Origin of the sequence: Hanstruepera flava, assembly GCF_023634025.1 — a bacterium.
GTDB classification, from domain to species: domain Bacteria; phylum Bacteroidota; class Bacteroidia; order Flavobacteriales; family Flavobacteriaceae; genus Hanstruepera; species Hanstruepera flava.
This window is the reverse complement of sequence record NZ_JALJCW010000001.1, coordinates 657,501-713,702: the sequence shown is the minus strand read 5'-3', so window position 1 is coordinate 713,702 and position 56,202 is coordinate 657,501. Positions and strand designations below refer to the sequence as shown.

The 56,202-nt window shown below is 34.1% G+C and carries 67 protein-coding genes (1 of these 67 cut by a window edge); 49 read left to right on the top strand and 18 right to left on the bottom strand.

All coding sequences use genetic code 11. From position 1 onward, the window contains the following. On the top strand, positions 1-1,245 hold the 3' portion of the coding sequence (locus MTX13_RS03395; protein ID WP_250432979.1) for a UDP-N-acetylmuramate--L-alanine ligase. Its footprint begins 114 nt before the window's first position; 1,245 of the gene's 1,359 nt are visible here — the last part of the coding sequence; its start codon lies off the left edge, out of view; its stop codon occupies positions 1,243-1,245. A 48-nt stretch (positions 1,246-1,293) separates the two neighbouring features. On the opposite strand, the gene MTX13_RS03390 is transcribed toward MTX13_RS03395, so the two are convergent. The 3 genes from MTX13_RS03390 to MTX13_RS03380 form a co-directional block, all read right to left on the bottom strand. Beyond that, positions 1,294-1,860, bottom strand: a complete 567-nt coding sequence (locus MTX13_RS03390; protein ID WP_250432978.1) for a hypothetical protein — start codon at positions 1,858-1,860, stop codon at positions 1,294-1,296. 106 nt (positions 1,861-1,966) lie between these two features. Beyond that, positions 1,967-2,560, bottom strand: coding sequence for an FMN-binding negative transcriptional regulator (locus tag MTX13_RS03385; RefSeq protein ID WP_250432977.1), 594 nt, complete (start codon positions 2,558-2,560; stop codon positions 1,967-1,969). After that, positions 2,560-3,009: a DUF1569 domain-containing protein gene (locus tag MTX13_RS03380; protein ID WP_250432976.1), complete on the bottom strand. Its 450-nt coding sequence runs from the start codon at positions 3,007-3,009 to the stop codon at positions 2,560-2,562. Before MTX13_RS03380 ends, MTX13_RS03385 begins: the two co-directional genes overlap by 1 nt. Positions 3,010-3,076: 67 nt before the next feature. On the opposite strand from MTX13_RS03380, the gene radC reads away from it, so the two are divergent. The 4 genes from radC to MTX13_RS03360 are packed head-to-tail and all read left to right on the top strand — an operon-like array spanning position 3,077 to position 6,565. Beyond that, a complete protein-coding gene (radC, locus tag MTX13_RS03375; protein WP_250432975.1) occupies positions 3,077-3,775 on the top strand; it encodes a RadC family protein in 699 nt (232 codons plus the stop codon). After that, complete coding sequence (locus MTX13_RS03370) at positions 3,775-5,076, top strand: polysaccharide deacetylase family protein (RefSeq protein WP_250432974.1); 1,302 nt, start codon at positions 3,775-3,777, stop codon at positions 5,074-5,076. Before radC ends, MTX13_RS03370 begins: the two co-directional genes overlap by 1 nt. Then, entirely contained in the window at positions 5,066-5,755 is a 690-nt protein-coding gene (locus MTX13_RS03365) for a YjjG family noncanonical pyrimidine nucleotidase (protein ID WP_250432973.1), read from the top strand. The genes MTX13_RS03370 and MTX13_RS03365 overlap by 11 nt, the downstream gene beginning before the upstream one ends. Positions 5,756-5,788: 33 nt before the next feature. Beyond that, on the top strand, positions 5,789-6,565 hold the full coding sequence (locus MTX13_RS03360) for a hypothetical protein (RefSeq protein WP_250432972.1): 777 nt from the start codon (positions 5,789-5,791) through the stop codon (positions 6,563-6,565). Here MTX13_RS03360 and MTX13_RS03355 read toward each other — a convergent pair. Continuing rightward, positions 6,562-7,839: a replication-associated recombination protein A gene (locus tag MTX13_RS03355; protein ID WP_250432971.1), complete on the bottom strand. Its 1,278-nt coding sequence runs from the start codon at positions 7,837-7,839 to the stop codon at positions 6,562-6,564. The two genes, MTX13_RS03360 and MTX13_RS03355, sit on opposite strands and share 4 nt — an antisense overlap. Positions 7,840-7,969: 130 nt before the next feature. On the opposite strand from MTX13_RS03355, the gene MTX13_RS03350 reads away from it, so the two are divergent. Beyond that, positions 7,970-8,704, top strand: coding sequence for a rhomboid family intramembrane serine protease (locus tag MTX13_RS03350; RefSeq protein ID WP_250432970.1), 735 nt, complete (start codon positions 7,970-7,972; stop codon positions 8,702-8,704). Here the strand turns inward: MTX13_RS03350 and rlmB are convergent. The 6 genes from rlmB to MTX13_RS03320 all read right to left on the bottom strand — a co-directional run bounded on the left by rlmB (position 8,701) and on the right by MTX13_RS03320 (position 17,710). Further along, the gene (gene rlmB, locus MTX13_RS03345) at positions 8,701-9,435 is read right to left on the bottom strand and encodes a 23S rRNA (guanosine(2251)-2'-O)-methyltransferase RlmB (RefSeq protein WP_250432969.1); all 735 of its coding nucleotides are present in this window, start codon (positions 9,433-9,435) and stop codon (positions 8,701-8,703) included. The two genes, MTX13_RS03350 and rlmB, sit on opposite strands and share 4 nt — an antisense overlap. 65 nt (positions 9,436-9,500) lie before the next feature. After that, on the bottom strand, positions 9,501-10,400 hold the full coding sequence (locus MTX13_RS03340) for a hypothetical protein (RefSeq protein WP_250432968.1): 900 nt from the start codon (positions 10,398-10,400) through the stop codon (positions 9,501-9,503). Positions 10,401-10,425: 25 nt separating this feature from the next. Next, positions 10,426-11,280 (bottom strand): hypothetical protein, encoded by an 855-nt coding sequence (locus MTX13_RS03335; protein WP_250432967.1) that lies wholly within the window; start codon positions 11,278-11,280, stop codon positions 10,426-10,428. A gap of 19 nt (positions 11,281-11,299) precedes the next feature. Next, positions 11,300-12,790 (bottom strand): SusD/RagB family nutrient-binding outer membrane lipoprotein, encoded by a 1,491-nt coding sequence (locus tag MTX13_RS03330; RefSeq protein WP_250432966.1) that lies wholly within the window; start codon positions 12,788-12,790, stop codon positions 11,300-11,302. Between the two features lie 12 nt (positions 12,791-12,802). Next, positions 12,803-15,892, bottom strand: coding sequence for a SusC/RagA family TonB-linked outer membrane protein (locus tag MTX13_RS03325; protein WP_250432965.1), 3,090 nt, complete (start codon positions 15,890-15,892; stop codon positions 12,803-12,805). Positions 15,893-16,012: 120 nt separating this feature from the next. Next, positions 16,013-17,710, bottom strand: a complete 1,698-nt coding sequence (locus MTX13_RS03320; protein ID WP_250432964.1) for a POTRA domain-containing protein — start codon at positions 17,708-17,710, stop codon at positions 16,013-16,015. Between the two features lie 178 nt (positions 17,711-17,888). Between MTX13_RS03320 and rpsL the strand changes: the two genes are divergently transcribed. From rpsL to MTX13_RS03140, 36 genes are all read left to right on the top strand, one after another. After that, on the top strand, positions 17,889-18,263 hold the full coding sequence (rpsL, locus tag MTX13_RS03315; RefSeq protein ID WP_006795815.1) for a 30S ribosomal protein S12: 375 nt from the start codon (positions 17,889-17,891) through the stop codon (positions 18,261-18,263). A 23-nt stretch (positions 18,264-18,286) separates the two neighbouring features. Beyond that, positions 18,287-18,763, top strand: a complete 477-nt coding sequence (gene rpsG, locus MTX13_RS03310) for a 30S ribosomal protein S7 (protein ID WP_223032957.1) — start codon at positions 18,287-18,289, stop codon at positions 18,761-18,763. A 6-nt stretch (positions 18,764-18,769) separates the two neighbouring features. Further along, positions 18,770-20,899 carry an elongation factor G gene (fusA, locus tag MTX13_RS03305; RefSeq protein WP_250432963.1) on the top strand — a complete coding sequence of 710 codons (2,130 nt, stop codon included), beginning with the start codon at positions 18,770-18,772 and terminating at the stop codon, positions 20,897-20,899. Between the two features lie 12 nt (positions 20,900-20,911). Continuing rightward, positions 20,912-21,217, top strand: a complete 306-nt coding sequence (gene rpsJ, locus MTX13_RS03300; protein WP_007650482.1) for a 30S ribosomal protein S10 — start codon at positions 20,912-20,914, stop codon at positions 21,215-21,217. A gap of 128 nt (positions 21,218-21,345) precedes the next feature. After that, positions 21,346-21,963, top strand: coding sequence for a 50S ribosomal protein L3 (gene rplC, locus MTX13_RS03295; RefSeq protein ID WP_223032959.1), 618 nt, complete (start codon positions 21,346-21,348; stop codon positions 21,961-21,963). Further along, positions 21,963-22,592 (top strand): 50S ribosomal protein L4, encoded by a 630-nt coding sequence (rplD, locus tag MTX13_RS03290; protein ID WP_223032960.1) that lies wholly within the window; start codon positions 21,963-21,965, stop codon positions 22,590-22,592. Before rplC ends, rplD begins: the two co-directional genes overlap by 1 nt. Before the next feature lie 7 nt (positions 22,593-22,599). Next, entirely contained in the window at positions 22,600-22,890 is a 291-nt protein-coding gene (gene rplW, locus MTX13_RS03285; RefSeq protein WP_223032961.1) for a 50S ribosomal protein L23, read from the top strand. 10 nt (positions 22,891-22,900) lie between these two features. Next, a complete protein-coding gene (gene rplB / locus MTX13_RS03280; protein ID WP_250432962.1) occupies positions 22,901-23,728 on the top strand; it encodes a 50S ribosomal protein L2 in 828 nt (275 codons plus the stop codon). A gap of 6 nt (positions 23,729-23,734) precedes the next feature. Then, positions 23,735-24,013 carry a 30S ribosomal protein S19 gene (rpsS, locus tag MTX13_RS03275; protein ID WP_072349809.1) on the top strand — a complete coding sequence of 93 codons (279 nt, stop codon included), beginning with the start codon at positions 23,735-23,737 and terminating at the stop codon, positions 24,011-24,013. Positions 24,014-24,019: 6 nt separating this feature from the next. Next, positions 24,020-24,427, top strand: coding sequence for a 50S ribosomal protein L22 (gene rplV, locus MTX13_RS03270; protein WP_223032963.1), 408 nt, complete (start codon positions 24,020-24,022; stop codon positions 24,425-24,427). Between the two features lie 8 nt (positions 24,428-24,435). After that, positions 24,436-25,152, top strand: coding sequence for a 30S ribosomal protein S3 (rpsC, locus tag MTX13_RS03265; RefSeq protein WP_104735692.1), 717 nt, complete (start codon positions 24,436-24,438; stop codon positions 25,150-25,152). Between the two features lie 20 nt (positions 25,153-25,172). Further along, on the top strand, positions 25,173-25,592 hold the full coding sequence (gene rplP / locus MTX13_RS03260; protein ID WP_223032964.1) for a 50S ribosomal protein L16: 420 nt from the start codon (positions 25,173-25,175) through the stop codon (positions 25,590-25,592). Positions 25,593-25,604: 12 nt separating this feature from the next. Then, the gene (gene rpmC / locus MTX13_RS03255; RefSeq protein ID WP_223032965.1) at positions 25,605-25,796 is read left to right on the top strand and encodes a 50S ribosomal protein L29; all 192 of its coding nucleotides are present in this window, start codon (positions 25,605-25,607) and stop codon (positions 25,794-25,796) included. A 12-nt stretch (positions 25,797-25,808) separates the two neighbouring features. Beyond that, positions 25,809-26,066: a 30S ribosomal protein S17 gene (rpsQ, locus tag MTX13_RS03250; protein ID WP_040492188.1), complete on the top strand. Its 258-nt coding sequence runs from the start codon at positions 25,809-25,811 to the stop codon at positions 26,064-26,066. A 2-nt stretch (positions 26,067-26,068) separates the two neighbouring features. Beyond that, positions 26,069-26,437: a 50S ribosomal protein L14 gene (rplN, locus tag MTX13_RS03245; RefSeq protein WP_103051232.1), complete on the top strand. Its 369-nt coding sequence runs from the start codon at positions 26,069-26,071 to the stop codon at positions 26,435-26,437. Between the two features lie 11 nt (positions 26,438-26,448). Next, a complete protein-coding gene (gene rplX / locus MTX13_RS03240) occupies positions 26,449-26,760 on the top strand; it encodes a 50S ribosomal protein L24 (RefSeq protein WP_223032966.1) in 312 nt (103 codons plus the stop codon). 2 nt (positions 26,761-26,762) lie between these two features. Further along, a complete protein-coding gene (rplE, locus tag MTX13_RS03235) occupies positions 26,763-27,314 on the top strand; it encodes a 50S ribosomal protein L5 (RefSeq protein ID WP_250432961.1) in 552 nt (183 codons plus the stop codon). 3 nt (positions 27,315-27,317) lie between these two features. Further along, positions 27,318-27,587, top strand: a complete 270-nt coding sequence (gene rpsN / locus MTX13_RS03230) for a 30S ribosomal protein S14 (RefSeq protein WP_223032968.1) — start codon at positions 27,318-27,320, stop codon at positions 27,585-27,587. Positions 27,588-27,657: 70 nt separating this feature from the next. Beyond that, the gene (gene rpsH, locus MTX13_RS03225; protein ID WP_104735697.1) at positions 27,658-28,056 is read left to right on the top strand and encodes a 30S ribosomal protein S8; all 399 of its coding nucleotides are present in this window, start codon (positions 27,658-27,660) and stop codon (positions 28,054-28,056) included. A gap of 19 nt (positions 28,057-28,075) precedes the next feature. Beyond that, positions 28,076-28,618, top strand: coding sequence for a 50S ribosomal protein L6 (rplF, locus tag MTX13_RS03220; RefSeq protein WP_223032969.1), 543 nt, complete (start codon positions 28,076-28,078; stop codon positions 28,616-28,618). 10 nt (positions 28,619-28,628) lie between these two features. Next, a complete protein-coding gene (gene rplR / locus MTX13_RS03215; protein ID WP_223032970.1) occupies positions 28,629-28,985 on the top strand; it encodes a 50S ribosomal protein L18 in 357 nt (118 codons plus the stop codon). A gap of 6 nt (positions 28,986-28,991) precedes the next feature. Then, the gene (gene rpsE, locus MTX13_RS03210; protein ID WP_103051238.1) at positions 28,992-29,516 is read left to right on the top strand and encodes a 30S ribosomal protein S5; all 525 of its coding nucleotides are present in this window, start codon (positions 28,992-28,994) and stop codon (positions 29,514-29,516) included. Positions 29,517-29,528: 12 nt separating this feature from the next. Then, positions 29,529-29,711, top strand: coding sequence for a 50S ribosomal protein L30 (gene rpmD / locus MTX13_RS03205; RefSeq protein WP_104735700.1), 183 nt, complete (start codon positions 29,529-29,531; stop codon positions 29,709-29,711). 12 nt (positions 29,712-29,723) lie between these two features. Further along, positions 29,724-30,176, top strand: coding sequence for a 50S ribosomal protein L15 (gene rplO, locus MTX13_RS03200; protein WP_250432960.1), 453 nt, complete (start codon positions 29,724-29,726; stop codon positions 30,174-30,176). Positions 30,177-30,191: 15 nt separating this feature from the next. After that, complete coding sequence (gene secY, locus MTX13_RS03195; RefSeq protein ID WP_250432959.1) at positions 30,192-31,535, top strand: preprotein translocase subunit SecY; 1,344 nt, start codon at positions 30,192-30,194, stop codon at positions 31,533-31,535. 10 nt (positions 31,536-31,545) lie between these two features. Then, positions 31,546-31,761, top strand: a complete 216-nt coding sequence (gene infA, locus MTX13_RS03190; RefSeq protein ID WP_007094967.1) for a translation initiation factor IF-1 — start codon at positions 31,546-31,548, stop codon at positions 31,759-31,761. A gap of 4 nt (positions 31,762-31,765) precedes the next feature. Further along, positions 31,766-31,882 (top strand): type B 50S ribosomal protein L36, encoded by a 117-nt coding sequence (ykgO, locus tag MTX13_RS03185; protein ID WP_013305171.1) that lies wholly within the window; start codon positions 31,766-31,768, stop codon positions 31,880-31,882. Positions 31,883-31,887: 5 nt separating this feature from the next. Next, complete coding sequence (rpsM, locus tag MTX13_RS03180; protein ID WP_223032973.1) at positions 31,888-32,262, top strand: 30S ribosomal protein S13; 375 nt, start codon at positions 31,888-31,890, stop codon at positions 32,260-32,262. 106 nt (positions 32,263-32,368) lie between these two features. Further along, a complete protein-coding gene (gene rpsK, locus MTX13_RS03175) occupies positions 32,369-32,752 on the top strand; it encodes a 30S ribosomal protein S11 (protein ID WP_223032974.1) in 384 nt (127 codons plus the stop codon). Positions 32,753-32,928: 176 nt separating this feature from the next. Beyond that, positions 32,929-33,534: a 30S ribosomal protein S4 gene (gene rpsD, locus MTX13_RS03170; RefSeq protein ID WP_223032975.1), complete on the top strand. Its 606-nt coding sequence runs from the start codon at positions 32,929-32,931 to the stop codon at positions 33,532-33,534. Positions 33,535-33,631: 97 nt separating this feature from the next. Continuing rightward, positions 33,632-34,624: a DNA-directed RNA polymerase subunit alpha gene (locus MTX13_RS03165; RefSeq protein ID WP_223032976.1), complete on the top strand. Its 993-nt coding sequence runs from the start codon at positions 33,632-33,634 to the stop codon at positions 34,622-34,624. Positions 34,625-34,686: 62 nt separating this feature from the next. After that, positions 34,687-35,160, top strand: coding sequence for a 50S ribosomal protein L17 (gene rplQ, locus MTX13_RS03160; protein WP_250432958.1), 474 nt, complete (start codon positions 34,687-34,689; stop codon positions 35,158-35,160). A gap of 86 nt (positions 35,161-35,246) precedes the next feature. Next, on the top strand, positions 35,247-36,350 hold the full coding sequence (gene carA / locus MTX13_RS03155; RefSeq protein ID WP_250432957.1) for a glutamine-hydrolyzing carbamoyl-phosphate synthase small subunit: 1,104 nt from the start codon (positions 35,247-35,249) through the stop codon (positions 36,348-36,350). 147 nt (positions 36,351-36,497) lie between these two features. Then, positions 36,498-37,787 (top strand): phosphopyruvate hydratase, encoded by a 1,290-nt coding sequence (gene eno / locus MTX13_RS03150; RefSeq protein WP_250432956.1) that lies wholly within the window; start codon positions 36,498-36,500, stop codon positions 37,785-37,787. Positions 37,788-37,971: 184 nt separating this feature from the next. Further along, on the top strand, positions 37,972-39,258 hold the full coding sequence (locus tag MTX13_RS03145) for a citrate synthase (RefSeq protein WP_250432955.1): 1,287 nt from the start codon (positions 37,972-37,974) through the stop codon (positions 39,256-39,258). 60 nt (positions 39,259-39,318) lie between these two features. Next, complete coding sequence (locus tag MTX13_RS03140) at positions 39,319-40,233, top strand: dimethylarginine dimethylaminohydrolase family protein (RefSeq protein ID WP_250432954.1); 915 nt, start codon at positions 39,319-39,321, stop codon at positions 40,231-40,233. Positions 40,234-40,302: 69 nt separating this feature from the next. Here the strand turns inward: MTX13_RS03140 and MTX13_RS03135 are convergent, their stop codons facing one another. Together MTX13_RS03135 and lysS are read right to left on the bottom strand one after the other, a co-directional pair. Then, positions 40,303-40,833, bottom strand: coding sequence for a YceI family protein (locus MTX13_RS03135; RefSeq protein ID WP_250432953.1), 531 nt, complete (start codon positions 40,831-40,833; stop codon positions 40,303-40,305). Between the two features lie 114 nt (positions 40,834-40,947). Further along, complete coding sequence (gene lysS / locus MTX13_RS03130; protein ID WP_250432952.1) at positions 40,948-42,642, bottom strand: lysine--tRNA ligase; 1,695 nt, start codon at positions 42,640-42,642, stop codon at positions 40,948-40,950. A gap of 140 nt (positions 42,643-42,782) precedes the next feature. Here lysS and MTX13_RS03125 point away from each other — a divergent pair, with 140 nt between their 5' ends. The 6 genes from MTX13_RS03125 to MTX13_RS03100 all read left to right on the top strand — a co-directional run bounded on the left by MTX13_RS03125 (position 42,783) and on the right by MTX13_RS03100 (position 47,892). Beyond that, positions 42,783-42,941, top strand: a complete 159-nt coding sequence (locus MTX13_RS03125) for a YqaE/Pmp3 family membrane protein (protein WP_104735715.1) — start codon at positions 42,783-42,785, stop codon at positions 42,939-42,941. A gap of 29 nt (positions 42,942-42,970) precedes the next feature. Then, positions 42,971-43,687 (top strand): lipoyl(octanoyl) transferase LipB, encoded by a 717-nt coding sequence (lipB, locus tag MTX13_RS03120; protein ID WP_250432951.1) that lies wholly within the window; start codon positions 42,971-42,973, stop codon positions 43,685-43,687. Positions 43,688-43,750: 63 nt separating this feature from the next. Further along, complete coding sequence (locus tag MTX13_RS03115; protein ID WP_250432950.1) at positions 43,751-45,316, top strand: T9SS type A sorting domain-containing protein; 1,566 nt, start codon at positions 43,751-43,753, stop codon at positions 45,314-45,316. Between the two features lie 13 nt (positions 45,317-45,329). Further along, positions 45,330-45,557: a hypothetical protein gene (locus tag MTX13_RS03110; protein ID WP_250432949.1), complete on the top strand. Its 228-nt coding sequence runs from the start codon at positions 45,330-45,332 to the stop codon at positions 45,555-45,557. 537 nt (positions 45,558-46,094) lie between these two features. After that, positions 46,095-47,651 (top strand): T9SS type A sorting domain-containing protein, encoded by a 1,557-nt coding sequence (locus MTX13_RS03105; RefSeq protein ID WP_250432948.1) that lies wholly within the window; start codon positions 46,095-46,097, stop codon positions 47,649-47,651. Positions 47,652-47,664: 13 nt separating this feature from the next. Then, complete coding sequence (locus tag MTX13_RS03100) at positions 47,665-47,892, top strand: hypothetical protein (RefSeq protein ID WP_250432947.1); 228 nt, start codon at positions 47,665-47,667, stop codon at positions 47,890-47,892. Here the strand turns inward: MTX13_RS03100 and MTX13_RS03095 are convergent. The 6 genes from MTX13_RS03095 to MTX13_RS03070 all read right to left on the bottom strand — a co-directional run bounded on the left by MTX13_RS03095 (position 47,889) and on the right by MTX13_RS03070 (position 53,878). Further along, positions 47,889-48,371: a DinB family protein gene (locus MTX13_RS03095; RefSeq protein WP_250432946.1), complete on the bottom strand. Its 483-nt coding sequence runs from the start codon at positions 48,369-48,371 to the stop codon at positions 47,889-47,891. The two genes, MTX13_RS03100 and MTX13_RS03095, sit on opposite strands and share 4 nt — an antisense overlap. A gap of 59 nt (positions 48,372-48,430) precedes the next feature. Further along, the gene (locus tag MTX13_RS03090; RefSeq protein ID WP_250432945.1) at positions 48,431-49,075 is read right to left on the bottom strand and encodes a hypothetical protein; all 645 of its coding nucleotides are present in this window, start codon (positions 49,073-49,075) and stop codon (positions 48,431-48,433) included. A gap of 25 nt (positions 49,076-49,100) precedes the next feature. Then, the gene (locus tag MTX13_RS03085) at positions 49,101-49,628 is read right to left on the bottom strand and encodes a nuclear transport factor 2 family protein (protein ID WP_250432944.1); all 528 of its coding nucleotides are present in this window, start codon (positions 49,626-49,628) and stop codon (positions 49,101-49,103) included. Between the two features lie 62 nt (positions 49,629-49,690). Beyond that, on the bottom strand, positions 49,691-50,740 hold the full coding sequence (locus MTX13_RS03080) for a nucleoid-associated protein (protein ID WP_250432943.1): 1,050 nt from the start codon (positions 50,738-50,740) through the stop codon (positions 49,691-49,693). A 37-nt stretch (positions 50,741-50,777) separates the two neighbouring features. After that, on the bottom strand, positions 50,778-53,213 hold the full coding sequence (locus tag MTX13_RS03075; protein WP_250432942.1) for a ribonuclease HII: 2,436 nt from the start codon (positions 53,211-53,213) through the stop codon (positions 50,778-50,780). A 65-nt stretch (positions 53,214-53,278) separates the two neighbouring features. Beyond that, a complete protein-coding gene (locus MTX13_RS03070; protein ID WP_250432941.1) occupies positions 53,279-53,878 on the bottom strand; it encodes a ribonuclease HII in 600 nt (199 codons plus the stop codon). A gap of 69 nt (positions 53,879-53,947) precedes the next feature. On the opposite strand from MTX13_RS03070, the gene MTX13_RS03065 reads away from it, so the two are divergent. After that, positions 53,948-55,930: a putative porin gene (locus MTX13_RS03065; protein ID WP_250432940.1), complete on the top strand. Its 1,983-nt coding sequence runs from the start codon at positions 53,948-53,950 to the stop codon at positions 55,928-55,930. Positions 55,931-56,202: the final 272 nt, after the last annotated feature.

Here is a 56,202-nt window from a genome sequence, read left to right as displayed (position 1 = left end):
AAATCTCGATTGGAAGCTAAAGGTTTATTACCAGAGCAGTTTGGGTGGTTTCCTGAAAAAATCAATGATAGTTTAGATGCCATTGTTTTAGGGATGCACGCCAAGGCTGATAATCCAGAATTATTGAAAGCCCAAGAGTTGGGTCTGAAAATTTATAGCTATCCCGAGTTTTTGTACGAGCAATCTAAAGATAAAACGCGAGTCGTTATTGGAGGCAGTCATGGAAAGACCACTATTACCTCCATGATTTTGCATGTGATGCATTATCACGATCGTGATGTGGATTATATGGTTGGCGCACAATTAGAAGGCTTTGATGTGATGGTAAAACTCACCGAAGACAACGATTTTATGGTTCTGGAAGGTGATGAGTATTTGAGTTCGCCTATTGACAGACGACCAAAATTCCATCTGTACAAACCCAATATTGCTTTGTTGAGTGGTATTGCTTGGGATCATATTAATGTGTTTCCAACTTATGAAAATTATGTGGAACAATTTAGCATATTTGTAGATAGTATTGTACGCGGTGGTAGTATCACCTACAATGCTGAAGATCTCGAAGTGGTTAGAGTAGTCGAAGCTTCCGAAAACACCATTCGTAAATTGCCATATTACACACCAGAATATACCGTTGAAAATGGCGAAACCCTTCTGGAAACACCTGAAGGACCTTTACCTATTGAGGTATTTGGTAAACACAATCTGAACAATCTGGCAGGTGCCAAATGGATTTGCCAGCATATGGGCATTGATGAAGATGATTTTTATGAAGCCATTTCAACCTTTAAAGGCGCTAGTAAACGTTTGGAAAAGATAGCCGAAAGTAAAACCAGTGTGGCGTATAAAGATTTTGCTCATTCGCCTAGTAAAGTGGCGGCAACTACCAAAGCATTGAATGAACAATTTCCAGATAGAACACTAGTAGCCTGCTTGGAATTACACACTTATAGTAGCTTGAATGCCGAATTTTTAAAGGAATATAAAGGTGCTTTGGATGCCGCAGATGTAGCTGTGGTTTTCTATTCACCTCACGCAGTCGAAATTAAAAAACTGGAAGAAGTTACCCACCAACAAATAGCCAATGCTTTTGAGCGCGACGACCTCATTATTTACACAAGCCCAGACGATTTTAAAAACTATCTGTTTTCCCAAGACTTTAACAATAAAGCTTTATTGCTCATGAGCTCAGGAAATTATGGCGGATTGGATTTTGATGAGGTAAAAGGGTTGATTAAAAACTAGTTTCGTTGTCAGTATAGCTAAAAGTAGTTATGTGGTTAGTACTTAATTTTAATTAATAATTAGTGAGTCAGATTCAGTAATCATTTTATTTATAATACTGAATTGACCATTTATGGTATCAAATTCAAATTTTATCCAACCTATTTTTTCTGTATTCTCATTTGTAAGTTTAAATGCCATATAGTATTCTTCTATATTAGAATTCACAAACCATTCATCATTCCAACCAGAATCGTTATAAAATAATTTTGATAACATAATGCGAGATTCTTCAAACCAAGCTCCGTTTTCCAAACTTTGTTCAGCATATATTATATCATTAGTTTGAAGAAAAAATAAACCTTCGTAAGATTTTCTTAAAATGTGAGCATTTTCATAAGTAGAAATATTTATAAATAATCCACCATCCCAAGGGAACATTGCCCCAACTAAATCTTTTGAACAGACAATAATAAAATCATTAACGCCATCTTCATCAATGTCAATATCAATGCCAAGGGCATAATTATTAGAACAATTTAAATCAGTAATACTTTCTTCTATTGAGTCATCGGAATCATTACATGAAACAAAAATTAGAAATAAAATGTAATTTATTATTTTAATCTTTCTCATTTCGTTTTTGGGTTAAAACTTTTTAGAAAAATAATAGGGTAAGGAATCGTTAAATGATATATAAATTCCAATAACGAAGTTCGACTATTTTATTATGAAAATCAAATCAAAATACCCTATCCAAAAACGCTTTAATGCTTTCTTGGTTTTTTTCAATGAGTTCGGTTCTGGCGTTTTGGGTATCTGTGGTTTTCTTATCCTGTGAGAGTTTAAATTTGCCCTCCCAATTGGTAATGGTAATTTCAAACATTTTAATGTAGTCTAAATTAGCTTCCATCCTTGGATTATCGGGTTCCAATACGTATTTATGCTCGGGTGCTTCCAAAAAATCGGTCATGGTAATTAAGGATTGTTTAAGGGCTTCTTTACTTTCAATAGCTTTTACAGTACCTTTTACATGCACTTTAATGTAATTCCAAGTAGGTAATTGAGTAGTTGTATAAACCGATGGGGAAATGTAACATTGCGGTCCTGAAAAAATAAGGTTCACACTATTGTTGCCTTTCAACAAGGGCGTCTGCGGATTGTAAATATCAATGTGTCCAATAAGTTTTCCTTCATCGTTTAATATCAATGGTAAATGGGTAATGAGCGGTTCTTGGTCTTTTACCGATATTACCGTAGCCAAAGGATAGGTTTTTATAACCTCTATTAAATGTTCGCGATTATGGTCTTGATGGTGTGGTGGTGGATAGGTCATTATACTCCAAATTGATTTAAATGATGGTCTAAATGCTTGTATTGCATCTTACCCCATTGATCCTGTGTAAAATACCCAAACATAGGATGTGGTGGCCATTCAGTTTGATCTTTTTTAGTATGAAATTTTTCGATTTCTTCTAACAAATCTGTTTTTTCATTACGAAAATTTTTGTCGCTTGACACCACAAATTCTTTTGTTGTAGGTAAGCTTTGTTTCCACGCTTTATCATCATATAAAGAGGATTTAAACATAGAGAATAATAGGCGTTTAAATACATTTGGTTTTTCCAAAGCCAGTTCGCCTAGGGCAACTTGTAATGGAAACTTACAATGAGCTAACATTTGTGAGGCATTCATTTTTCCCCATTTTGGATTTTGGTTTTCTTGTAGTAATTCTATTCTGGCTCTTATTTCAGAAACAGTATCTTCAGAAAATAATGATTTCATTTTTTTATTTATAAGGTTAAGTAATCCAAAAATTGCTTCTGAAAGTTACAATATTTATATTTACTAAATGACTGAAAAACACGCTTCATTTTCTATAAAAAATTGGTCACAAGATGACCAACCACGAGAGAAACTCCGCGACAAGGGAAAAGCGGCATTAAGTGATGCCGAGTTGGTGGCCATTTTAATAGGTTCGGGCAGTCGGAATGAAAGCGCAGTTGATTTGTGCAAGCGTATTTTAGTTTCGGTTGGTAACAATTTGAATGAGCTGGGCAAGTTATCTTTAAAACAGTTGATGGCTTTTAAAGGCATAGGCGAGGCAAAGGCGATTACTATTGCAGCAGCTATGGAGTTGGGCAGAAGACGAAGAGGAGAAGAAGCCTTGGAGAAAAAGAAAATAACCTCTAGCATTTCGGTATTTGAATTGATGCAACCCATTATAGGAGAGCTCCCACATGAAGAATTCTGGATTATTTATTTGAACAATTCCAATAAAGTCATTCAAAAACAGCAATTAAGTAAGGGAGGTATCACAGGAACGTTGGTTGATGTGCGATTGGTTTTAAAAATGGCTTTAGAATTGGGTGCAACAGGCATTATTTTGGTTCATAATCATCCATCGGGAACCTTAAAGCCTAGTGAAGCTGACAAGCAGATTACTCAAAAATTGAAACGAGCTGGAGAAAGTTTAGATATTAAAGTTTTAGATCATATTATTGTAACCGAAGAAGCATATTTTAGTTTTGCAGACGAAACTCTAATTTAATGGTACTTGTATATACGCACAAAATTACACCTCGATTAAAATATGCCTTTAAACATATTTTCACCCGTATTTTAGATGTTCCAGTGGCATTTACTACTACTATAGAGGAGTTTATTGCTCACGATTCAGTTAAAATATCCTATGCAAAACAACCGTTAGGGAATGAGATTTTTATAAGAAGTCATGATTTACTTTTTGAGCAAGGCTTGTCAGATTTAGATATACACGTGCAAGATTGGGACGATACTAAATGTTTTTTTACAACGAGTGAAAGAAGTAGTGTGCCTTTTGACATTTTTGCAGCGACATTTTATTTGTTAAGTCGGTATGAAGAGTATCTACCTCATGTTAAAGATGAATATGGTAGGTTTATGGCTGAAGAAAGTTTAGCCTACAAAAATAATTTTTTAAATCAGCCTGTAGTTGATATCTGGGCTTATAAGTTTAAAACAATTGTACAAGCTCAATTTCCTGAGTTTAAATTCCCGGATAGAAACTATAAGATTAAACCAATAATAGATGTGCCATCACCTTATAGTTTCAAATTAAAGGGTATTTTAAGAACCATTGGTGGGAGTTTAAAAGATTTGTCTAGCTTTAAATTTAAACGTATGTACACCCGATTTTTGGTAATCATAGGCTTAAAGCATGACCCTGATGACACGTTTAAGTATATTTTAAATAGGCAAAAACAATCTAAATACAAGTTTTTGTTTTTCTTTTTAATAGGGGACTATTCTACTTACGACAAAGGTGTAAATGCTCAAAAGAAACAGTTTGTATCGTTGATTAAGCATGTAGCCGATTATTGTAATGTAGGTTTAAAAATGTCTTTTTTTGCTTTAGAAGATCCATTAGTGTTAAAGGAGGAAAAGAATAGAATAGAAAGTATTTTAAATACGACCTTAGCTGCGTCAAGGCAGTCGTTTTCTAAATTGAATTTACCTAATTCATACAGAAATTTAGTTGAGTTAGAGATATTGGAAGATTATACTATGGGTTATGTAAACCACATGGGTTTTAGAGCGGGAACATGTACCCCTTTTTTGTTTTACGATCTCGATTTTGAAATACAAACTCCATTAATGATACATTCATATCATGTAATGGATTATACATTGCTTAAAACCCAATCATTATTGGACAAGAAGAAGGTGTTAAACGAAATAATACGAGAAGTCAAATTGGTAAATGGTGAGTTTATTCCAGTTTTTCACAATTATACATTTAGTGATATTGATAGGTGGAAAGGGTTTAAAGAATTGTTTAATTTAATATTGGAGTCAGCAAATGAAGCTTAAAGGCATAACCGACGTTTTTTTTGATTTAGACCACACACTCTGGGATTTTGATAAGAATTCTGCGCTAACATTCGAAAAGATATTTGATATTCACAATGTAGGAGTTGTTTTAGATGATTTTTTAACAGTTTATGAACCTATTAATTTGAATTATTGGAAACTCTATCGCGAAGAAAAAATAGACAAAGCAGCTTTAAGATACGGTCGGCTTAAGAATACCTTTGATGCTATTGACTATTTTGTAGAAGATAGATTAATTAATCGTTTATCAGAAGATTATATAACACATTTACCTTCAAACAATTATTTGTTTGATGGCACAATTGAAATATTAAACTATTTAAAACCAAAATATAGGCTTCATATAATCACTAATGGATTTCACGAAGTACAGCATGGAAAATTACAAAATTCGAATATTGATATTTTTTTTGAAACCGTAACAAATTCAGAAATGGTTGGTGTAAAGAAACCAAACCCCATTATTTTTGAGCAAGCTTTAAACTTGGCTAACACAACTGTAAACTCCAGTGTTATGGTTGGAGATAACTGGGAAGCTGATATACAAGGAGCTATAAATATTGGTTTGGATGCTATTTGTTTTAATGTTCATGGCACAAAGCTTGATAAGAATATAAAACAGATAACAAATTTACTAGATTTGAAATTGTATTTGTAAATCAAGATGTATCTTTATAAAAATTTAATACACATGTTAAAAAGAATAGTACTGTTGATTGTTGTAACTACTTTGGGAAATGTTTTTGCACAACAGAATGTAAATAATTACAAGTATGTAATCGTACCAGACACTTACGATTTTCAGCACAATCCAGATGAATATCAATTAAATTCTCTTTCACAATTTTTATTCAATAAATATGGATTTACGGCCATAATGCAGGGAGACGAATTTCCTGAAGATTTACAAAAAAACGGCTGTTTAGCTCTTCGTGCAGATGTGGTAAAAGACAAAGGTATGTTCTTAACTAAATTACATGTGGTATTGAAGAATTGTAAAGATCAAATTGTTTTTGAAGGACTTAATGGAGAGAGTAGGGAAAAGAAGTATAAAGTTGCGTATAACAAAGCTTTGAGAGAAGCATTTTTGTATGTCAAAGAATTGAATTACAAGTACGAACCTTTAGAGCCCAATAGTGAAGAAAACCATGATGTTTCTGAAGTAAAGCCTGTAAAACCTATAGAGGTTACTGCAGAAACTACCGTACAAAAAACCGAAGTAACCGCACCTATAAAGAAAGTAGAAACTGATAGTTCAGAAGTTTTATATGCACAACCAATAAATAATGGGTATCAGTTGGTTGACAGTACACCAAAAGTTGTTTACATCTTAATTTTTTCAGGCAAAAAAGATTTTTTTATGGTAAAGGATAGGAATGCTACGGTCTATAAACTAAATGACAATTGGGTTATCGCCGAGACTATTGGTGATGACCTACAAGTTAAAACGCTTAATATTAAATTTTAGTAATCGTATTTATCTTTCCAGCGTTTTTTTAAAAACTCCCTTTGGTTTTGCTCTCTAGAATTATTTCCTGGGTTGTAAAGTTGTGTGTTTTTAATCTCTTCGGGTAAAAATTCCTGCTTGGCAAAGTTGTCTTCGTAGTTGTGGGCATATTTATAATTATCACCATAACCTAATTCTTTCATAAGTTTAGTTGGTGCATTTCGTATTTCTAGAGGTACACTTAAATCGCCAGTTTCTTTTACTAACAGTTGGGCTTTATTTATAGCTTGATAGGATGCATTACTTTTTGGAGAGCAGGCTAAATATGTGGCACATTGACTCAAAATTATACGTGATTCAGGATTACCAATTGTAGAAACGGCTTGGAAGGTATTGTTAGCAATTACTAATGCCGTTGGGTTTGCATTGCCAATATCCTCACTGGCTAAAATTAACAATCGTCTAGCAATAAACTTAACATCTTCACCGCCTTCTACCATTCTAGCCAACCAATAAACAGCTGCATTAGGGTCACTACCTCTAATAGACTTTATAAATGCAGAAATAATATCGTAATGTTGTTCCCCAGTTTTGTCATAACGAACAGTATTGTTCTGGACATTTTGCATAACCATATCATTGGTAATTATTATTTCAGATTCAGATTGACTATTAACCAATAATTCAAATATATTGAGCAATTTTCTGGCATCTCCACCAGAAAGACGAAACAAAGCATCTGTTTCTTGCAGTTTTACGTTTTTTTGAGATATGATACTATCTTTTTCAATAGCACGTCTTAAAAGTGCTTCTAAATCACTTTTATTAAAGGCGTTTAGAATATAAACCTGACAACGTGATAAAAGCGCAGGAATAACTTCAAAACTGGGATTTTCTGTTGTAGCTCCAATAAGTGTTACCCAACCTTTTTCAACTGCCTGCAATAAGGAATCTTGTTGCGATTTACTAAACCTATGTATTTCGTCAATAAACAGTATGGGATTTTTAGTAGTAAAAAGTCCTCCCGATTTTTTTGCCTTTTCTATAACTTCTCGAACATCCTTAACCCCAGAATTTATCGCACTCAAAGTATAAAATGGGCGTTCTGCCTCATTTGCTATTATATTGGCAAGTGTTGTTTTCCCAATACCTGGAGGCCCCCAAAGTATCATGGATGGAATGATGCCTTGTTTTATATGTCTAGTCAAGCTACCATTAGACCCTACTAAATGAGTTTGACTAATATAGTCTTCAAGAGCCTGTGGCCTTAATCGTTCCGCTAAAGGTTCATTCATAAAGTAAAATTAAGCAATTAGATATATAGTGAATTACAAAGTCATAAAATTTTTAGATTTTATGCTGTTAATATGACAATTTATCACGTATTAGTATTTTGGAAACAATATTGTTAATGTATATTTAATTATGGAAAACCAAGAACATTTTAAGTTTTCTAATGGCGTGATAGTTTACCCATTGGTATTTGTTATGCTTATATGGTTAGTGTTTTGGTTTGAAATCCGTTTTCGCTTCGACTTCACCAATTTTGGAGTTTATCCTATGCGTTTAAACGGTTTAAAAGGAGTAGTATTTAGCCCTTTTATTCATTCTAGCATACAGCATTTATATCATAATACAATTCCGTTATTTGTACTTTCGGCGAGCTTGTTTTATTTCTACAGAAGTATTGCCTGGAAAGTTCTTCTTTATGGAATTTTATTATCAGGTTTGTTAACATGGCTAATTGGTAGGCCAGCATATCACATTGGAGCAAGTGGTTTAATTTATGTTTTGGTTAGTTTTTTGTTTTTTAAAGGCATATTAGCTAAACATTATAGATTAATAGCATTATCCTTATTGGTTGTTTTCCTTTATGGAAGTATGGTATGGTATGTACTTCCGATTAAAGAAGGCATGTCTTGGGAAGGTCATTTATCAGGTTTGGTAGTAGGGTTATTTTTTGCTTTAATTTACAGAAACAATATTCCTAAACCTGTTAAGTACAAGTGGGAAGAACCAGACTATGACGAAGAAAGCGACGAATTTTTAAAGCATTTTGATGAAAATGGAAACTTTATAGAGTCTACAAATTTAGAGTCTGATGGAAGTGAAGAACAACCTAAAACAATAAACTACATTTTTAAGGAAAATAAAGATTAAAGACGCTGTCTAACCGCTTCATATAAAAATGCTCCACAAGCTACAGAAACGTTAAGTGATTCAATTTCTCCCAAAAGAGGTAATTTAGCTTTTGCATCTACTAATTTTAATATTGAAGGATTTATACCACGGCCTTCGGAACCCATAATAATGGCACTAGGTATTTTAAAATCTATATCGTAGAGTAAATTAGAAGTTTTTTCAGTAGCAGCCACAACTTGGATACCAGAAGCTTGTAGCAAAAACATAGCGTCTTTTATATGATCAACACGGCAAATAGGAATTTTAAAGACTGCTCCAGCACTTGTCTTTATGGCATCACCATTTACAGGTGCACTACCTTTTTTTTGGATTATAATGCCATGTATCCCAGTACATTCAGCTGTTCTAATAATAGCTCCAAAATTGCGAACATCACTCAATTGGTCCAAAAGTAAGAAAAGAGGTGTTTTACCTGATTCGTAGGTTGAAGTTATCAATTCTTCTAAATCAAAATAGGATATAGGAGATATTTGAGCTACGACACCTTGATGATTACTATTAGTTAATCTATTAAGCTTTTCAATTGGTACATAAGATGAATTTAATTTTTCAGATTTAATTAATGACTCTAACTCTTGAGACAATTCGCCTTTGAGTCCTTTTTGAATAAAAATCTTTTCAATAGTTTCGTTCGCATTAATAGCTTCTATTACCGCACGTAAACCGTATATTTGAGTTTGTTCTGACATGATATGCAAATGTATAAAAAAACCACCTCGATATGAGGTGGTTTTTATTTTATAATATTGGATTTTTAGATACCTTCTTCAGCAACTAAATTACCATTTATATCATATATAGAATATAATCCATTAACTACTTCTATCCAACCAACAGCCATATCACCACCAGTTCCGTTAGCAGTATCTTGACTATCAGTCATATATAAGTCACCAAGATCCATATCAGCCATAACAACTCCAACTTTACCTATTGTAAGTCTTAAAGGAACTGGAAGACCTGGAGTTACACCATGATTATCCCATAAATCAACAACGATTACGTGAGTACCATCTGCTAATTCAGAAGTCCATAAGTTACTTGGGTTAACAGGCTCGATTAAATACTCAGGACAATCACCTGTAAACGCATAAGCCCCAAAAGAATCTAAAAATACATCAAAGTCCATATCACATAAATGATCATCGGCATCACCATCCCAAGCTAATTCTAAACCGCAATTCAGAGTACTTGAATTAGTAATGTTAACCGTGAAATCAATTTGACCACCAGCAACAGTTGAATTACCTTGTTGCCCTTTAGTCATTCTAAATTTTAATGTTTCCGGAGCTTCAGGATATAAATCAAGTAGAGCAGTAATATTAAACTCTACAGAAGTTGCTGTTCCAGGAACAGTAACTTGCCATCCTTCTGGTCCAATTTCAAACTCATCTAAATGAGCAGCATCAGTAGAAAAATCATCTGCACTACCAGATAATAAATCTAATTTGAAATCAGAAGCTGCTGCTTGAGCTTTAGATAAATTGATTGTGAACGTCGCAGTTTCTCCTTCTGCAATCGAAGCAGAAGTCATATCTAAAGTTGCTACAGGTTTATCAGCGGCAGGATAATCTTGATCATCATCCAAGCAGCTGGTAAAACCAAGTAATACTGCTAATCCTAGTATATATTTATAATTTAAAATATTTTTCATATTGTTTAATTAATTCGTTAATAAATTATAGTCTTACAAAGTCAGCATTATATGCTCTGTTACCAGCACTAAATGAAATCCAGTAGTCCATGTAAAAGTCTAAAGTTGTTTGATCAACTTCACCATCTGGACCAGTTAAATTAGTACCGAAAACTTCATTTGAATAAAAACCTTGAGCTAATCCTTGTAAAGGAACAAATACTTCACCACAAATATCTTCAAAATTCATAGAAGAATCAGGTGCAACACCAATACCGTTAGTACCCCATAATCCAGTACTCTCTGTTTCAAAATAGTTAGGACCTAACAAGGTAATTGCTTCAGGACGCACGGTTTGTGCTCCATCATCTCTTGTTGTAGTTAGAGTATAGTTACCTTCAAGTTGAGAACTACAACCTACAAAGGTAATACGCAACAAGTTTAACTCGTTAATTGTTCCAATATTTGCAGCATTTCCTTCAACACTGGTAAGTTCTAAAACTAATTCAGTAGGAACATTAGGATCTAATCCTCCAGTGTTTAACAAAATACTAAACATACCGAAATCTTGACCAGCTGGAATTACCAATTGACCAGTGTTTTCGATAAAGTCAAATTCTTGACCTTCAGTAGCCGTAGACTCTGGACTAATAATATAGTTAATCACTAAATCAGAAGACGCTGGAGTTCCATCTTGACCACCCACTAAATTTACTGGGTATGAACGCTCGATAGCACCTATGTCTTCGAACCAACTTTCATTTGCTACATTTTGATTGAAACCTACCACATAAGGTGTGTTTCCAGCAGCATCTAATTTTGCATCTTCATCATCAACAAGGCATGAAACACTCAATAATGATGAGATGAAAATAACCGATAATAATTTAATTTTTTTCATAATACACATTTTTTTTTAATTAATTGTTATCCCAGAAAATATGAGTATTGAAAGCGTCTGATGACGTTTGAGCTGGCACGTTAGCACCATTACCAATATATTCTGAAGATGGATATAGTAATCTGTTTGGTTTTGATGGCTGTTGAGCTGTTTGAGCTAAAGGTACCATAGGGTAACCTGTTCTAGTCATTTCTATCCAAGATTCTATAGCATTTATTCCGTTAGTAGCAATCCACTTTTGAGTCATTATAGCCTCAAGTTTATTAGATGAACCATCCCAACCTATTTCAGGTACAATGTTACTAGCTGCCAAATATGCAGAACCGTCTAAACCATAGTGAGCAAAAGATGCCATAATACCTGCTTCAAATAATGCTTTGGCGTTACCAGAAATATAACCTCTTTCTACAGCTTCTGCTTGCAAGAAGAAACTTTCAGCCGCTAACATTACATATGAGTCTTGAGTATCATCTACTAATAAACCTGTTCCTAAAGCAGAAATTTCATCTGGAATAGCAGGGTCATTACTGTCAATACCTTGATCAACACCTACAACAGCACCACCAATTGGCTCATAAATGTAATCAATTCTTGGGTCATAAACACCAGTTAAAGTACCATCTAAAAATTCTTGAGCATATAATGAACATCTAATGAAACGATTAGTAGTTGTAGGGTTTCCTTCAACATCAAAACCGTAAGTAGCATAGAATGGATTTTGACGACCAGCATCATTAGCAAAACCTGGGTTTAATGTTGCTGAAGATGTAATAAAATCTAGGTCTAATGAATTAAACTGACTATTCAAATACGTAGCAGTTTCACCATCAGTTTCAGCTAAAGTAGCCTGACGCATTAAAATACGTAACTTAAGCGTGTTAGCAAATCTAACCCAATCACTCATAGAACCACCGTAAACAATGTCTTCAGCTCCAACAGGAATTGTAGAAACAGTGTTATTGTTAATTAAATCAATAGCATCATTAATTTCATCAATCAAACTTCTGTAGATTGCTTGATCATCATCATAAGCTGGTGCAGGGTTTAAACCACCTTGAAAAGCTTGAGTATAAGGGCAATCACCGTAAATATCTACAATGTACTGCATGTAGAAAGACTTCATGATTTTTGCAATCGCCTTGTGATTTTCATAGTTTTCAAAAGGACTATCAATAATAGCTTGATAGTTTGCACTTCTTAAATATAATTGATCCCAAATTGTGTTATAAAACGTACTTGTGATAATTAATTGATATTCTTCATTGAATCCACCAGTAAATGAATTTACGTTAGCAGACCAGTTGTTCATGAATACGTTTCCTAAACGATTCATTGTTCCTCCTTGGATTGAATTTGTTCTGGACATTGCTGCAGGTAAAATCAAATCTGGAGTTACCTGTTCATTTGTTGGGCTATCTTGTGGATCATTCACGTCCAAATAATCAGAACATGAAGTAGCAACAAAGCCTAATAATACAGCAATTGTTAATAATTTAAATATATTTTTCATTTTCTATTTTTTTTAAAATGTTATGTTAAGGTTGAAACCAAGAGATCTAGTTGTAGGATATTGGTTGATAGCCGCAAGACCTTGACCATTTCCTGTTGTGTTAGATGTCTCAGGATCGTTATAACTTCTATTTTCTTTAGGTAAAACTATAAATGGGTTTCTAGCATTTACACCTACTATAACATTACTTATAGCAGTCTTCTCTAACATTTTAGTAGGAAGTGTATAAGATAATGAAAGTTCTCTGACTTTAAAAGCAGTTGCATCTAAAACGAAGTTTTCAGTTACTGTATAGTAATCATTAGAGTAGTAGTTCAATAATGAAGAGTAACTTGTTCCACCAGTTACAATACCAGTGTTAGCTTCGTATACACCAGGAGATGTCTCTATAGCAGAATTAGGATATATAAAACCACCATTACGACCGTGCTCAGCAGATTCAATCAAGTGACCAGACCAAGATAACCATGATTTAGCACCAGACCAGAATTGGTGACCAGTTCTGTAATCCATAGTAGCACCTAATCTAATACCTTTATAAGTGAAAGATGTGTTTAATCCAAGAATGTAATCTGGATTTGACTTACCTAAAACTTGTAAATCTGATGTTACTCTTGGAGTACCAGTTGTTGGATCAATTAACACACGCCCTTGTGGGTCTCTTTCGTAAGCAGCACCTTTAATGATTGGGAATTCTTCACCAACAATTGCAAAAATACCTACTGGGTTAGCATTGTTAGGGAAAGATTGAATAGCCAATTCATCAGTTTCACCGTTAATAGACTTAACTATTGTTTCGTTGGTTGCATAAGATAATCTCATATCCCAACGGAAACCTCTTGGGTCAGCAGACCAAAATGGTCTTACACCTAAATCAATTTCATAACCCTTTGTTTCAGTTTCACCAATGTTTACAGTATTGTTACTGATACCTGATGCAAAAGAAGTTGAAGAGTTATTAATTTGGTTAGAACCATCTTGTATATAATAAGATGCGTCTAAAGTAATTCTGTCATTAAAGAATCCCATGTTTAAGTTAAACTCTAAAGACTCTAAAAACTCTGGCTCTAAAAATGGGTCTGTAATACCTGTTGGTTGTACAAAGGCATTTAAAGTACCATAAGGATATCCTGGAGCTGAAGCATAAGTTGGAACAATTGCACTAGCGCCAATTGAACCATCGTTACCTACACGTACCCAACTCGCTGCAACTTTCATAAAGTTTAAGACATCGCCACCAAAATTATCAAATGCTTTTGTTGGAATAAATGATACACCAACAGAAGGGTAGAAGAATGAATTGTTTGAAGGATCTAAAACAGAAGTCCAGTCATTTCTAGCAGTAACGTTTAAGAATAAGAAATCATCATATCCAAAGTCAGCTTGTCCAAATACAGCTGTTCTTCTAATGCGAGTTCTTGAGTTACTAACAGTAGGAGTTCCTGTAACATTACTAATGTTGTAGAAACCAGGTACTGTTAAATTGATACCACTGTTTGCAACTTGAGCAAATCTCTGATCACGTAAGTTGTGACCTAAAGTAACATTCATATTGATTTTTTCAGTTAAATCGTAATTGAATGTTAAAAATAAATCTCCATAATAACTCATAAAGTTACTAGAATAATCACCGTAAGCAGATTGAGTAGTGTAATCACCACCACCAACGTTTAATGTATCTACAACACCATTTACATAGTTAAAACCAGAACGGCCTGTTGTGTTTATGTTACCTGTATAACGCACATTAATATGCTCGTTAAACTCATAACCAACATTTAAAATACCAATTAAACGGTCAATTCTATCTTCTCTTCTTTCATTATCTCTAATCCAATATGGACTACGGTAATAAGACGTCCAGTGTGTAGCATTATTAGGATCTGAAAACTCTTCTACTGGAATATTTGTAGCTGTTTGTAATAACTCAGTGTATAATGTACCAGTAGATTGCTCTGTCTTATTATTTAAATAAGAGATGTTTCCTTCTAAAGACCACTTACCAACTTTCTTACCTCCTTTGAAGTTGAAAGTACTACTATTAGACTCATCACCTTGAATTACGAATTCTTTATCAATTTTGTTAGCAGATAAATAAACATATCCATCTTCTAAGCTACCTGCAGATAAAGATAACGTGTTTTGGAAAGTTGTTCCAGTTTGAAAGAACTCCTTAATATTGTCATCAATAGGACTATATGGGAAATAACGGTAAGTACCATCTTCTAAAGGAAGACCAACAGGTACTAATTGACCATCAAATTCAGGACCCCAACCACCATTTTCATATGATGTATGAACTCCATTCCATCCTTGTCCATAACGAGTTTGTCTTTGTGGGATGTATGCTATGTCTTCAAATGATGCAGCAGAATTAAACTGAATAGTCATTTTTTCAGACTGGTTACCTTTTTTAGTTGTTACAATTAAGGCACCATTCGCACCAGCAGAACCATATAACGCGGCACCATTCGCACCTTTAATTACGTTAACCGATTCAATTAAGTTTGGATCGATGCTAGATAGTACACTTCCGTTAGAAATTACACCATCGATAACTACTAATGCTTGGTTGTTTTGTGTTAAAGATCTACTACCACGTAACTGAATACGAGTAGATTGGTTTACACCACTATTAGTTGTGTTAATTTGTAAACCAGATACTTTACCAGATAAACCTTGTACTAAATCAGGGTTTTGAGCCTGAACAAGTTCTTCGCTCTTAACAACCTGGTTAGCTGTAGTTAATTCATCTTGCTTTCTCTTAATACCTAAAGCTGTAATAACAACCTCATCAAGCGCATCGGCATCAACCGTCATTGCAAAGCTAATGTTGTTTGCCGCACCAACTGTCATTTCTTGAGTAGTGTAGCCTAAAAAGGAATAAGATAATACATCACCTGTATTCGCACCAATGGTATAATTACCATCAAAATCGGTTTGAGTACCAGTTGTTGTACCTTTTACAATAATATTAACTCCGGGAAGTGGCAATCCGTTTTCATCGGATATAGTTCCTGAAATTGTTTTTTCTTGCGCAAACGTAAGTTGCACAACAAACGCTAGGAATAGCGTTAAAATTCCACTAAACTTTGTTTTCATTTTATATTTTATTTGAATTAGTCTACGCCAAAAATCATAATAAAAAGTTAATTAAACAATAATTAAGGGTTAAAATTTTAATTTTTTTTTCAAAAAACCGCTTTTAATGTACTGTAATTCTTAAAAAATTGCAGATAAACTTATATGGATTTGAGAATTTGATAGTTTGAAATTTTGATTTTCAGACTTTCCGTTTGCATAATTAAATCGTAATAATCCTGCATTGGTAAGAATGCCAAAACCAAAGCCTATGCTGTAAAGCTTTTCTTTTTGATTTATGATGTCATTTTCGAAATAGGCGACATCAATTATAGAATGAAGGTAGAAGTTAGAACTTAATAAGTACCTGTATTCAGTATTAAGTAGGGCATAAAAGGTAGCGCTTAAACTATTTTCTTCAAAACCACGAATGGAGTTTATGCCGCCAAAGCGAATCAATTCGTTCTCCAGATAGTCGTCAGAAAACAAGCTTATATTTTTTAATCTAATGTAAGCACTGTTCCTTTTGTTAAGATTGAAAATCTTAAAAGCTTCAAGTGAATATTCAAACTGACTGGTTTTTGAGCTTTCAAGTTTTCTGTTCCCTGTTCCTAGCTCCAAATCAATTAATGCATTGTTGCGAAAAAGTCTACTTTGGTTTTGTCGATATAAAAACTCATACCTTACATTGTAAAATGTGGTTTTGTAATCTTGAATCAAAGGGTTGTTGTTTTCTTGATTCAAAAGATTATTTGATTGTATTGCCTTTAGGCCTATAGCTATTCTGTTTTTTGGATTGATTTGATAGTGCGATTTTAATTTTTGATAAGATGTTGTGAAAGACGAATCTTTTTTAAAAAGGTTTAACTCGCCCTCAAGGCCTAGAGGTGTTTGAAATAGATAAGGTAAAAAAAGCTTTACATCAAAGGTTCTTAAGTCATTTTCATCACTTTTGTATTTAAGTGTAAACGATTCTCCGAAATTCAAATTGTTGACAAGTTGTAAATCTAGGTAGCCGTTAAATTCTAGTTTGTTGGTGTTTTCATTTGTTCCAAATCCAAGAAACCCATCAAATGCATTGCTTTTGTTCTTTTCTATATATAAATAGAGTATGGTTGAATCTTTAGAAAATAGGATTTCAGGTTCCTTTATTTGGTTGGCAAAAGGCAAGTCATTTAGTTGTTGGGTTTTGTTTTTAATTTCTGTTAAATTCAAAACATTACCGGTTTTAATTTTCAAGTAATGTTTTAAATAGGATTTAGGAAACTTATCATAACCACGAACTATAATTTTATTTATTGATCGAGACTGATTGGTGTTTGCTATTATTAAGTTAGCCTCTAAACTGTTGTCGTCATTCTTTATAATGTTGTCTAGTTTTAACTCGGCAAAAGGAAATCCCTTTTCAGATGTTTTTAGATTGATAAATTCGAGAGCGCTTTCAATATTCCTGAAATCCAATATAAATGCCTCTTCTGTCACGTTTTCAGAAACCTGATTTAGTATGGCTTTTGAGACCAGGCTTTTGTCATAATAAATTTTAATGGTGCCAAACCTTTTATTTAATTCTATTGTAGTGAGAAAAAGTGAGTCGTTAACTTTGGTTAGAGGATGTCTGTTGCTTTCAATATAACCTAATGAGTTAATAGTATAATAGAGCGTGTCGAGTTCTTTTTCCATTGATGAAAAATCACGATGTATTTTAGTGTATCCAATGGAATCTATTGTAGCCGTTTCAAGACTGTCATTTCCACTAACTTTTAATTGAAGGTTCTGGCACCATGTTTCAGAAGAAAAACCTATATATATAATAAGGAGTAAAAGAAGAGTTTTTCGCACGCTTTAAATTTAGGTTTTGAATTGTAAAATTAACGCAAAAACTACAGTTAAAATATAATGCATCGCAGGATTTTTATTTTCTACTGAAAATTAATCTATTAACATTTGAAAAATTCAAATTAATTTCTACCTTTGCAGCCCTCAAAAGTGAGGTTAAACAAAATTTATATAGAAATATATGCCAACAATTTCACAATTAGTACGAAAAGGAAGAGCCAAAATAACCAAGAAGAGTAAATCGGCTGCTTTAGATTCGTGTCCACAAAGACGTGGGGTTTGTACGCGTGTTTACACAACTACACCTAAGAAGCCAAACTCGGCAATGCGTAAAGTTGCAAGGGTAAGGTTAACTAATGGTAAGGAAGTGAATGCTTACATCCCAGGAGAAGGTCACAACCTACAAGAGCACTCGATAGTATTGGTTAGAGGTGGAAGGGTAAAAGATTTGCCAGGAGTTAGATATCACATCGTTCGTGGTGCTTTAGACACAGCAGGTGTTGCAGGTAGAACACAACGTAGATCTAAATATGGTGCAAAACGCCCTAAAAAGTAATTAAAGAACTTTAAGAAGAAGACATGAGAAAAAGACAAGCGAAAAAAAGACCGCTTTTACCAGATCCACGTTTTAATGATCAGTTAGTAACACGTTTTGTTAACATGATGATGTGGGATGGTAAAAAGTCAGTAGCTTTTAAAGTATTCTACGATGCAATTGATATTGTAGAGGAAAAGAAAACTGACGACGAAAAAACAGCTTTAGAAACTTGGAAGGATGCCTTATCAAATGTGATGCCTCACGTAGAAGTACGTAGTCGTCGTGTGGGTGGTGCTACATTCCAAATTCCAATGCAAATTCGTCCAGACCGTAAAGTTTCAACTGCAATGAAATGGTTAATTGGCTATTCGCGCAAAAGAAACGAAAAATCTATGGCTCAAAAACTTGCTGCTGAAATTTTAGCTGCTGCTAAAGAAGAAGGAGCAGCTGTTAAGAAGCGTGTAGACACACACAAGATGGCAGAAGCAAACAAAGCATTCTCACACTTTAGATTTTAATTTACGATGGCACAAAGAGATTTAAAATATACAAGAAATATAGGTATTGCTGCACATATTGATGCAGGAAAAACAACAACTACAGAGCGTATTCTTTTTTATACGGGTGTTTCTCATAAAATAGGTGAAGTACACGATGGTGCTGCAACTATGGACTGGATGGAGCAAGAGCAGGAAAGAGGTATTACTATTACTTCAGCTGCTACAACTTGTACTTGGAACTTCCCGTTAGAAAATGGTCAACCTACAGATGAAACTAAAGGTTACCATTTTAATATTATTGATACTCCAGGTCACGTAGATTTTACGGTTGAAGTAAACCGTTCATTACGTGTTTTGGATGGATTGGTGTTCTTGTTTAGTGCGGTTGATGGTGTTGAACCACAATCTGAAACTAACTGGAGACTAGCTGATAACTACAAAGTTCCAAGAATTGGTTTCGTTAATAAAATGGACCGTCAAGGATCAAACTTTTTAGCGGTTTGTCAACAAGTTAAGGATATGTTGAAGTCAAACGCAGTGCCAATTGTTTTAAACATTGGTGATGAAATTGACTTTAAAGGTATTGTAGATTTAGTAAAAAATAGAGCAATCGTTTGGCACGATGAAACTCAAGGGGCAACTTTTGATGTTATTGAAATTCCAGACGAATTAAAAGAGGAAGCAAGAAAGTATAGAGCTTTACTTATTGAAGAAGTAGCTACTTACGATGAGAACTTATTAGAGAAATTTATGGAAGATGAGGATTCTATTACTGAAGAGGAAGTGCATGCTGCACTTCGTGCTGCTGTAATGGATATGGCTATCATTCCTATGATTTGTGGTTCTTCTTTTAAAAATAAAGGTGTACAGTTTTTATTAGATGCTGTATGTCGTTATTTACCTTCTCCAACAGATAGAGATAATATTGTAGGGACAAATCCAAATACTGGTGCAGACGAAGTTCGTAAGCCAGACGTAAAAGATCCATTCTCTGCATTAGCATTTAAGATTGCTACAGATCCTTTCGTAGGGCGTTTAGCATTCTTCCGTGCATATTCTGGTCGTTTAGATGCAGGTTCTTATATCTTGAACAACCGTTCAGGAAAGAAAGAGCGTATCTCTCGTATCTATCAAATGCACTCTAACAAGCAAAATGCTATCGATTTTATTGAAGCTGGAGATATTGGTGCTGCTGTAGGATTTAAGGATATTAAAACAGGTGATACATTATCTGATGAAAAAGCACCTATCGTTTTAGAATCTATGGATTTCCCAGATCCTGTAATTGGTATAGCTGTTGAGCCTAAAACAAAAGCAGATGTTGATAAACTAGGTATGGCTTTAGGTAAATTGGCAGAAGAGGATCCTACATTTACTGTTAGAACAGACGAGGCTTCAGGACAGACTATAATTTCTGGAATGGGTGAGCTTCATTTAGATATTATTGTTGACCGTCTTAAGCGTGAGTTTAAGGTTGAAGTAAATCAAGGTCAACCACAAGTAGAGTACAAAGAAGCTATTACACAGCGTGCAGAACACAGAGAGGTTTACAAAAAGCAATCTGGTGGACGTGGTAAATTTGCTGATATTGTATTTACTATAGAGCCAGCTGAAGAAGGTAAAGAAGGTTTAGAATTTGTTTCAGAAATTAAAGGTGGTAACGTTCCTAAAGAATTTATCCCTTCAATTGAAAAGGGATTCACAATGGCCATGCAAAATGGACCTTTAGCAGGATACGAAGTTGATGCTATGAAAGTAACATTAACAGATGGTTCTTACCATGACGTGGATTCAGATCAATTATCATTCGAATTGGCAGCAAAACTTGGATTTAAGAATGCTGCAAAAGCTGCAAAAGCTGTAATTATGGAACCTATGATGAAACTTGAGGTTATTACACCTGAAGAGAACATGGGTGATATTGTAGGAGATTTAAACCGTCGTAGAGGACAAGTAAGTGATATGGGTGACAGAGCTGGTGCTAAAACCGTAAAAGCAATTGTTCCATTATCAGAAATGTTTGGATATGTTACTACATTAAGAACATTGTCTTCTGGACGTGCAACATCAACAATGGAATTTTCACACTATGCTGAAACTCCTTCTAACATATCTGAAGAAGTAATAAAAGCAGCTAAAGGCGTTGAAGCTTAAATCTAAAGAAAAATGAGTCAGAAAATTAGAATAAAATTAAAGTCTTACGATCACAATTTAGTAGATAAGTCTGCTGACAAGATTGTAAAAACAGTAAAAAGTACAGGTGCTGTTGTAACAGGTCCAATTCCGTTACCAACACACAAGAAAATTTTCACTGTATTACGTTCACCTCACGTGAACAAGAAGTCAAGAGAACAATTTCAATTAAGCTCTTACAAGAGATTATTAGATATTTACTCGTCTTCTTCAAAGACTATCGATGCTTTAATGAAGCTTGAATTGCCAAGTGGTGTTGAAGTAGAGATTAAGGTGTAAGTAAGGCACAGAAACATGTCCTTAACGACGGTTAGGGAAAAACGGAAAAAATACAATTCAAGGCTGAAACGTATTTTTCAGCCTTGAATTTTAATAAATAGAATAATAACAATTAATAATTAATAAATATGTCTGGGTTAATAGGAAAAAAAATCGGTATGACCAGCATCTTCGATGAGAATGGAAAAAATATTCCATGTACAGTAATTGAAGCTGGCCCATGTATCGTTACCCAAGTCAGAACCGAGGAAGTTGATGGCTACAATGCCGTGCAACTTGGTTTCGATGACGCGACAGAAAAAAGTGCTACCAAAGCTGATTTAGGTCATGCTAAGAAAGCAGGAACTTCTGTGAAACGCAAAGTTGTTGAGTTTAAAGGTTTTGAGGAGGAGTACAAGTTAGGTGATGCAATCACTGTAGAGCACTTTGCAGAAGGTGAGTTTGTTGATGTTTCAGGAACTTCGAAAGGTAAAGGCTTTCAAGGTGTTGTTAAACGTCACGGTTTTGGTGGTGTAGGTCAAGCTACTCACGGTCAACATAACCGTTTAAGAGCGCCAGGTTCTATTGGTGCCGCTTCTTATCCTGCAAGAGTATTCAAAGGAATGCGAATGGCTGGAAGAATGGGAGGCGAAACAGTTAAAGTTCAAAATTTAAGAGTTTTAAAAGTAGTTGCTGAAAAGAATCTACTTGTTGTTAAAGGATGTGTTCCTGGACACAAAAACGCTTATGTAATTATTAGAAAGTAATGAAAGTAGCAGTTGTAGATATTAACGGAAAAGACACAGGTAGAAAGGTTGAACTTTCTAAAGATGTGTTTGCTATTGAGCCTAATAATCATGCGGTTTATTTGGATGTTAAACAATATTTGGCAAACCAGAGACAAGGGACTCATAAAGCAAAAGAGCGTGCTGAAATAGCTGGAAGTACGCGTAAGATCAAAAAACAAAAGGGTACTGGTACTGCCAGAGCTGGTAGTATTAAGTCTGGTGTTTTTAAAGGTGGTGGACGTATGTTTGGTCCAAGACCTAGAAACTATGGTTTTAAGTTAAACAAAAATGTGAAGCGTTTGGCTCGTAAATCAGCTTTAACAATGAAAGCTAACGAGAAGTCAATTGTTGTGTTGGAAGACTTTAATTTTGATACTCCAAAGACTAAAAACTTCACGGCTGTTTTAAAGGCCTTAGACCTAGAAAACAAAAAATCTCTCTTTGTGTTGGGCGCTTCAAATAATAATGTATATTTGTCGTCACGCAATTTGAAAGGCTCTGAAGTTGTAACTAATTCAGAATTAAGCACTTATAAAATACTTAACGCTAATCAAGTTGTGCTTTTAGAGAGTTCTTTAGAAGGAATTGAAACGAATTTAAGTAAATAAGAAACAGATGAATATCTTAATTAAACCCATAATCACGGAAAAAGCGACTGCAGATAGCGAGTTAAGAAACTGCTATACATTCGCTGTGAATACGAAGGCGAACAAGGTAGAAATCAAAAAAGCGGTGGAAGCTGCTTATGGCGTTTCTGTTGAAAAAGTTCGTACTATAAATGTCCGTCCAGATAGAAGTACCAAGTATACAAAAACTGGTATTCAACATGGTAAAACAAATGCTGTTAAAAAGGCAATTGTACAACTGGCGGAAGGTGAAATGATTGATTTATACAGTAACATGTAATTAAAGACAAATGTCAGTAAGAAAATTAAAACCAATCACGCCAGGGCAGCGTTTTAGAGTAGTAAATGGGTATGACGCCATTACTACTGATAAGCCGGAGAAAAGTTTATTAGCTCCGAAAAAAAGGTCTGGTGGTAGAAACAGTCGCGGAAAAATGACCATGCGCTATATAGGTGGTGGTCATAAGAAAAGGTATCGTATTATCGACTTTAAACGTAACAAAACTGGAATTCCAGCAGAAGTTAAGTCTATCGAGTACGATCCAAACAGAACAGCGTTTATTGCGTTGTTGAACTATCAAGATGGTGAAAAACGATACATCGTTGCTCAAAATGGCTTACAAGTAGGTCAGACTATTGTTTCTGGAAAAGAGAATATCGCTCCAGAAATTGGTAATGCAATGCCGTTATCGCAAATTCCTTTAGGGACAATCATTTCTTGTGTTGAGTTACGTCCAGGTCAAGGAGCTGTTATGGCTCGTAGTGCTGGTACATTTGCACAATTAATGGCTCGTGAAGGTAAGTTTGCAACTATAAAATTACCGTCTGGTGAAACACGTTTAATATTAGCTGATTGTATGGCTACTATAGGTGTTGTGTCAAATTCAGATCATCAATTACTTGTATCAGGTAAAGCTGGTAGAACAAGATGGTTAGGAAGAAGACCACGTACAAGACCGGTTGTTATGAACCCTGTCGATCACCCAATGGGAGGTGGTGAAGGTAAGTCTTCAGGTGGACACCCACGTTCTAGAAATGGTATACCTGCTAAAGGTTATAGAACCCGTTCTAAAACAAAAGCGAGTAATAAATATATTGTAGAACGTAGAAAGAAATAATAAGTCATGTCAAGATCATTAAAAAAAGGACCTTACGTTCATTATAAATTAGAGAAGAAAGTAGCTGCTAATGTAGAAGCTAACAAGAAAACAGTTATCAAAACGTGGTCAAGAGCCTCTATGATAACACCAGATTTTGTTGGTCAAACAATTGCAGTGCATAACGGTCGTCAATTTGTTCCAGTTTACGTAACTGAAAACATGGTAGGACATAAGTTAGGAGAATTTTCACCTACACGATCTTTTAGAGGTCATGCAGGTGCTAAAAATAAAGGTAAAAAGTAGTAAGCTATGGGAAGTCGTAAAAAACAAATGGCAGACGCTATTAAGGAAGGAAAAAAGCAAGTTGCTTTTGCTAAACTTAATAACTGTCCTACGTCACCGAGAAAAATGCGTTTAGTAGCCGATTTAGTAAGAGGTGAAAGCGTAGAAAAAGCGCTTAATATTTTAAAATTTAGCCAAAAAGAAGCGTCAAATCGTTTAGAGAAATTGTTATTGTCTGCAATTGCAAACTGGCAAGCTAAAAACGAAGATGCTAGCATTGAAGAGGCTGAATTATTTGTTAAGGAGATTAGAGTAGATGGTGGAACAATGTTAAAAAGATTGCGTCCAGCACCTCAAGGTCGTGCACACAGAATTAGAAAACGTTCAAACCACGTAACATTAGTGGTTGGAGCTAACAATAACACACAAGCTTAAATAGAGATATGGGACAAAAAACAAATCCAATCGGAAATCGTTTAGGAATTATCAGAGGATGGGAATCTAACTGGTACGGAGGAAATGATTATGGCGATAAACTTGCCGAAGACGATAAGATAAGAAAGTACGTTCACGCACGTCTATCTAAAGCTAGTGTTTCTAGAGTAATTATTGAAAGAACTTTGAAACTTGTAACCGTTACTATCACTACGGCTCGACCAGGTATCATTATTGGTAAAGGCGGTCAAGAGGTAGACAAGTTAAAAGAAGAGCTTAAGAAAATTACTGGAAAAGAAGTTCAGATCAATATTTTTGAAATTAAGAGACCTGAACTAGATGCATTTTTAGTAGCATCAAGTATTGCTCGTCAAATAGAAAACAGAATTTCTTACCGTCGTGCAATAAAAATGGCTATCGCTGCTACAATGCGTATGAATGCTGAAGGAATTAAAATCCAAATCAGTGGTCGTTTAAATGGTGCTGAAATGGCACGTAGCGAGCACTACAAAGAAGGACGTATTCCTTTATCAACATTTAGAGCCGATATTGACTATGCTTTAGTTGAGGCACATACTACTTACGGTAGATTAGGTGTTAAAGTATGGATCATGAAAGGTGAAGTATATGGTAAAAGAGAACTTTCTCCGCTTGTTGGTTTATCTAAAAAGCAAGGAAAAGGTGGACGTGGTGGAAGAGATAACAAATCACGTCGTAGAAAGTAATTTTTTAAAGAAAAGAAAGCATGTTACAGCCTAAAAGAACAAAATTTCGTAAGCAACAAAAGGGTCGCATGAAAGGTAATGCCGGAAGAGGGCATCGTTTATCAAGTGGAACCTTTGGTATAAAGTCATTAGACTCAAGTTTTATTACAGCACGCCAGATTGAAGCTGCGCGTATTGCTGCTACTCGTTACATGAAAAGGGAAGGATCTATCTGGATTAAAATATTTCCAGACAAGCCTATTACAAAGAAACCTCTTGAAGTACGTATGGGTAAAGGTAAAGGTGCCGTTGAGTATTGGGCAGCTGTAGTTAAGCCAGGCCGTATACTTTTTGAAGTAGGAGGTGTACCGTTAGATGTTGCTAAAGAAGCATTACGTTTAGCTGCACAAAAGTTGCCAGTTAAAACTAAATTTATAATTGCTAGAGATTACGAAGCATAATTTATTTATACGATGAAACAATCAGAAGTAAAAGAATTATCAGTAGCTGAGTTACAAGAGAAACTTGGTGAGACAAAAAAGAGTTATTCAGAAATGAAATTGGCTCATGCAATTTCTCCTCTAGAGAATCCAATTCAGTTGCGTTCAGTAAGAAGAACGATAGCTAGAATTGCGACAGAATTAACAAAAAGAGAATTACAATAATTCTGCAGAAAGATGGAAACAAGAAATTTAAGAAAAGAACGTATAGGAATTGTTACTAGTAATAAAATGCAGAAATCTATTGTAGTTTCTGAGGTTAAGAAAGTAAAGCACCCTATGTATGGAAAGTTCGTGTTAAAAACAAAGAAATATGTTGCGCACGACGAGACAAACGATTGTAACATTGGAGATACTGTAAAGATCATGGAAACAAGACCTATGAGTAAATCTAAATGTTGGAGATTAGTTGAAATAATTGAAAGAGCGAAGTAATTATGGTACAGACTGAATCAAGATTAAAAGTAGCTGATAACACCGGAGCGAAAGAAGTTTTAACTATTCGTGTATTAGGTGGTACAAAAAGAAGATACGCTTCTGTAGGAGACAAAATTGTTGTTTCTGTTAAAGATGCGACTCCTAATGGAAACATAAAAAAAGGAGCTGTTTCTACTGCAGTAGTTGTACGTACTAGAAAAGAAGTAAGAAGACCAGACGGATCTTATATCCGTTTTGATGATAATGCATGTGTATTATTAAACCCAACGGGTGAGATGAGAGGCACACGTGTTTTTGGTCCTGTTGCTAGAGAACTTCGTGATAAACAATTCATGAAAATTGTATCATTAGCACCTGAAGTGCTTTAATGAAAAATAAAATGACAAAGCTTAAAATTAAATCAGGAGATACTGTAAAAGTAATAGCTGGAGATCACAAAGGATCTGAAGGTAAAGTACTTCAAGTATTAATAGATAAGAACAAGGCGATTGTTGAGGGGGTAAACTTGGTGAAAAAACACATGAAACCAAGTGCACAAAGTCCTCAAGGAGGAATCGTGGAAAAAGAAGCGGCTATTCATATTTCTAACTTATCGTTATTGACATCAAATGGTGAAGAGACACGAGTTGGATACAGAATGGAAGGCGATAAAAAAGTGAGATTTTCCAAAAAATCAAATGAAGTAATATAGTTATGGCATATTCACCGAGACTTAAAGAAGAGTATAAAAGCAGAGTAATTGCAGCTCTTACAGACGAATTTGGTTATAGTAATGTTATGCAGGTACCAAAACTTCAAAAGATAGTTTTATCTAAAGGAGTTGGTGCAGCAGTTGCAGACAAAAAGTTAATTGATCACGCTGTTGAAGAATTAACAACTATAACAGGGCAAAAAGCTATAGCAACACTATCTAAAAAAGACGTTGCATCTTTCAAATTACGTAAGGGTATGCCAATTGGAGCAAAAGTTACGTTAAGAGGCGAAAGAATGTACGAATTTTTAGATCGTTTAATTACATCAGCCTTGCCACGTGTAAGAGATTTTAATGGAATTAAAGCTACAGGATTTGACGGAAGAGGTAATTACAATTTAGGTATTACCGAGCAAATTATCTTCCCAGAGATTGATATCGATAAGGTAAACAAGATTTCTGGTATGGATATTACATTTGTTACTTCTGCAGAAACTGATAAAGAAGCAAAATCATTATTAACCGAATTAGGATTACCTTTTCAAAAGAATTAAGATATGGCTAAAGAATCAATGAAAGCCCGTGAGGTAAAAAGAGCAAAAACGGTAGCAAAGTATGCTGAAAAGCGTAAAGCTTTAAAAGAAGCTGGAGATTATGAAGCATTACAAAAATTACCAAAAAATGCTTCTCCTGTACGTATGCACAATCGTTGCAAGCTTACAGGTAGACCAAAAGGTTATATGAGAACATTTGGTATTTCTCGTGTATTGTTTAGAGAAATGGCTAACCAAGGATTAATTCCTGGTGTTAAAAAGGCAAGTTGGTAAAAATTATTAATTGGTTTCAGGTTTAATTCCGATAGTCGTAATTAAAAACCGTTACCGCAAATTTATAACTATGTATACAGATCCAATAGCGGATTATTTAACAAGAATTAGAAACGCAGTGCGTGCCAATCACAGAGTGGTTGAGATTCCTGCATCTAATCTTAAAAAAGAAATCACTAAAATATTATTCGACCAAGGATATATTTTAAGTTACAAATTCGAAGATTCAGCTGTACAAGGGACTATCAAGATAGCGCTTAAGTACAACAAGGAAACTAAAGAACCTGTAATTAAGAAGATTCAAAGAATAAGTAAACCAGGTTTACGTAAGTACGCAAGTTCAAAAGAACTTCCTAGAATTCTTAATGGTCTTGGTATTGCAATCGTTTCTACCTCTCATGGTGTAATGACTGGAAAACAAGCTCAAAGAGAAAATGTTGGAGGTGAAGTACTTTGTTACGTTTACTAATTTAAAAAGACTATAAGACATGTCAAGAATAGGTAATAACCCAGTAGCAATTCCAGAAGGAGTTACAGTTGAAGTCAACGATAACATAGTTACAGTAAAAGGAAAATTAGGTGAGTTAACTCAAGAATTTTCAAACGTATCTATCAAAGTTGAAGAAGGAAATGTTTTAGTTGAGCGTTCTTCTGATAAAAAAGAAGATAAAGCTAAACATGGTCTTTATAGAGCACTTATTTTCAATATGATTGAAGGTGTATCTAAAGGATGGACAAAAGAGTTAGAGTTAGTAGGTGTTGGATATAGAGCAACAAATCAAGGTCAAAAACTAGATTTAGCTTTAGGTTTTTCACATAATATCATTTTAGATTTAGCTCCTGAAGTTAAAGTTGAAACGGTATCAGAAAAAGGAAAGAACCCTATAGTAAAACTAACTTCTCACGATAAGCAATTGGTTGGACAAGTTGCAGCCAAAATACGCGGATTTAGAAAACCAGAACCTTACAAAGGTAAAGGTGTGAAGTTTGTTGGTGAACAAATAAGAAGAAAAGCAGGTAAATCAGCTTAATAATTAAGTTATGGCATTAACAAAGAACGAAAGACGATTAAGAATTAAGAACAGAGTTCGTAAAATAGTTTCAGGTACTGAAGCTAGACCAAGATTATCTGTTTTTAGAAGTAATAAAGAAATTTATGCTCAAATAGTTGATGACGTTACTGGTAAAACAATCAGTGCTGCATCTTCAAGAGATAAAGACATTAGTTCTGCAAAAGGTACAAAAACAGAAGTTGCTGCATTAGTAGGAAAAGCTGTTGCTGAAAAAGCCCTTAAAGCAGGTGTAGAAACAATCTCTTTTGATAGAGGAGGTTATTTATATCACGGAAGAGTAAAATCATTAGCAGAAGGTGCTAGAGAAGCAGGACTTAAATTCTAAGAAATTATGTATCAGAAATACAAAAGCGCAGAGCTAGTAAAACCAAGTGGATTAGATCTTAAAGATCGTTTAGTTGGAGTACAAAGAGTTACAAAGGTAACGAAAGGTGGTAGAGCATTCGGATTTTCAGCAATAGTTGTTGTTGGCGACGAAGCTGGAGTTGTTGGTCACGGATTAGGAAAATCTAAAGATGTGGCTAGTGCAATTGCAAAAGCTGTTGAAGACGCCAAGAAAAATTTAGTGCGTATCCCTATCGTAAAAGGAACGTTACCTCACGAACAAAAAGGTAAATATGGTGGAGCAAGAGTAAACATCATTCCTGCAGCTCCTGGTACAGGAGTTATTGCTGGTGGTGCTGTAAGAACAGTATTGGAAGCAGTAGGTGTACATGATGTATTATCAAAATCTCAAGGTTCATCTAACCCACACAACGTTGTAAAAGCAACTTTTGATGCTTTATTACAATTAAGAGATGCAAGAACTATTGCTCGTGACAGAGGAATTTCTCTTGAAAAAGTTTTTAAAGGATAATAAAGGAAAACGATGGCAAAGATTAAAGTTAAAAAAGTAAGAAGTGCAATCAATCGTACTAAAAGACAAAAGTTAACATTAGAAGCTTTAGGTCTTAAAAAGATTGGTCAAGTAGTAGAGCACGATGCCACACCAAATATCCTTGGTATGGTTGCTAAAGTTTCACATTTAGTTTCTGTTGAAGAAACAAAATAATAAAACACTGAAATGGATTTAAGTAATTTAAAACCTGCAGAGGGTTCAGTTAAAAGTCAAGGTAAACGAGTAGGTAGAGGACAAGGTTCTGGAAAAGGTGGTACTGCAACACGTGGTCACAAAGGAGCAAAGTCTCGTTCTGGTTATTCAAAGAAAATTGGTTTTGAAGGTGGTCAAATGCCGCTTCAAAGACGTGTACCTAAATTTGGCTTTACAAATATCAATCGTGTAGAGTATCAAGGTGTAAATTTAGATACCTTACAACAATTGGTAGATGATAAGAAAATAGAAGATACTGTAGATTTAGAAACATTAATGACTTTAAACCTAGTTGGCAAGAACGATCTTGTTAAGATTTTAGGTAGAGGTGAATTAAAATCTAAATTAACAGTAACAGCACATAAGTTTACTGCATCTGCAAAAGCTGCTATAGAAGCTGTTGGAGGAGAAGCTGTAACTTTATAATCCCCATATAAGCGCATGAAATTTATAGAGACATTAAAAAATGTTTGGAAAATAGAAGAACTAAGAAACAGAATTATTGTAACGTTAAGTCTGTTATTAGTTTACCGTTTTGGTGCACAAGTAGTTTTACCTGGTATTGATGCTGCGCAATTAGAAGGATTACAAGGTAGTACAGAAGATGGTTTGTTAGGTTTGTTAAATGCTTTTACAGGAGGTGCTTTTGCTAACGCTTCTGTATTTGCTTTAGGAATCATGCCTTACATATCAGCTTCTATTGTTGTACAATTAATGGGCATAGCAATTCCTTATTTGCAAAAGCTGCAAAAAGAAGGTGCAAGTGGTCAGAAGAAAATTAATCAAATTACACGTTGGTTAACCATTGCTATTTGTTTGGTTCAAGCACCAGGTTATTTAGCAAGTTTACCAGCTTTAGGAATTCCAACTTCGGCCTTTTTATTAGGTCAAGGTACTTTATTCTATTTTTCATCTGTAATTATTTTAGTAACAGGCTGTATCTTCGCGATGTGGTTAGGAGAAAAAATTACAGACAAGGGTATTGGTAATGGTATTTCGTTATTAATTATGGTTGGTATTATTGCAACCTTACCAAAAAACTTCTTGTTAAATGCATCGTCTAGATTAGAAACCAATAGCGTGATGCTAATTCTTTTTGAATTGGTAATCTGGTTATTAATTATTCTAGCTTCAGTTATGCTAGTAATGGCTGTAAGAAAAATTGCAGTACAATACGCAAGACGTACAGCATCTGGTGGCTACGAAAAGAATGTTTTTGGATCTAGACAATACATTCCTTTAAAATTAAATGCGTCTGGTGTAATGCCAATCATTTTTGCTCAAGCCATTATGTTTGTTCCAAGTTTAATAGGTGGTTCATCTTTCTTAAAGGAGACTTCTGCTGGACTGTGGATGCAGGCTAACTTTGCAGATATTTTTGGGTTTTGGTATAATGTCGTATTTGCGTTTTTAATTATAGTATTTACATACTTCTATACGGCAATTACAGTACCTACTAATAAAATGGCAGATGATTTAAAACGAAGTGGTGGTTTTATTCCTGGTATTCGTCCTGGAACTGAAACATCTGAATATTTAGACAAGATTATGTCTCAAATAACCTTGCCAGGTTCTATATTTTTAGCGCTTATTGCAGTGTTCCCTGCAGTTATTGTTAAGCTGATGAATGTACAATCTGGATGGGCTTTATTTTTTGGAGGAACATCATTATTAATTATGGTTGGAGTTGCAATTGACACTATGCAGCAAGTAAATTCATACTTGTTAAATAGACACTATGACGGCTTGATGAAAACAGGTAAAAATAGAAAAGCAGTAGCTTAATATATATACTATGGCAAAACAGGCAGCAATAGAGCAAGACGGAACAATTATAGAAGCATTATCAAATGCTATGTTTCGTGTTGAATTAGAAAATGGTCACATTGTGACAGCACACATATCTGGTAAAATGCGTATGCACTACATTAAGTTGTTACCAGGAGATAAAGTAAAATTAGAAATGAGCCCGTACGATTTAACAAAGGCTCGAATAACTTATAGATACTAATACGATGAAAGTAAGAGCATCAGTAAAAAAGAGAAGTGCAGACTGTAAGATCGTCCGCAGAAAAGGTAGACTTTACGTCATTAACAAAAAGAATCCTAGATTCAAACAAAGACAAGGTTAATTATTATGGCAAGAATTGCAGGTGTAGACATACCAAAAAACAAAAGAGGAGTAATCTCACTTACCTATATCTATGGAATAGGTAAAAGTAGAGCAAAAGAAATTTTAGCTACTGCTAAAGTTGATGAAAGTACTAAAGTTCAAGATTGGACAGATGACGAAATTGGAAACATTCGTGAAGCTGTAGGATCTTACACTATTGAAGGTGAATTACGTTCTGAAACACAATTAAACATTAAGCGATTAATGGATATTGGATGTTACAGAGGTATACGTCATAGAGCTGGTCTTCCATTAAGAGGACAACGTACTAAAAACAACTCTAGAACAAGAAAAGGTAGAAGAAAAACTGTTGCTAACAAGAAAATGGCAACTAAATAAAAATTAGACAATAGTCATTAGAGTTTAGAGGTTAGATGAATCTGTTTGAAATAGCAATGTTTAGGATTCTAACAACTAAAAACTAACAACTAGAAACTTAAAAAATATGGCAAAGTCAAGTACAAAAAAACGTAAAGTAATTGTAGATGCAATTGGTGAAGCACACGTAACAGCTTCTTTTAACAACATTATCATCTCTCTTACAAACAAAAAAGGCGATGTAATTTCATGGTCTTCAGCTGGTAAAATGGGATTCCGTGGATCTAAAAAGAACACACCTTATGCTGCACAATTAGCTGCAGAAGATGCTGCGGCAGTTGCACAAGAAGCTGGATTAAAGAAAGTAAAAGTTTACGTTAAAGGTCCTGGAAATGGTAGAGAATCTGCTATTCGTTCAATTCACAATGCAGGTATAGAGGTAACAGAAATTATTGATGTTACACCATTACCACATAATGGTTGTAGACCTCCAAAACGTAGAAGAGTATAATTTACATTGTTAGAATCATTAATATCAACTGTTTAAACAATTGATATTAATTTTTTTATACGTAAATTTGCAAACCGAAAAAAATAATAAACAAGTATCAACGAGAGACCAACGATTATCGAAGGATAAGATTAAGACCTTAATTCATAATCACTCTCATAATTTAATTTTAAAAAATGGCAAGATATACTGGTCCTAAAACTAAAATAGCTCGTAAATTTGGTGAAGCTATTTATGGAGAAGATAAGTCTTTTGAAAAGAGAAACTATCCTCCAGGTCAACATGGTGCAAACAAGCGTCGTGGTAAAAAATCTGAATACGCTATCCAATTAATGGAAAAGCAAAAAGCAAAATACACTTACGGTATTTTAGAGCGTCAATTCAGAAACATGTTCAAAAAAGCAACAGCTGCTCCTGGAATTACTGGTGAGGTGTTGCTACAATTATGTGAATCGCGTTTAGACAACGTTGTTTTCAGAATGGGCATGTCTCCTTCAAGAAGTGGTGCAAGACAATTAGTATCGCACAGACATATTACTGTAAACGGTGAAATCGTAAATATCCCATCTTACCAATTAAAAGCTGGTGATGTTGTTGCAGTAAGAGAAAAATCAAAATCACTTGAGTCAATTACTAATTCATTAGCAAACTCAAGTAACGTGTACGAATGGATTACTTGGAATAATGACACGAAGGAAGGAACTTATGTTTCTGTTCCTGCAAGAATTCAGATTCCAGAAAATATCAATGAGCAATTCATCGTCGAATTATACTCTAAATAATAATTTAAAAACATTGGTATTTAGCCAAAGGGTTTATAGGTACTTCTTCAAACTTTTAAACCGCGCAACTAAATAACAATTAAAACGAAGAAATAATATGGCAGTATTTAGTTTTCAAAAACCCGACAAAGTAATCATGATTGATTCAACTGACTTTGAAGGGAAATTCGAATTTAGACCTTTAGAACCAGGTTATGGTTTAACAGTTGGAAATGCATTAAGAAGAGTTTTATTGTCTTCTTTAGAAGGTTTTGCAATCACATCGGTTAGAATAGAAGGTGTAGATCACGAGTTCTCTACAATAGCAGGTGTTGTTGAAGATGTTACTGAAATGATTTTAAATTTAAAACAAATCCGTTTTAAAAGACAAATCGAAGATGTAGACAACGAATCCGTTTCTATTTCTATTTCGGGTCAAGAACAAATTACAGCGGGCGATTTCCAAAAATTCATTTCAGGATTCCAAGTATTAAATTCAGAATTAGTAATCTGTAATTTAGATCCTAAAGTGAACATCAATATGGAAATTACCATTGAAAAAGGAAGAGGTTATGTACCAGCAGAAGAAAACAAAAAAGCTTCAGCTCCAATAGGAACAATCTTTACAGATTCAATTTACACACCAATTAAAAATGTTAAGTATAGCATTGAAAATTACCGTGTAGAGCAAAAAACAGATTACGAAAAATTAGTTTTCGAAATCATTACAGATGGTTCTATTAACCCACAAGATGCTTTAACTGAAGCCGCTAAAACATTAATCCACCACTTCATGTTATTCTCTGATGAGCGTATTACATTAGAAGCTGATGAAATTGCACAGACTGAAACTTATGATGAAGAATCACTTCACATGAGGCAACTATTAAAAACTAAATTAGTAGATATGGACTTGTCTGTTCGTGCATTAAACTGTTTGAAAGCAGCAGAAGTTGACACATTAGGTGATTTAGTATCATTTAACAAAAACGATTTAATGAAGTTCCGTAACTTTGGTAAAAAATCTTTAACAGAGCTTGAAGAGCTTGTAAACGTTAAAGGATTGAATTTCGGGATGGACTTATCAAAATACAAGTTAGATAAAGATTAATTAATCATATTTTGCTCCCACGCTGTGGCGTGGTTTGGTAGCAAGATGATAAAACAAACGTCATGAGACACGGAAAAAAAACGAACCATTTAGGTAGAAAAACAGCTCACAGAAAAGCAATGTTAGCCAATATGGCTTGTTCTTTAATAGAGCACAAGCGTATTAACACAACAGTTGCTAAAGCAAAAGCTTTAAAACAATTTGTTGAGCCTTTAGTAACAAAGTCTAAAGAAGATACAACACATAACAGACGTATTGTTATGTCACGTTTAAGACAAAAAGAAGCTGTTGCTGAATTATTCAGAGAAGTTGCTCCTAAAGTTGGTGATAGACCAGGTGGTTACACAAGAATCATCAAATTAGGAAATCGTTTAGGTGATAACGCTGATATGGCAATGATAGAATTAGTTGATTACAACGAAATCTATAACGCAGGTAAAGCGAAGAAGAAAACAACACGTAGAAGTAGACGAGGTGGTTCTAAACCAGCCGCTGCTGCTCCAGTTGAAACTCAAGCAACAAACGAAGAAGAATAAATGTTAATAAGCATTTGATATATAAAGGATAATCTATTTTAGGTTATCCTTTTTTTTATGCAATTTTGCAAAACCTTTTTTTAGATATGAAGTATAATAAACGAGACAAAGCTATAGTTCTACTTGCAGATGGAACTATATTTCACGGCAAATCAATTGGCAAAAAAGGAACTGCTTTTGGCGAAGTATGTTTCAATACCGGAACAACAGGTTATCAGGAAATATTTACCGATCCTTCCTACTTTGGGCAGCTTATGGTGACAACCAACGCGCATATAGGAAACTATGGAACGCATGAAGATGAAATAGAATCTGATTCAATTAAGATATCAGGATTAATTTGTAAAAATTTTAGCTTTAATTATTCCAGACCGTCAGCTGAAGGAAACCTTGAACAGTTTTTTGAAAAACATAATGTTTTGGCTATTTCAGATGTTGATACAAGGGCATTAGTATCCTACATAAGAGATAATGGTGCTATGAACGCTGTAATTTCAACTGAAGTTGATAATATTGAAGGTTTGAAAAAACAGTTGGCAGATGTGCCCAATATGGAAGGCCTTGAATTGGCTTCAAAAGTATCAACCAAAGAACCGTATTATTTCGGAAACGAAAACGCAAAATATAAAATTGCTGCTTTAGATATAGGTGTGAAGAAAAATATACTTCGCAATTTAGCTAAACGTGATGCTTACATTAAAGTGTTTCCTTACAATTCAAAATTTGAAGATTTAGAAGCATTCAAACCAGATGGCTACTTTTTATCTAACGGACCAGGAGACCCAGAACCATTGGTTGAGGCTCAAGCTGTAGCAAAAGAAGTTATAAGCAGAAATCTACCCTTGTTCGGAATATGTTTAGGGCATCAGGTTATTGCTTTGGCAAATGGTATTTCAACCTATAAAATGCATCATGGGCACAGGGGAATTAATCATCCTGTTATTAACAAAATTACTGGTAAGGGTGAAATTACTTCGCAAAACCATGGTTTTGCTATAAATAGAGAGGAAACCGAAAAGCATCCAGATGTTGAAATTACTCACGTACATCTAAATGATCACACAGTTGCTGGAATTAAAATGAAATCCAAAAACTGTTTTTCAGTACAATACCATCCAGAAGCTAGTCCAGGTCCAAACGATTCAACATATCTATTTGACCAGTTTATAGAAAATATTAAAAACGCTTAATTGTAAAACCTCAAAGAATCTTAAAATTCATTGAGGTTTTTTTATTACGAAAACATTATCGTAAAAATTAAAAGCAATACTCACACAAACAATATGCTTTAGTAAGAGTATTTTGTAAATTTGTAATCCAATAAAAAAATCAACTAAATGAGCATTATAATTGATATTCACGCAAGACAAATTTTAGATTCACGTGGTAACCCAACAGTTGAAGTTGACGTTGTTACAGAAAACGGTATCATGGGACGAGCAGCTGTTCCATCTGGAGCATCAACCGGTGAGCATGAAGCTGTAGAGTTAAGAGATGGCAGTTCAGCTTTCATGGGAAAAGGTGTCTCTCAAGCCGTTAACAATGTTAATACTGTTATTGCTCAAGAATTATTGGGTGTTTCTGTTTTTGAACAGAATATGATTGATCAAATGATGATTGATTTAGATGGTACGCCAAACAAGTCAAAATTAGGAGCTAATGCTATATTGGGTGTTTCTCTTGCTGCTGCAAAAGCTGCTGCAAACGAGCTAGGTCAGCCTTTGTATCGCTACGTAGGAGGTGTTTCGGCAAACACACTTCCGGTTCCAATGATGAATATCATAAATGGAGGTTCGCATTCTGATGCACCAATTGCATTTCAAGAATTTATGATTATGCCAGTTAAGGCCAAGAATTTCACACATGCTATGCAAATGGGTACGGAGATTTTCCATAACCTTAAAAAAGTGTTACACGAAAGAGGGTTGAGTACTGCTGTAGGCGACGAAGGTGGTTTTGCTCCAACATTGGATGGTACTGAAGATGCGTTGGATACTATTGCCAAAGCTGTTGAAAAAGCAGGTTATAAGTTAGGCGATGATGTTATGATTGCTTTAGATTGTGCTTCGGCAGAATTTTATATTGATGGTAAATACGATTACACCAAGTTTGAAGGCGATAAAGGACAGGTAAGAACCAGTCAGGAACAAGCTAATTATCTAGCAGAGCTATGCGAGAAGTACCCGATAATCTCTATTGAAGATGGTATGGATGAAAACGATTGGGACGGTTGGAAATACCTAACCGAAAAAGTAGGCGATAAGGTTCAATTGGTAGGTGACGATTTGTTTGTAACTAATGTAGAGCGTTTATCTCGAGGTATTGAAAATAACATTGCAAACTCAATTCTTATTAAAGTAAACCAAATAGGAACTCTAACCGAAACTATTGCAGCTGTTAATATGGCACATAATGCAGGTTATACATCTGTAATGTCTCATCGTTCAGGCGAAACAGAAGACAATACCATTGCCGATTTAGCTGTGGCTTTAAACACAGGACAAATTAAAACAGGTTCAGCTTCGCGTAGTGATCGAATGGCCAAATACAATCAATTGTTACGTATAGAGGAAGAACTAGGACATGTAGCTTATTACCCTCAAGAAAAAGCATTTAAGGTCAGGTAAGGTTTTATACAATTTTATAGTTTTAAGCGATTATTATTTACTAGTAATCGCTTTTTTTGTGATAATAAATTTTAGTAATATCAAAATTGATAAATCCTTTCTGTATTCTTTATATATCGTGAGATATTTCGTATTTTAGTAGCGTCAAATTCGACACCTAATTATCAAAAATTTTATAAAGAATATGTCAGATAAAGCTACAATAGAAATTAACGGTCAAAAGTACGATTTTCCATTAGTTAAAGGAACTGAAGATGAAGTTGCTATTGATATCAAATCATTACGAAGTGCTACCAATGGCGTTGTAACAATAGACCCAGGATACAAGAATACCGGTTCATGTACAAGTGCGATTACGTTTCTAGATGGAGAAAAGGGGATTTTAAGGTACAGAGGATATTCTATTGAAGAATTAGCTGAAAAGGCAGACTTTTTAGAGGTTGCTTATTTATTGATTTTTGGTGAATTACCAACGCAAGAACAGTTAGATAAGTTTCATGCTGATATTAAAAGTCACTCGGTTGTAGATGATGATGTTCGTAAGATTGTAGATGCATTTCCAAAGTCGGCTCATCCAATGGGTGTTTTGGCATCCTTAACAAGTGCCTTAACAGCATTTAATCCATCTTCCGTAAATGTGAATTCTGAAGAGGATATGTACAAAGCCATTGTGCGCATAATGGGTAAATTTCCAGTATTGGTGGCTTGGACTTTACGTAAAAAACATGGTTTACCTTTAGACTATGGCGATAAAAATTTAGGGTATGTAGAAAACTGTCTTAAAATGATGTTTAAGCAGCCAAATGAAGATTATAATTTAGACCCAGTAGTAGTTGATGCTTTGGATAAATTATTGATTCTTCATGCCGACCATGAGCAAAACTGTTCAACATCAACAGTAAGAATTGTTGGTTCATCACATGCTGGATTATTTGCTTCATTGTCTTCAGGAATTTCAGCGCTTTGGGGACCACTACATGGAGGTGCTAACCAAGCTGTTTTAGAAATGTTAGAAGCCATCAAGGAAGATGGTGGTGACACCAAAAAATATATGGCTAAAGCCAAGGATAAGGATGATCCATTCCGTCTAATGGGATTCGGACATCGTGTTTATAAAAACTTTGACCCTCGAGCGAGAATCATAAAAAAATCTGCTGATGAAGTTTTAGGTAATTTAGGTATTGACGATCCAATTCTAGATATAGCCAAAGGATTGGAAAAAGAAGCTTTGGAAGATCCATACTTTGTAGATAGAAAACTATATCCAAACGTTGATTTTTATTCTGGAATTATTTATCGAGCGATGGGCATACCAACCGATATGTTTACGGTTATGTTTGCTTTAGGTCGCTTGCCAGGTTGGATTGCACAATGGCGTGAAATGCGTTTAAATGGTGAGCCAATTGGTAGACCAAGACAAATTTACACTGGAGAAACGTTAAGGCCTTTTAAAGCTATCAACAAACGTTAAAACCATTAATATCATATTTAAGCTTCATAGATTCTATGAAGCTTTTTTTATATTTACAGCATGCTAAAACTAAATGTAAAAAACGAAACATCACGTTTGCGAGCCGTTGTATTAGGTACTGCAAAAAGTAATGGGCCTACGCCAAGTGTTGAAGATGCTTACGACCCAAAATCTTTAGAACATATAAAAGCTGGAACATATCCTCTTGAAGAGGATATGGTAAAAGAAATGGAAGCAGTTGCAGCTGTTTTTAAAAAATATGAAGTTCTAGTGTTTCGACCAGAAATCATAAAAGATTGCAACCAAATTTTCACTCGGGATATTGCTTTTGTAATAGATGATAAGTTTGTAAAAGCCAATATACTTCCTGATAGAGAAGAAGAATTTACAGCTATTGAGCATGTGTGGAAACAAGTGCCAAAAGAACAGCGTATAAAACTTCCCGAACATTGCCACATTGAAGGTGGTGATGTAATGTTATACAACGACCATATTTTTATTGGTACTTATCGAGGCGATGATTATTCCGATTATATAATTGCTAGAACCAATATGGCTGCAGTAGAAGCTATGCAAGAATTGTTTCCTCATAAAAAAATAAAGTCGTTTGATTTACGAAAGTCCAATACTAACCCAAGGGAAAATGCTTTGCATTTAGATTGCTGTTTCCAGCCTGTAGGCAAAGGAAAAGCTATCCTTCATAAAAATGGTTTTTTGGTTGAAGAAGAATATAACTGGCTACTCAATTTCTTTGGAAAAGAAAATGTTTTTGAAATTGACAAAGAAGAAATGTACAACATGAACAGTAATATTTTTTCAATTTCTGAAGATGTTGTTATTTCCGAAAAAAACTTTAGCAGATTAAATACATGGTTACGCAATCAAGGCATTACAGTAGAGGAAGTGCCTTATGCTGAAATAGCCAAACAAGAAGGTTTGCTACGTTGTTCGACTTTACCATTAATACGTGATTAACTTAAATCGTAAATTCGAGTAAGTTTCATGAATTATATTTGTGAAATTAGTATCGAGATTAGTTTTAAATTACTCGACTTTGCAAATTATGGTAACTTCAGCAGTCTCACCAACTCGGAATGTACCATAATCTTCACCAATATTATAATCTAAACGATTAATCTCCAGTTCACCTTCAAATGTATTGTTTTTAAAAGTAAATGGTATTGTCACAGTTTTAGTAACGCCATGTATGGTCATCTCACCTGTGGTTTGATAACCATCATTGGTTTTGGTAACCGTGTTAGATTTGTAGCAGATAGTCTCATACTTTTCTACATCAAAAAAATCGGCTGAACGCAAGTCTTCATCGCGTTTGTTGTTTTTGGTGTTAATAGTTGTAGCATCAATACAGATATCAAAACTGGAACCTGAAACATCAGAAGTATTAAAGTTAAAATCACCTTGCATGCCTGTAAAGGTTCCTTTTACAGTAAAAATTCCACCGCCATTAATTTTAAATTTAACTTCCGATTTATCCGCATTTATAGTTTGAGCATTTACAAATGAAGTAACTGCAGTAATAAATACGAAAAGTAATAGACTTTTAAATGTTTTCATAATAAAGCTGTTTATTTTAATAGTCGTTGCAAAAACAATTCCATTTCTTTAAAAATAAAAAAAAGGAACTACATTTCTGTAGTTCCTCGACTTATAATTACGTTAAATATTATCTTATAAAGCTTCAACCATTAAACCATCATCTGTTTTTTCTACCTTGGCAACTTTGTTTTTTGTCAAGTCTTTAATGGCTTTATCCCATTTTTTATTACTTAAACCAGATTGTCCCTTTAGGTCATTTAAATCCATCTTTTCAGATTTATTTAAAATCTCCAAAACGGCTTTAGCGTCATCACTTATAGCCAATGGTTTTTTCTCTGGTTTCATTTGTGGGAAGAATAAGACTTCTTGTATCGATTGATTATTGGTTAAAAACATGATTAATCTATCCATGCCAATTCCCATACCAGATGTTGGAGGCATACCGTATTCTAAAGCACGTAAAAAGTCGTAATCTATAAACTCGGTCGCTTCATCATCGCCTTTTGCGGCTAGTTTTAATTGATGCTCAAAACGCTCACGTTGATCAATTGGGTCATTTAGTTCAGAATAGGCATTGGCAATTTCCTTACCGCAAACCATGAGTTCAAAACGCTCGGTCAATTCTGGATTGTCACGGTGTTCTTTACATAATGGACTCATCTCTTTTGGATAGTCTGTAATAAATGTAGGTTGTATGTAATTACCCTCACACTTTTTACCAAAAATTTCATCAATCAATTTGCCCTTGCCCATAGTATCATCAACTTCGATACCCATATCTTTGGCAGCTTGACGTATTTCGGCTTCTGTTTTACCAGTAATATCAAAACCGGTAAAATGTTTTATGGAATCTGCCATGGTCACTCGTGCATAAGGCGCTTTGAAATCAATTTCATGCTTGCCAAAAGTAGCTTTGGTTGTTCCGTTAACAGCAACTGCACAAAATTCAAGGAGTTGCTCACAGAAATCCATCATCCAGTTGTAGTCTTTATAAGCTACATAAATTTCCATAGCTGTAAACTCTGGATTGTGGGTTCTGTCCATACCTTCATTACGGAAGTTTTTTGAGAACTCATATACCCCATCGAAACCACCAACAATTAATCGTTTTAAATACAACTCATTAGCTATTCGCATATATAATGGAATATCTAAAGTATTGTGATGCGTTACAAATGGTCTTGCAGCTGCACCACCTGGAATAGGTTGTAGTATTGGCGTTTCAACTTCAAAATAACCAGCTTTATTAAAGAAATCACGCATGGCATTAAAAAGCTTGGTGCGTTTCATGAATACATCTTTAACATGCGGATTGACAACTAAATCGGCATAACGCTGTCTATAACGCTGCTCTGGATCTGTAAATGCATCATGTACTTTGCCATCGGCATCAACACGAGGTTGAGGTAAAGGTTTTAAGGCTTTACTTAAAATGGTAAAGTCTTTTACCATAACGGTTTTTTCACCAACTTTGGTGGTAAATAACTCGCCTTCCACACCTATAAAATCACCAATATCCAGCAATTTTTTGTAAATGGTATTGTATTTTGTTTTGTCTTCACCAATACAAATTTCATCACGATTAAAATACACCTGAATGCGTCCTGCGCTATCTTGTAGTTCAGCAAAACTAGCATTTCCTTGAATACGACGCGACATTAATCGACCAGCAATAACAACCTTTTTACCTTCTTTAAAATTCTGTTTCACCTGTTTGGAAGTCTCTTCCACAGGAAACAAATCTGCCGGATAAGGGTTAATACCTAACTCACGTAATTTGGTAAGCTTGTCTCTACGTACTAATTCTTGTTCAGATAATTGCGACATAAATTATATGGTGTTTTTTTTGAAGGCACAAAGATAATCACTATTCATTAGGTTTTCAATTTATTATATTGAAATTAACGTGTAACAAAATTGTACTTTTTGTGACTTATTAAGTACAATCATCAATTAAAATCAATCACATGAGTTTTTGGAGAGTTTTACTTTCAATTATTTGTCCGCCACTGGCTGTTCTAGACAGAGGTTGTGGCTCCATATTAATCGTTTTTTTATTGTGGCTTTGTGGCTGGGTTCCTGGCGTGATAGCTGCTTTGGTAATTTTGAATAATCCGAAATCCTAATCGCTAAAATAGTTGTAATTTTGTAGTCTATGAATAAAACAGTTTCCATTCAGGAATTAGGCTTAAAAGATTACAAAGAAACTTGGGATTATCAAGAGACCTTATTTAAAAACATTGTTGATACCAAGATTAAAAACCGACGTGAAGAAGCCAATTTACAAACACCTAACTATTTTTTGTTTGTTGAGCATCCACATGTTTATACGTTAGGAAAAAGTGGTGATATGTCTAACCTGTTGGTAGATGAAAAGCAACTGGCTGAAAAAGGCGCTACGTTTTACAAAGTGAATCGAGGAGGCGACATTACGTATCATGGTCCTGGACAAATTGTAGGCTATCCTATTTTGGACTTGGATAACTTTTTTACAGATATTCATAAGTATTTACGCTTTTTGGAGGAAATGATTATCCTCACATTAGCCGAATATGGTCTTAAAGCAGAGCGTAGCCAAGGCGAAACAGGTGTTTGGTTGGATGTAGGAACGCCTTTTGCCAGAAAGATTTGCGCCATGGGTGTTCGTGCCAGTCGTTGGGTCACTATGCATGGCTTTGCTTTGAACGTCAATGCTGATTTAGGCTATTTTGATAATATGATTCCTTGTGGTATTCGAGGTAAAGCGGTTACCTCATTAAACGTAGAACTAGGTAAACAAACAGTTGACGAAGCTGAAGTAAAAGAAAAGCTCTTAAAGCATTTTGCCCATTTGTTTGAGGCTGAATTACAACGTCAAGAAGAAAAAGTTTAATTTTTCACGCAGCCTTTTGGCCATTATTGCATCTTTAAGATATAAAGCTGATGAATTGCACTTATGAAAAATCTATACATTACCTTATTTTTAATATCATTATCACTAAATTTTTACTCTCAAAATTCTTATGAATATACTGTTCAACCTATTCCATTTCAAGAATATCAGGAGCAAAATGTGGTTCAACTCCAAGATGATGTTTATTCGGGTATTATTAATATGCCCTTTGAGTTTGATTTTTATCAACTTTTAAATCAAACTCAGATTGTTATTGGTGCAAATGCTGACATAGTGTTTGATTTATCATTAGCAAATACGTTTGATTTCTGGAATATAGGGCTTGACAATTCTATACCAACTACATTTCAAAATAGAAAAGCTACAATTTTTGCTGCGTTTCATGATATAGGACAAGGAGGGTTAGGAGATCCACCTGGAGGTGCTTATTATGGTGTTTCAGGTGAGTCACCTCATAGGCGCTTTTATGTTTTTTTTGAAGATTTTCCACATTATTCATGTAACGATTTATATTCGACCTTTCAATTAGTCTTGCATGAAACTACAAACATAATTGATGTATATATCAAAGAAAAACCAGTTTGTGATACTTGGTGGGAAGGACGAGCAATTGTTGGAATACAAGATAATAACGGAACTAGAGGAATTGCAGCTCCTGGAAGAAATAATATTGCCTGGGATGCTAATGAAGAAGGTTGGCGTTTTATACCAACCAACAACTTTAATGTGGTTATCTGTGATGTAAATAATGACAATAGTGAATTGTTCAATATCGATGATTATAAAACAAGAGTTCTTGGGTTGTTTAATTTAGATGCTTCAGAAAATACCGTTGATATTTTAGATGCATCCAATGCATCGGTTTCAGGTGATGTTACCATAAGTTCTGGGAATAATAATTTTACGATAGTTATGAACCCAAGTACTGATAATGTGCAATTTGATTTAACGGTGAGCTTTACCAACTGTGACAATGACGATGAGAATGATGGTATTCCAAATGACATGGAAGATGCTAACGGAAATGGTGATTTGGGCGATGATGATACGGATGGTGATGGCATTCCAAACTATCAAGATGATGACGATGATGGAGATACAGTCATTTCAGAATATGAAATTGTTTTTGGTGGTAGAACTTCCAATAATACGGTTAATCCACCTACATTTTTAGATACAGATAATGATGGTATTCCAAACCATTTGGACATGGATGATGATGGTGATGGTGTTATTACTTTAGATGAAGATTACAATGATAATGGTGATCCTACTGATGACGATGTTAATGGAAATGGTATTCCTGACTATCTAGATGCTCAACAGTTAAGTGTCGAAGACATTAGTATAAACACAAAGTTGTTTACAGTATATCCAAATCCTGCAACCCATGTATTGAATGTGCAATTTCCTGCAGAGATTACTTTTTCTGATTCAGCGATTGAATTAAAAGTTTATGATATGCAAGGTAGGCAGATTTTACAATCTCAAAATAAGTTGTCAAATAATAGGACTAAAATTAATGTGCAAAGTCTTGCTGCTGGTCAATACATATTAGTGATTAAAAAGGACAACCTGTTAAAGGCAAAGAAGTTTATTGTAGAATAGAATTTTGGTCAACATGAAATTTATTTTCATTTTATTGGCAATTGTTGTACTTATTGTGATAGTAAGAAGCATCACAAAAAATCGCAACACCCAAGAATCTAAAATAAGTGCTTTTGAGCATCCTAGTACGTTTAAAAGACCGCCAATAGAAATGTCAACAAAAGAACCCATTAAAACAATTTCTTTTGAGAAGAATGACAGTTCTAAACCTGATGATGTTTTTGATGTTACTAAACATTAGCTGCATCATGAAAGTGCAAAAACTAAAATAAATATAAAGGCTAAAGCTATAAATACGTTATTCTGATTATGACCTATTTTGTCATAATAATTTGAAGATTTTTTTGGGCCATATAGGTATTCACTATAAGTAAATTTCGGTTTTTTTAAAATTGTTCTCCAAATGGAACCATAAATCCATCGTAAAGTTCCGCCAATGAAATTTAATATTAAATAACCTATTGTATGCTCAAAGAAGCCCATTATTAGTTTTCTAACTCCAAAATCATTTTCTTGATTATGGATACTTGTCCTAAATGATAGTAGCTGTGTTCAATAACGCCTTCAATATTTCTTCGGTAGGTTCCATATTTTTTATCAACAAATGGTAAGTCTAGTTCTGTGTCTGATAATTGTTCAACATAATTGGCAAAGCGTTCTGCATTTTGCCCATTTGTTTGAGGCTGAATTACAACATCAAGAAGAAAAAGTTTAATTTTTCACGCAGCCTTTTGGCCATTATTGTATCTTTGAGATACTGAGCTAACCTATTACACTTATGAAAAATCGCTATATCTCAATTATTCTATTATTACTTTCAATCAATTTTTATTCCCAAAACACTTATCAATATACGGTTGAGTCTATCCCATATCAAGAGTTTCAAGAACAGAACATAATACAGTTTAATCAAGATGATATTTATTCTGGTGTTATTAGTTTACCATTCCCATTTGATTTTTATGGATTACCAAATCAATTGGAATTGGTAGTTGGAACCAATGCGGATATTGTGTTTGATACTTCATTAGCGAATTCTTTTGATCCTTGGAATATCAATACCGCGATACCATCAGAAAGCTTACCTAGCCCAGCTATATTCGGGCCTTATCATGATTTAAACAATGCTGACTCAACATCAGAAGGTGCTATTTATTATGGCGTTTCTGGAGAAAGTCCTAATAGACGGTTTTATATCTTTTATGAAGATATAATTCAATATGCGTGTAGTCCTTTGATTTCGACATCACAAGTAGTTTTGCATGAGACCACAGGTATAATTGATGTGATGATCAAAAGTAAGCCACTTTGTCCCTCATGGAATAACGGTAATGCAATTTTAGGCATTCAAAACCATTCAGGAACACAAGGTCTTACACCGCCAAATAGAAATGTGGGTCAATGGGAAGCTAATAATGAAGGCTGGCGTTTTAAGCCAACTAGTAATTTCAATGTAGTCATTTGTGATGTAGATAATGACAATAGTGAGTTGTTCAATATTGATGATTATAAAACAAGGGTTCTTGGGTTGTTTAATTTAGATGCTTCAGAAAATACCGTTGATATTTTAGATGCATCCAATGCATCGGTTTCAGGTGATGTTACCATAAGTTCTGGGAATAATAATTTTACGATAGTTATGAACCCAAGTACTGATAATGTGCAATTTGATTTAACGGTGAGCTTTACCAACTGTGACAATGACGATGAGAATGATGGTATTCCAAATGACATGGAAGATGCTAACGGAAATGGTGATTTGGGCGATGATGATACGGATGGTGATGGCATTCCAAACTATCAAGATGATGACGATGATGGAGATACAGTCATTTCAGAATATGAAATTGTTTTTGGTGGTAGAACTTCCAATAATACGGTTAATCCACCTACATTTTTAGATACAGATAATGATGGTATTCCAAACCATTTGGACATGGATGATGATGGTGATGGTGTTATTACTTTAGATGAAGATTACAATGATAATGGTGATCCTACTGATGACGATGTTAATGGAAATGGTATTCCTGACTATCTAGATGCTCAACAGTTAAGTGTCGAAGACATTAGTATAAACACAAAGTTGTTTACAGTATATCCAAATCCTGCAACCCATGTATTGAATGTGCAATTTCCTGCAGAGATTACTTTTTCTGATTCAGCGATTGAATTAAAAGTTTATGATATGCAAGGTAGGCAGATTTTACAATCTCAAAATAAGTTGTCAAATAATAGGACTAAAATTAATGTGCAAAGTCTTGCTGCTGGTCAATACATATTAGTGATTAAAAAGGACAACCTGTTAAAGGCAAAGAAGTTTATTGTAGAATAGAATTTTGGTCAACATGAAATTTATTTTCATTTTATTGGCAATTGTTGTACTTATTGTGATAGTAAGAAGCATCACAAAAAATCGCAACACCCAAGAATCTAAAATAAGTGCTTTTGAGCATCCCAGTACGTTTAAAAAACCGCCAATAGAAATGTCAACAAAAGAACCCATTAAAACAATTTCTTTTGATAAGAATGACAGTTCTAAACCTGATGATGCTTTTGATGTTACTAATAACTAGTTAGATTCCAGTTCTAATTCCAAAATCATTTTCTTAATTATGGACACTTGTCCTAAATGGTAATAGCTATGTTCAATAACGCCGTCAATATTTCTTCGGTAGGTTCCATATTTTTCATCAACAAATGGTGATTCTAATTCAGAATCTGATAATTGTTCAACATGATTGGCAAAGCGTTCTGCATTTTTCCACATGTTGTTTAGTAAATTATCCCATTCTTTTTGTATGGTTATTTCTGGATGGTCAAAACTGTATTTATCTTTAATGGTTAGAGAGCCTCCAGTAAATACGGGAAGTATGCCTTCAATATAATAATTAATATGAAAGGCTAATGCTAAAAGCGTATTTAGAGAACCAACTTTTGTAGTGGCTTGTTTTACAGTTGTGCCAGAAAGTGCCTTTTTGTAATTGGTATTGGCTATCCAAGTACCATTAAGTAGGACTTCCCTAAAACGGTTGGCTAGTTGTTTTGATTGCATGGTTTTAAGTGTCAAAAATTAAGTTAATAAGTCGTTCTCATCAAATTTTGAATAATAATCTATTCATTTGCAGATGGAGGAAGTGGAGGAGGTGGAATTTTTGTAATATCATAACCTGTAAACAAAACAGTATATTTGAAATATTCAGAATGTTTAGAATTGTTAATAAACAAAAATTCTTTAGTTATTTCTTTTAAAACTTCTTTTGTTGTTGAAATAGGATATTTATCGTCAACATATAAATATATTACAGCAGGTTTCAATTTGTTTTTATTAACTTGATAATTATTAGGGTTATCTATAATGTTATTTAACTCTTGCTTTAGATAACTAATTGGTTTAGAGGATTTTTCTTTACCATATCCTAATATTAGGGAATCATTTCTTATTTTCAATATATTTGGCGTGAAAAAACATCCAATTTCTCCATGATTAGGACAATCAGAATAACCAATTAGATTATATATTGAATCATTTAATTCAAATCTCAATCCAGAAATTCTTTTATCACAGGATAGTTTACCCATTGCCTTACTCAACTCTGAAAAATTTTCGACGGTGTCCAAATTAATCACTCCAATATTATTTTTGGATTTGGATGAAATATAGTTATTGGAATATAATTCAATTTTATTTTTTTTCTCACCCAAATTAGAGCAAGAAAATAAAAGGAAACATACAATTATATTTTTAACGTATTTCAAGTCAGATAAGCAATTCAATTGTTTTTTATTTATCCAAAGCCTCCCATTCTTCTATAGTAGCAGCTTCTTTTTGATATTCCATAACGCCTAACCATTTGCCATCTTTTTTTACCAATAACATTTCAAAGTGAACCATTATTCCTTGTTTGTTGCTGCCATCTACATTAGAGGTCCAGTAGTAAAAAACACCTGTTTCATGAGCTGTGGTGTCATCGCCTATACGTTGTGATAAACGAAAGGTAACACCTGCTTTGTTTTTGCCAGCTTTGGTATCGTCAAAACCTTGTTTCCAACCTGCCAATGCTTTTGCTAGTGGTACTGATGTTTTGTTTGATCCCGTTGCGAAAATAACTACAGCATCTGGGTGGTAAGCTGCACCATAGCCTTCAAAGTCACCATCTGAAACAGTTTTAGATAATGTCTTCCAGTATTTATCTAGTTCCGCTGTTCGTGTGGAATCTGAATTGATTTCAAAAGTTGGCAATAAAGGTGTATTTGCAGAAATAGTTTGAGACGAAACTAATATTGCAATGAGTAGAATAATTTTTCGCATGATTTTAGATAAAATAGTTAAACACTCATAAGGTCTGATAATTTTATTAGAAAGACAAAAAATCAACCTTCGGCATTAAAAAATACTTTGTAGTAGTGCATTTTCTTTTCGTCGTCGTAGCCACGCTCTAGATATTCGCTTGAAGCTTCAGGTGCATCAATATCTAGCTTAATTTGAATGTTGGTATCCAGTTTAATTTCGGTTTTTATTTTTTTCTTTTCCTTATTCACCACTAGGTCAGATACATCAAATTGGTTGCGAATAACAATATCCTTTTCGCCTTCAAAGGTTTTTTTATAGTCGTCAAAAAGAGTTTTATGCTTATCCTCTTCAAAAATATCCGCTTTAAATTCCTCTACCTTTACAATTTCATGCTCTTTAAAAAAGTCGATGGTTTTTGCCAAAAACGTATTTTGCTCTTGGTTGCCGTAGGAAATCTTCAAGATATCTTCAGAAAAATCTTTGCATAGTTCTAAATATTGCTGGGTGTGGCTATTAGCGTCATCAGCATATTTAATATTCAGAAAATGATTAGTCCAATATTGGGCATCATAGTTATTGTTATCAGCACTCAATACAATACGACCTTCGGTATCGCTCTGGTTTAGAATTAAACAACCTTTGTCTACTTTTTTAGAGCTTATACCTTTTTGGACTAGCACATCGTAGCTATTGTTTTCTAGGTAGGTTTGAAAAAAATTAACCTTGTTTTCTATTTTGAAAATACCCAAAGCATTGGTAGTAATTTCGTTGTATTCAATGCCTTCAAAAAGAACCACCAAAACATCGCCTGTTTTTATTTGTGCTGAATTAGATTGCTCGAATAAATGCTTGACAATGTGTTTTGAGGTTTCAATAAAATCATCTTCATCATTAAAAATTTGCGCGCTGTAAGTGTTGATTTCATTTAACGAAATATCAGCATGATGATTAAAACGATAACTCTGAACCACAGAGCTAAATAGTCTTAAAAGGAAAGGAAGCATAAGCTCATAGCTGGCTTCATCAAAATGGACTTCCTTTTCTGAAAACGCATTTTTGGTGTTATTGAATTTATTACCAACTTTATGGATAATAAATTTAGAGATAGAGGCTTGGGTACGTTTTATCATTTGATTGAGTCCAAATGGACTTATTTTTTTAGTGTGTTTAATTAATTTGATAGATAAGAATGGTATCGCTTTCGCCTTTAGTCACAAATTCCAAATTACGGTCTTTGTCTATATTTTCCATATCTATTTGCGATGTTCCATATACTGGAAAGTTAGACAATAGCTTGGCATTACTATCAAAGAGATATACTTTTTGGGTTTGAATATCAGTAACCGTGACATAAATTTTATCGTTGATATAAAATATTTCAGGTTCACTGTAATTACCATAATCCAACTCGTAGGTATTTTGTTTGATTCGCAGTTTATTTTCAGAAAGAGCTACTAGTGTTTTACTGGTTGTAACAAGATTATGCGAATTGGTTATACCTAAATCTTGTGAAGCTGTATTGCCATTGGTGTCTATAGTTACCAATTTGCCATCTGTTGTTGTAGTGGCAAAATTGCCATTGTAAAAGTACATGGCTTCAGATGAATAATTGAAGTTGTTTTTAGGAGTTACACGTGTTTTTCCAGTTCTATCTAGAATGTAGAGTTTATTAGCTGTTTTAAATAGTAAATAATCTTTACGACCAATTCTTATATGCTGTGGTTGGTGAATAATAGCTTCTGTTGCTTTTTTAAAGTTAAAACCCCTAACACTTTTACCTTTGGCATCTAGCATTAACACGCCTTTACCTTGAGTGACCAATAAACGATAGTTTCTATTATTGTCATAATCAAAAACCGAAAGGGGTTGTGTAATGGCATCATTAAATTTTATAGGGAAAGGTGACACGTCCTTGCCGTTTCTGTCCAACACATAAACACGGTTTTTTGTTGCAAAAGCTAATTGCAAACGTCCGTTTTTATACATATCTATTTGTTCAATGTGACCTAAAACAGGACCTTGAAGTTGTTTTTTCCATAGAATTTTTCCACTATTTGAAATAAGATATAGGTTGTTGTTAATATCCTGAACAACAATGTCCTTTTCATTGGTAACATGATTGGTGACCAATTGAGGCGTGTTTAATACATCGGCATCTAATTTAATGGCCCTGGATTCTGATATAGAATTTTCATAAACACGAGTCTTGGCTTTTTGAATTGCGGCATTAACATGTGCAAAGTGTGAATCGTAGATAAATTGAACGCCAGAAGTTTGATAGTTGCCTAATTTGAAATTCAAACTGTCTCCAAGATTTCTGTTTAAAAGTGTTTCCAGTATATTGGAATTAACAACACTTAAAATAGAGGCTTCGTCGCTAAACTTTTCTTGCAATAAACTGTAGTGATTTCTCGAACTATAGGTTGTTTGGTTTTTGTAACTCGATATAATGTTTTGAAGCAAATCCATATTATCCGAGAATACAATAAAATTATCTATTATACAATATTTATCTGCTTTTGTATAATTTATGAATGGATTAAAAGCCTGTTCAAAAAGTTCAGGGTTGCTAAAGCTCAAAATATCTATGCCTCGATAGGTGTCCAAAATATCTTGGTCATTCAATAAGGCATCCTTTGTAATGTAAATATCTAATGAATTCAAGACTATGGCTTGTACGCTATCAGTATATATTACACCAGCTTCAATAATGTTGTCAAACAATAAAGGGTGAGAAGTTATAGAGTCTAATTGCTGAATAGCTCTTAAGTTGTTATGAAACACATTAAAATCATTGAATGTAAGGCTTAAAAAACCATCGCTGTTTGCTGGTGTTATTTGTGATAGTCTATTTTCTTGCGGAATAGTATTTTTGAAGGCATCAATTAATTTTTTTGTAGAATCTGAAGATCGTGTGACTCCATTGATAAGAATTTCATTTTGATTAATATCCACATCAAAAAACAAGTAGTCTGTTAAGCTTTTTGCAGTAATGTTTGAATTTATAAACAACGATTGGATGTCATTGTCTCTTTTCTTATTAATTAAAACAGATAATTGATTGTCATTACTTGATGAGTTAACCAAAGATTCCAACTGTGGATGTATTCTGGGTGATTTTAAAGCATTATTTAGTAATTCTTGGTTAGTGGCACCAACAAAAATACTGTCCTTTATTATGCTAAATAGAGTATGGTTGTCTACTGTACTTTTGGTAATGGTTTGAGATTGATAGTTTATGGTTTCTATACTATGGTTTGGTAACGAATCAATATTAAATAAATTGACTTTTAGTTTGGTAATAACGGTGAACTGTAAACTGTCCTGCTTGTCCTTAAAAAGTGAAATATAAATATCGTCTTCGGTTTGAAGGTACTGAATTAAATCTAGTTTTTTTGACAAGTTTTGATAGGAACTTGAGGATTCCAATTGTTGCAAAAACGGATTGTTGTTAATATTACTATTTAAACTACCAACATTTTGGACCTTGATGATTGCCGAAGCGTCATCGTTGAGGTAATCAGTAATTTTAGTTTTTTTAGTAGAAGAATCGCAGCCAAAAAATAGCGCGATTAAAATAGCGTAAAAACAAACCTTTTTCATTAACGAGGGAATTTGTACAAATCTATATAAATAATATATGCCTTTAAAATGATTGCAGTTCTAATTCATAAATCCAATTGCAATTGTTCGGGTAATAAACGAAACGATTTTCTATGGTATTTTGTAATACCGTATTGTTTTATAGCTTCACGATGTTCTTTTGTAGGGTAACCTTTGTTTTGTTTCCAGTTGTACATTGGGAATTCCTCATGAATTTCTTCCATATAAGCATCACGATACGTTTTAGCTAAAACTGATGCTGCAGCAATACTTAAATATTTACTATCGCCTTTTACAATAGTGCTGAATGGAATGCCATTTACAGGTTTAAACTTATTGCCATCTACAATAATATATTCCGGATTTGGATTCAATTGTTCAATTGATTGATGCATAGCCAAAATAGAAGCGTTCAAGATGTTTATTTTGTCAATTTCTATTGGATAAATATGGCTGAATGCAAAAGTTACGGCTTCTTGTTCAATAACAGGTTTTAGATTATTACGTTTAATTTCAGATAGTTGTTTAGAGTCATTTAGAATATCATTATTAAAATCGTAAGGTAAAATTACTGCAGCAGCTGTGACAGGACCGGCTAAACAACCCCTTCCGGCCTCGTCTGTGCCACATTCATATTCAAAACCTGAATAATTTAATTTTAGCATTTAAATAATTCTTAATATAATGGCGTTATTGTAAATTGTATATACATTTGCAAGGTCGAAAAAATTATTATGCGGAAAATAATATTATTAGGTTTTTTATTTTGTTTTTTTTCAACCCTGTATGGTCAGACACCTACTAATCGTCCTAGTTATATTCAAAAGGAAACTACAGATGATCAAAACATTCGGCTAAACGATACCACTAGAGGGTCAACACAAAGTACTAGTAATAAGAATATTAAAAACTTCGATGCGAAAATTGACATGTACTTAATTGTATCATCTAAAAACGATACCACTATAGTAGATACAACATTAACCATTAAAAAAGAATACAAGTTTAATTATTTACGTCGCGATTATTTTGAACTCTTGCCATTTACAAATGTAGGGCATACATATAATTCATTAAGTTATAAGTATACCAACGATGCCATATTACCACTATTTGGAGCAAGAGGCAGGCATTTTAATTACATGGAAATTGAAGATATCAATTATTATCATGTGCCGACTCCGTTTACTGAATTGTATTACAAAACAGCTTTTGAACAAGGTCAGCAACTTGATGCTTTTTTTACAACCAATATTTCAAAGCAATTTAATTTTTCAATTGGATATAAAGGTGTTAGGTCTTTAGGAAAGTACCAGCATAACTTAACCAGTTCAGGTAATTTTAGGTTTACAACTAGTTATCAAACAAAGAATAGAAGGTATATAGCCAATGCGCATATTGTAATGCAGGATTTGTTTAATGAAGAAAATGGAGGCGTAACAGATAGTAATATCCCTTTTTTCGAATCTGGTAATCCCGAATTTAAGGATAGAGCCGTTTTAGCTGTTAATTTTGAGGATGCTGATAATATTTTAAAAGGGAAACGCTTTCACTTAAATCATTTATATGAAATAATAAAGCCAGCAGATTCATTGGCAAAAAATAAGCTAAACGTTGCGCATACAATTTCCTTTGAAGATAAATACTATGAGTTTAACCAAAGTAGGGAAAATGAATATTTTGGTGATGCATTTCAAAGTCAAAACTTAAGAGATCGTGTAACACTTGAAAATTTTTATAATCAAGTTGATTTGAATTATGCCAATAATATATTGGGAGCCTTGCAATTTAATGTAGGCCATAATAATTACAATTATGGTTATGATAAAGTGGTCTTTATTAATAATCAATACCTAACAAACCGGCTAAAGGGAGATGTTGTTTCAATAGGAGGTAAGTATAACAAAACTATAAGTGGTTTTCAGCTTAACGCAGAAGCCAGATTAAATGTAGCGGGAGATTTTGATGGAAATTATTTTCTAGGCCAAGCTTCCTATGTCTTCAATGAAGATTTTGAGGCTTCAGCAGTCATTAAACATAATTCACGAGCTCCAAATTATAATTATTTATTGTATCAAAGCGTATACAAGAATTATAATTGGCAAACCAACTTTAATAATATTGAAACTCAGCAATTGGAGTTTCAATTAAACTCTAGGTTATTCGGTAACCTATCTACAAGTTTTTCAACAATAAGCGATTTTGCTTACTTCGCTAAAGATGAAACGGATAATTTAGTTAAACCTTATCAAACAGATAAAAGCATTAGCTACCTAAAAGTAAAGTGGGAAAAAGGATTTAATTTTTTAAGGAAGTTTACTTTGTATAATAATTTGATGTATCAAAATGTTCAAGACGATGCTATGGTTTTTAACCTTCCTGAATTTACAACCCGAAACTCTTTAATATACTCAAATCATTTTTTTGATAAAGCGTTATTTATCCAAACGGGCTTGACGTTTAGTTATTTCACTAATTATTATATGAATGCTTACGACCCGCTTTTAGCAGAGTTTTATGTTCAGACAGATCGAGAATATGGAGGTTTTTCTAGGTTTGATTTTTTTGTGAATGCTAAAGTGCGTCAAATTAGAATTTTTTTAAAAGCAGAACACTTCAATGCAGGTTGGTTTAGTAATGATTATTACTCTGCACCTAACTACCCCTATCGTGATTTTATAGTTCGATTTGGAGTCGTTTGGAATTTCTTTTTATAATCCTTCTTATGTAACCTACTGTAAATAAGGTGTTGGTAAATTTTTTTAAAAAAAGGGGTAAAAAAGTTTGTTGGGAATAAAAAAAGGGTGTTATCTTTGCGCCCTCGTTAGCGGCATATTGATGTTGTTTTCGGGATAAGTTCAGGGGTTTTTGATGGGTTTTTGCGAAGGGTTAAAAAAATAATTTAATTTTTTTTCAAAAAACGTTGCGGGTAAAAAAAAGAGTATTTATATTTGCACCCGCTTAAGAGATAAACGCCTTAAGAAGTTAA

What these genes read in the sequence shown, in the direction of transcription:
- MTX13_RS03390 (WP_250432978.1), bottom strand. Translation starts at nt 1,860, where the DNA reads ATGAGAAAGATTAAAATAATAAATTACATTTTATTTCTAATTTTTGTT.
- MTX13_RS03385 (WP_250432977.1), bottom strand. Translation starts at nt 2,560, where the DNA reads ATGACCTATCCACCACCACACCATCAAGACCATAATCGCGAACATTTA.
- MTX13_RS03380 (WP_250432976.1), bottom strand. Translation starts at nt 3,009, where the DNA reads ATGAAATCATTATTTTCTGAAGATACTGTTTCTGAAATAAGAGCCAGA.
- radC (WP_250432975.1), top strand. Translation starts at nt 3,077, where the DNA reads ATGACTGAAAAACACGCTTCATTTTCTATAAAAAATTGGTCACAAGAT.
- MTX13_RS03370 (WP_250432974.1), top strand. Translation starts at nt 3,775, where the DNA reads ATGGTACTTGTATATACGCACAAAATTACACCTCGATTAAAATATGCC.
- MTX13_RS03365 (WP_250432973.1), top strand. Translation starts at nt 5,066, where the DNA reads ATGAAGCTTAAAGGCATAACCGACGTTTTTTTTGATTTAGACCACACA.
- MTX13_RS03360 (WP_250432972.1), top strand. Translation starts at nt 5,789, where the DNA reads ATGTTAAAAAGAATAGTACTGTTGATTGTTGTAACTACTTTGGGAAAT.
- MTX13_RS03355 (WP_250432971.1), bottom strand. Translation starts at nt 7,839, where the DNA reads ATGAATGAACCTTTAGCGGAACGATTAAGGCCACAGGCTCTTGAAGAC.
- MTX13_RS03350 (WP_250432970.1), top strand. Translation starts at nt 7,970, where the DNA reads ATGGAAAACCAAGAACATTTTAAGTTTTCTAATGGCGTGATAGTTTAC.
- rlmB (WP_250432969.1), bottom strand. Translation starts at nt 9,435, where the DNA reads ATGTCAGAACAAACTCAAATATACGGTTTACGTGCGGTAATAGAAGCT.
- MTX13_RS03340 (WP_250432968.1), bottom strand. Translation starts at nt 10,400, where the DNA reads ATGAAAAATATTTTAAATTATAAATATATACTAGGATTAGCAGTATTA.
- MTX13_RS03335 (WP_250432967.1), bottom strand. Translation starts at nt 11,280, where the DNA reads ATGAAAAAAATTAAATTATTATCGGTTATTTTCATCTCATCATTATTG.
- MTX13_RS03330 (WP_250432966.1), bottom strand. Translation starts at nt 12,790, where the DNA reads ATGAAAAATATATTTAAATTATTAACAATTGCTGTATTATTAGGCTTT.
- MTX13_RS03325 (WP_250432965.1), bottom strand. Translation starts at nt 15,892, where the DNA reads ATGAAAACAAAGTTTAGTGGAATTTTAACGCTATTCCTAGCGTTTGTT.
- rpsL (WP_006795815.1), top strand. Translation starts at nt 17,889, where the DNA reads ATGCCAACAATTTCACAATTAGTACGAAAAGGAAGAGCCAAAATAACC.
- rpsG (WP_223032957.1), top strand. Translation starts at nt 18,287, where the DNA reads ATGAGAAAAAGACAAGCGAAAAAAAGACCGCTTTTACCAGATCCACGT.
- fusA (WP_250432963.1), top strand. Translation starts at nt 18,770, where the DNA reads ATGGCACAAAGAGATTTAAAATATACAAGAAATATAGGTATTGCTGCA.
- rpsJ (WP_007650482.1), top strand. Translation starts at nt 20,912, where the DNA reads ATGAGTCAGAAAATTAGAATAAAATTAAAGTCTTACGATCACAATTTA.
- rplC (WP_223032959.1), top strand. Translation starts at nt 21,346, where the DNA reads ATGTCTGGGTTAATAGGAAAAAAAATCGGTATGACCAGCATCTTCGAT.
- rplD (WP_223032960.1), top strand. Translation starts at nt 21,963, where the DNA reads ATGAAAGTAGCAGTTGTAGATATTAACGGAAAAGACACAGGTAGAAAG.
- rplW (WP_223032961.1), top strand. Translation starts at nt 22,600, where the DNA reads ATGAATATCTTAATTAAACCCATAATCACGGAAAAAGCGACTGCAGAT.
- rplB (WP_250432962.1), top strand. Translation starts at nt 22,901, where the DNA reads ATGTCAGTAAGAAAATTAAAACCAATCACGCCAGGGCAGCGTTTTAGA.
- rpsS (WP_072349809.1), top strand. Translation starts at nt 23,735, where the DNA reads ATGTCAAGATCATTAAAAAAAGGACCTTACGTTCATTATAAATTAGAG.
- rplV (WP_223032963.1), top strand. Translation starts at nt 24,020, where the DNA reads ATGGGAAGTCGTAAAAAACAAATGGCAGACGCTATTAAGGAAGGAAAA.
- rpsC (WP_104735692.1), top strand. Translation starts at nt 24,436, where the DNA reads ATGGGACAAAAAACAAATCCAATCGGAAATCGTTTAGGAATTATCAGA.
- rplP (WP_223032964.1), top strand. Translation starts at nt 25,173, where the DNA reads ATGTTACAGCCTAAAAGAACAAAATTTCGTAAGCAACAAAAGGGTCGC.
- rpmC (WP_223032965.1), top strand. Translation starts at nt 25,605, where the DNA reads ATGAAACAATCAGAAGTAAAAGAATTATCAGTAGCTGAGTTACAAGAG.
- rpsQ (WP_040492188.1), top strand. Translation starts at nt 25,809, where the DNA reads ATGGAAACAAGAAATTTAAGAAAAGAACGTATAGGAATTGTTACTAGT.
- rplN (WP_103051232.1), top strand. Translation starts at nt 26,069, where the DNA reads ATGGTACAGACTGAATCAAGATTAAAAGTAGCTGATAACACCGGAGCG.
- rplX (WP_223032966.1), top strand. Translation starts at nt 26,449, where the DNA reads ATGACAAAGCTTAAAATTAAATCAGGAGATACTGTAAAAGTAATAGCT.
- rplE (WP_250432961.1), top strand. Translation starts at nt 26,763, where the DNA reads ATGGCATATTCACCGAGACTTAAAGAAGAGTATAAAAGCAGAGTAATT.
- rpsN (WP_223032968.1), top strand. Translation starts at nt 27,318, where the DNA reads ATGGCTAAAGAATCAATGAAAGCCCGTGAGGTAAAAAGAGCAAAAACG.
- rpsH (WP_104735697.1), top strand. Translation starts at nt 27,658, where the DNA reads ATGTATACAGATCCAATAGCGGATTATTTAACAAGAATTAGAAACGCA.
- rplF (WP_223032969.1), top strand. Translation starts at nt 28,076, where the DNA reads ATGTCAAGAATAGGTAATAACCCAGTAGCAATTCCAGAAGGAGTTACA.
- rplR (WP_223032970.1), top strand. Translation starts at nt 28,629, where the DNA reads ATGGCATTAACAAAGAACGAAAGACGATTAAGAATTAAGAACAGAGTT.
- rpsE (WP_103051238.1), top strand. Translation starts at nt 28,992, where the DNA reads ATGTATCAGAAATACAAAAGCGCAGAGCTAGTAAAACCAAGTGGATTA.
- rpmD (WP_104735700.1), top strand. Translation starts at nt 29,529, where the DNA reads ATGGCAAAGATTAAAGTTAAAAAAGTAAGAAGTGCAATCAATCGTACT.
- rplO (WP_250432960.1), top strand. Translation starts at nt 29,724, where the DNA reads ATGGATTTAAGTAATTTAAAACCTGCAGAGGGTTCAGTTAAAAGTCAA.
- secY (WP_250432959.1), top strand. Translation starts at nt 30,192, where the DNA reads ATGAAATTTATAGAGACATTAAAAAATGTTTGGAAAATAGAAGAACTA.
- infA (WP_007094967.1), top strand. Translation starts at nt 31,546, where the DNA reads ATGGCAAAACAGGCAGCAATAGAGCAAGACGGAACAATTATAGAAGCA.
- ykgO (WP_013305171.1), top strand. Translation starts at nt 31,766, where the DNA reads ATGAAAGTAAGAGCATCAGTAAAAAAGAGAAGTGCAGACTGTAAGATC.
- rpsM (WP_223032973.1), top strand. Translation starts at nt 31,888, where the DNA reads ATGGCAAGAATTGCAGGTGTAGACATACCAAAAAACAAAAGAGGAGTA.
- rpsK (WP_223032974.1), top strand. Translation starts at nt 32,369, where the DNA reads ATGGCAAAGTCAAGTACAAAAAAACGTAAAGTAATTGTAGATGCAATT.
- rpsD (WP_223032975.1), top strand. Translation starts at nt 32,929, where the DNA reads ATGGCAAGATATACTGGTCCTAAAACTAAAATAGCTCGTAAATTTGGT.
- MTX13_RS03165 (WP_223032976.1), top strand. Translation starts at nt 33,632, where the DNA reads ATGGCAGTATTTAGTTTTCAAAAACCCGACAAAGTAATCATGATTGAT.
- rplQ (WP_250432958.1), top strand. Translation starts at nt 34,687, where the DNA reads ATGAGACACGGAAAAAAAACGAACCATTTAGGTAGAAAAACAGCTCAC.
- carA (WP_250432957.1), top strand. Translation starts at nt 35,247, where the DNA reads ATGAAGTATAATAAACGAGACAAAGCTATAGTTCTACTTGCAGATGGA.
- eno (WP_250432956.1), top strand. Translation starts at nt 36,498, where the DNA reads ATGAGCATTATAATTGATATTCACGCAAGACAAATTTTAGATTCACGT.
- MTX13_RS03145 (WP_250432955.1), top strand. Translation starts at nt 37,972, where the DNA reads ATGTCAGATAAAGCTACAATAGAAATTAACGGTCAAAAGTACGATTTT.
- MTX13_RS03140 (WP_250432954.1), top strand. Translation starts at nt 39,319, where the DNA reads ATGCTAAAACTAAATGTAAAAAACGAAACATCACGTTTGCGAGCCGTT.
- MTX13_RS03135 (WP_250432953.1), bottom strand. Translation starts at nt 40,833, where the DNA reads ATGAAAACATTTAAAAGTCTATTACTTTTCGTATTTATTACTGCAGTT.
- lysS (WP_250432952.1), bottom strand. Translation starts at nt 42,642, where the DNA reads ATGTCGCAATTATCTGAACAAGAATTAGTACGTAGAGACAAGCTTACC.
- MTX13_RS03125 (WP_104735715.1), top strand. Translation starts at nt 42,783, where the DNA reads ATGAGTTTTTGGAGAGTTTTACTTTCAATTATTTGTCCGCCACTGGCT.
- lipB (WP_250432951.1), top strand. Translation starts at nt 42,971, where the DNA reads ATGAATAAAACAGTTTCCATTCAGGAATTAGGCTTAAAAGATTACAAA.
- MTX13_RS03115 (WP_250432950.1), top strand. Translation starts at nt 43,751, where the DNA reads ATGAAAAATCTATACATTACCTTATTTTTAATATCATTATCACTAAAT.
- MTX13_RS03110 (WP_250432949.1), top strand. Translation starts at nt 45,330, where the DNA reads ATGAAATTTATTTTCATTTTATTGGCAATTGTTGTACTTATTGTGATA.
- MTX13_RS03105 (WP_250432948.1), top strand. Translation starts at nt 46,095, where the DNA reads ATGAAAAATCGCTATATCTCAATTATTCTATTATTACTTTCAATCAAT.
- MTX13_RS03100 (WP_250432947.1), top strand. Translation starts at nt 47,665, where the DNA reads ATGAAATTTATTTTCATTTTATTGGCAATTGTTGTACTTATTGTGATA.
- MTX13_RS03095 (WP_250432946.1), bottom strand. Translation starts at nt 48,371, where the DNA reads ATGCAATCAAAACAACTAGCCAACCGTTTTAGGGAAGTCCTACTTAAT.
- MTX13_RS03085 (WP_250432944.1), bottom strand. Translation starts at nt 49,628, where the DNA reads ATGCGAAAAATTATTCTACTCATTGCAATATTAGTTTCGTCTCAAACT.
- MTX13_RS03080 (WP_250432943.1), bottom strand. Translation starts at nt 50,740, where the DNA reads ATGATAAAACGTACCCAAGCCTCTATCTCTAAATTTATTATCCATAAA.
- MTX13_RS03075 (WP_250432942.1), bottom strand. Translation starts at nt 53,213, where the DNA reads ATGAAAAAGGTTTGTTTTTACGCTATTTTAATCGCGCTATTTTTTGGC.
- MTX13_RS03070 (WP_250432941.1), bottom strand. Translation starts at nt 53,878, where the DNA reads ATGCTAAAATTAAATTATTCAGGTTTTGAATATGAATGTGGCACAGAC.
- MTX13_RS03065 (WP_250432940.1), top strand. Translation starts at nt 53,948, where the DNA reads ATGCGGAAAATAATATTATTAGGTTTTTTATTTTGTTTTTTTTCAACC.